This is a genomic window from Spirillospora sp. NPDC048911 (genome assembly GCF_043198015.1).
Taxonomy (GTDB): Bacteria; Actinomycetota; Actinomycetes; order Streptosporangiales; family Streptosporangiaceae; genus Spirillospora.
The window spans coordinates 1-53106 of the sequence record NZ_JBICUD010000008.1 but is presented as its reverse complement, the minus strand read 5'-3'; the positions used below and the strand labels follow the sequence as shown (position 1 = coordinate 53106).

59 protein-coding genes and 5 pseudogenes are annotated in these 53106 nt (G+C 69.3%); 34 read left to right on the top strand and 30 right to left on the bottom strand.

Annotated elements, in window-relative coordinates; genetic code table 11:
- Nucleotides 1–79: 79 nt before the first annotated feature.
- The 4 genes and pseudogenes from ACGFNU_RS32585 to ACGFNU_RS32570 form a co-directional block, all read right to left on the bottom strand.
- The gene (locus tag ACGFNU_RS32585; RefSeq protein ID WP_392599871.1) at nt 80–298 is read right to left on the bottom strand and encodes a hypothetical protein; all 219 of its coding nucleotides are present in this window, start codon (nt 296–298) and stop codon (nt 80–82) included.
- Nucleotides 299–347: 49 nt separating this feature from the next.
- On the bottom strand, nt 348–872 hold the full coding sequence (locus ACGFNU_RS32580; protein WP_392599869.1) for a DUF4396 domain-containing protein: 525 nt from the start codon (nt 870–872) through the stop codon (nt 348–350).
- A gap of 137 nt (nt 873–1009) precedes the next feature.
- Entirely contained in the window at nt 1010–1336 is a 327-nt protein-coding gene (locus ACGFNU_RS32575; RefSeq protein ID WP_392599867.1) for an oxidoreductase C-terminal domain-containing protein, read from the bottom strand.
- Between the two features lie 59 nt (nt 1337–1395).
- Nucleotides 1396–1659: pseudogene (locus ACGFNU_RS32570) on the bottom strand (FAD-dependent oxidoreductase); the annotation flags it as partial.
- Nucleotides 1660–2049: 390 nt separating this feature from the next.
- On the opposite strand from ACGFNU_RS32570, the gene ACGFNU_RS32565 reads away from it, so the two are divergent.
- From ACGFNU_RS32565 to ACGFNU_RS32550, 4 genes and pseudogenes are all read left to right on the top strand, one after another.
- Nucleotides 2050–3036: a cation diffusion facilitator family transporter gene (locus tag ACGFNU_RS32565; protein ID WP_392599865.1), complete on the top strand. Its 987-nt coding sequence runs from the start codon at nt 2050–2052 to the stop codon at nt 3034–3036.
- A 179-nt stretch (nt 3037–3215) separates the two neighbouring features.
- Nucleotides 3216–4538, top strand: coding sequence for an MFS transporter (locus ACGFNU_RS32560; RefSeq protein WP_392599863.1), 1323 nt, complete (start codon nt 3216–3218; stop codon nt 4536–4538).
- 118 nt (nt 4539–4656) lie between these two features.
- Nucleotides 4657–4857, top strand: coding sequence for an rRNA adenine N-6-methyltransferase family protein (locus ACGFNU_RS32555; protein ID WP_392599861.1), 201 nt, complete (start codon nt 4657–4659; stop codon nt 4855–4857).
- A pseudogene (locus ACGFNU_RS32550) lies at nt 4761–4958 on the top strand (hypothetical protein); the annotation flags it as partial. The gene ACGFNU_RS32555 and the pseudogene ACGFNU_RS32550, both read left to right, overlap by 97 nt.
- Nucleotides 4959–5032: 74 nt before the next feature.
- On the opposite strand, the gene ACGFNU_RS32545 reads toward ACGFNU_RS32550, so the two are convergent.
- Both ACGFNU_RS32545 and ACGFNU_RS32540 read right to left on the bottom strand, forming a co-directional pair.
- Nucleotides 5033–5296, bottom strand: coding sequence for a hypothetical protein (locus tag ACGFNU_RS32545; RefSeq protein WP_392600697.1), 264 nt, complete (start codon nt 5294–5296; stop codon nt 5033–5035).
- A gap of 115 nt (nt 5297–5411) precedes the next feature.
- Nucleotides 5412–5915: a pyridoxamine 5'-phosphate oxidase family protein gene (locus ACGFNU_RS32540; RefSeq protein ID WP_392599859.1), complete on the bottom strand. Its 504-nt coding sequence runs from the start codon at nt 5913–5915 to the stop codon at nt 5412–5414.
- 47 nt (nt 5916–5962) lie between these two features.
- Between ACGFNU_RS32540 and ACGFNU_RS32535 the strand changes: the two genes are divergently transcribed.
- The gene (locus tag ACGFNU_RS32535) at nt 5963–6565 is read left to right on the top strand and encodes a TetR family transcriptional regulator (protein WP_392599857.1); all 603 of its coding nucleotides are present in this window, start codon (nt 5963–5965) and stop codon (nt 6563–6565) included.
- 93 nt (nt 6566–6658) lie between these two features.
- Here ACGFNU_RS32535 and ACGFNU_RS32530 read toward each other — a convergent pair whose 3' ends face one another.
- Both ACGFNU_RS32530 and ACGFNU_RS32525 read right to left on the bottom strand, forming a co-directional pair.
- Complete coding sequence (locus ACGFNU_RS32530; protein ID WP_392599855.1) at nt 6659–7471, bottom strand: ABC transporter permease; 813 nt, start codon at nt 7469–7471, stop codon at nt 6659–6661.
- Complete coding sequence (locus ACGFNU_RS32525) at nt 7468–8436, bottom strand: ATP-binding cassette domain-containing protein (protein WP_392599853.1); 969 nt, start codon at nt 8434–8436, stop codon at nt 7468–7470. Before ACGFNU_RS32525 ends, ACGFNU_RS32530 begins: the two co-directional genes overlap by 4 nt.
- A 65-nt stretch (nt 8437–8501) precedes the next feature.
- Here ACGFNU_RS32525 and ACGFNU_RS32520 point away from each other — a divergent pair, with 65 nt between their 5' ends.
- A complete protein-coding gene (locus ACGFNU_RS32520; protein ID WP_392599851.1) occupies nt 8502–9110 on the top strand; it encodes a TetR/AcrR family transcriptional regulator in 609 nt (202 codons plus the stop codon).
- Between the two features lie 44 nt (nt 9111–9154).
- Here the strand turns inward: ACGFNU_RS32520 and ACGFNU_RS32515 are convergent, their stop codons facing one another.
- Nucleotides 9155–9931 (bottom strand): hypothetical protein, encoded by a 777-nt coding sequence (locus ACGFNU_RS32515; protein WP_392599849.1) that lies wholly within the window; start codon nt 9929–9931, stop codon nt 9155–9157.
- 240 nt (nt 9932–10171) lie between these two features.
- On the opposite strand from ACGFNU_RS32515, the gene ACGFNU_RS32510 reads away from it, so the two are divergent.
- Nucleotides 10172–10891, top strand: coding sequence for a TetR/AcrR family transcriptional regulator C-terminal domain-containing protein (locus ACGFNU_RS32510; protein ID WP_392599847.1), 720 nt, complete (start codon nt 10172–10174; stop codon nt 10889–10891).
- A gap of 168 nt (nt 10892–11059) precedes the next feature.
- The gene (locus ACGFNU_RS32505; protein ID WP_392599845.1) at nt 11060–11617 is read left to right on the top strand and encodes a hypothetical protein; all 558 of its coding nucleotides are present in this window, start codon (nt 11060–11062) and stop codon (nt 11615–11617) included.
- A gap of 42 nt (nt 11618–11659) precedes the next feature.
- Here the strand turns inward: ACGFNU_RS32505 and ACGFNU_RS32500 are convergent, their stop codons facing one another.
- Nucleotides 11660–12541 carry a helix-turn-helix domain-containing protein gene (locus ACGFNU_RS32500; protein ID WP_392599843.1) on the bottom strand — a complete coding sequence of 294 codons (882 nt, stop codon included), beginning with the start codon at nt 12539–12541 and terminating at the stop codon, nt 11660–11662.
- A gap of 176 nt (nt 12542–12717) precedes the next feature.
- Between ACGFNU_RS32500 and ACGFNU_RS32495 the strand changes: the two genes are divergently transcribed.
- The 3 genes from ACGFNU_RS32495 to ACGFNU_RS32485 are packed head-to-tail and all read left to right on the top strand — an operon-like array spanning nt 12718 to nt 14607.
- A complete protein-coding gene (locus tag ACGFNU_RS32495) occupies nt 12718–13755 on the top strand; it encodes a zinc-dependent alcohol dehydrogenase family protein (RefSeq protein ID WP_392599841.1) in 1038 nt (345 codons plus the stop codon).
- A 55-nt stretch (nt 13756–13810) separates the two neighbouring features.
- Nucleotides 13811–14233, top strand: a complete 423-nt coding sequence (locus tag ACGFNU_RS32490; protein WP_392599839.1) for a cupin domain-containing protein — start codon at nt 13811–13813, stop codon at nt 14231–14233.
- Complete coding sequence (locus tag ACGFNU_RS32485) at nt 14230–14607, top strand: DUF2255 family protein (protein ID WP_392599837.1); 378 nt, start codon at nt 14230–14232, stop codon at nt 14605–14607. The genes ACGFNU_RS32490 and ACGFNU_RS32485 overlap by 4 nt, the downstream gene beginning before the upstream one ends.
- Nucleotides 14608–14717: 110 nt before the next feature.
- Here the strand turns inward: ACGFNU_RS32485 and ACGFNU_RS32480 are convergent, their stop codons facing one another.
- The 4 genes from ACGFNU_RS32480 to ACGFNU_RS32465 form a co-directional block, all read right to left on the bottom strand.
- Entirely contained in the window at nt 14718–16340 is a 1623-nt protein-coding gene (locus tag ACGFNU_RS32480) for a cytochrome bc complex cytochrome b subunit (RefSeq protein WP_392599835.1), read from the bottom strand.
- Between the two features lie 21 nt (nt 16341–16361).
- Complete coding sequence (locus tag ACGFNU_RS32475) at nt 16362–17045, bottom strand: hemerythrin domain-containing protein (protein ID WP_392599833.1); 684 nt, start codon at nt 17043–17045, stop codon at nt 16362–16364.
- Nucleotides 17046–17321: 276 nt separating this feature from the next.
- On the bottom strand, nt 17322–17936 hold the full coding sequence (locus tag ACGFNU_RS32470; RefSeq protein WP_392599831.1) for a CAP domain-containing protein: 615 nt from the start codon (nt 17934–17936) through the stop codon (nt 17322–17324).
- A 286-nt stretch (nt 17937–18222) separates the two neighbouring features.
- A complete protein-coding gene (locus ACGFNU_RS32465; RefSeq protein ID WP_392599830.1) occupies nt 18223–19107 on the bottom strand; it encodes an NAD(P)H-binding protein in 885 nt (294 codons plus the stop codon).
- 112 nt (nt 19108–19219) lie between these two features.
- On the opposite strand from ACGFNU_RS32465, the gene ACGFNU_RS32460 reads away from it, so the two are divergent.
- Complete coding sequence (locus ACGFNU_RS32460; RefSeq protein WP_392599828.1) at nt 19220–20167, top strand: LysR family transcriptional regulator; 948 nt, start codon at nt 19220–19222, stop codon at nt 20165–20167.
- A gap of 740 nt (nt 20168–20907) precedes the next feature.
- On the opposite strand, the gene ACGFNU_RS32455 is transcribed toward ACGFNU_RS32460, so the two are convergent.
- Complete coding sequence (locus tag ACGFNU_RS32455) at nt 20908–21447, bottom strand: RICIN domain-containing protein (protein ID WP_392599826.1); 540 nt, start codon at nt 21445–21447, stop codon at nt 20908–20910.
- Nucleotides 21448–21635: 188 nt separating this feature from the next.
- Between ACGFNU_RS32455 and ACGFNU_RS32450 the strand changes: the two genes are divergently transcribed.
- Nucleotides 21636–21815 (top strand): hypothetical protein, encoded by a 180-nt coding sequence (locus ACGFNU_RS32450; RefSeq protein ID WP_392599824.1) that lies wholly within the window; start codon nt 21636–21638, stop codon nt 21813–21815.
- Nucleotides 21816–22194: 379 nt separating this feature from the next.
- Here the strand turns inward: ACGFNU_RS32450 and ACGFNU_RS32445 are convergent, their stop codons facing one another.
- A complete protein-coding gene (locus ACGFNU_RS32445; protein WP_392599822.1) occupies nt 22195–22641 on the bottom strand; it encodes a MarR family winged helix-turn-helix transcriptional regulator in 447 nt (148 codons plus the stop codon).
- Nucleotides 22642–22729: 88 nt separating this feature from the next.
- Between ACGFNU_RS32445 and ACGFNU_RS32440 the strand changes: the two genes are divergently transcribed.
- Both ACGFNU_RS32440 and ACGFNU_RS32435 read left to right on the top strand, forming a co-directional pair.
- Nucleotides 22730–23638: an NADP-dependent oxidoreductase gene (locus ACGFNU_RS32440; RefSeq protein WP_392599821.1), complete on the top strand. Its 909-nt coding sequence runs from the start codon at nt 22730–22732 to the stop codon at nt 23636–23638.
- Nucleotides 23638–24246, top strand: a complete 609-nt coding sequence (locus ACGFNU_RS32435; RefSeq protein WP_392599820.1) for a hypothetical protein — start codon at nt 23638–23640, stop codon at nt 24244–24246. Before ACGFNU_RS32440 ends, ACGFNU_RS32435 begins: the two co-directional genes overlap by 1 nt.
- Before the next feature lie 164 nt (nt 24247–24410).
- Here ACGFNU_RS32435 and ACGFNU_RS32430 read toward each other — a convergent pair whose 3' ends face one another.
- Entirely contained in the window at nt 24411–25184 is a 774-nt protein-coding gene (locus ACGFNU_RS32430) for an SGNH/GDSL hydrolase family protein (protein WP_392599818.1), read from the bottom strand.
- A gap of 71 nt (nt 25185–25255) precedes the next feature.
- Between ACGFNU_RS32430 and ACGFNU_RS32425 the strand changes: the two genes are divergently transcribed.
- From ACGFNU_RS32425 to ACGFNU_RS32415, 3 genes and pseudogenes are all read left to right on the top strand, one after another.
- A complete protein-coding gene (locus ACGFNU_RS32425; RefSeq protein ID WP_392599816.1) occupies nt 25256–25849 on the top strand; it encodes a TetR/AcrR family transcriptional regulator in 594 nt (197 codons plus the stop codon).
- Between the two features lie 284 nt (nt 25850–26133).
- Nucleotides 26134–26475, top strand: a pseudogene (locus tag ACGFNU_RS32420) (ABC transporter permease); the annotation flags it as partial.
- A pseudogene (locus tag ACGFNU_RS32415) lies at nt 26470–26643 on the top strand (response regulator transcription factor); the annotation flags it as partial. The pseudogenes ACGFNU_RS32420 and ACGFNU_RS32415, both read left to right, overlap by 6 nt.
- A 58-nt stretch (nt 26644–26701) precedes the next feature.
- Here the strand turns inward: ACGFNU_RS32415 and ACGFNU_RS32410 are convergent.
- The gene (locus ACGFNU_RS32410; RefSeq protein WP_392599814.1) at nt 26702–27706 is read right to left on the bottom strand and encodes a helix-turn-helix domain-containing protein; all 1005 of its coding nucleotides are present in this window, start codon (nt 27704–27706) and stop codon (nt 26702–26704) included.
- A 114-nt stretch (nt 27707–27820) separates the two neighbouring features.
- Nucleotides 27821–27991, bottom strand: a pseudogene (locus tag ACGFNU_RS32405) (helix-turn-helix domain-containing protein); the annotation flags it as partial.
- Nucleotides 27992–28303: 312 nt separating this feature from the next.
- Here ACGFNU_RS32405 and ACGFNU_RS32400 point away from each other — a divergent pair.
- A complete protein-coding gene (locus ACGFNU_RS32400) occupies nt 28304–29818 on the top strand; it encodes a cellulose binding domain-containing protein (protein WP_392599812.1) in 1515 nt (504 codons plus the stop codon).
- A gap of 115 nt (nt 29819–29933) precedes the next feature.
- On the opposite strand, the gene ACGFNU_RS32395 is transcribed toward ACGFNU_RS32400, so the two are convergent.
- Together ACGFNU_RS32395 and ACGFNU_RS32390 are read right to left on the bottom strand one after the other, a co-directional pair.
- Nucleotides 29934–30581, bottom strand: coding sequence for a response regulator (locus ACGFNU_RS32395; protein ID WP_392599810.1), 648 nt, complete (start codon nt 30579–30581; stop codon nt 29934–29936).
- Entirely contained in the window at nt 30578–31729 is a 1152-nt protein-coding gene (locus tag ACGFNU_RS32390) for a sensor histidine kinase (RefSeq protein ID WP_392599808.1), read from the bottom strand. The genes ACGFNU_RS32395 and ACGFNU_RS32390 overlap by 4 nt, the downstream gene beginning before the upstream one ends.
- Before the next feature lie 161 nt (nt 31730–31890).
- On the opposite strand from ACGFNU_RS32390, the gene ACGFNU_RS32385 reads away from it, so the two are divergent.
- From ACGFNU_RS32385 to ACGFNU_RS32375, 3 genes are all read left to right on the top strand, one after another.
- The gene (locus ACGFNU_RS32385; RefSeq protein ID WP_392599806.1) at nt 31891–32406 is read left to right on the top strand and encodes a DUF6326 family protein; all 516 of its coding nucleotides are present in this window, start codon (nt 31891–31893) and stop codon (nt 32404–32406) included.
- A gap of 471 nt (nt 32407–32877) precedes the next feature.
- The gene (locus tag ACGFNU_RS32380; protein WP_392599804.1) at nt 32878–33507 is read left to right on the top strand and encodes a hypothetical protein; all 630 of its coding nucleotides are present in this window, start codon (nt 32878–32880) and stop codon (nt 33505–33507) included.
- 44 nt (nt 33508–33551) lie between these two features.
- On the top strand, nt 33552–34343 hold the full coding sequence (locus ACGFNU_RS32375; protein ID WP_392599802.1) for a hypothetical protein: 792 nt from the start codon (nt 33552–33554) through the stop codon (nt 34341–34343).
- A gap of 604 nt (nt 34344–34947) precedes the next feature.
- Here ACGFNU_RS32375 and ACGFNU_RS32370 read toward each other — a convergent pair.
- The 4 genes from ACGFNU_RS32370 to ACGFNU_RS32355 form a co-directional block, all read right to left on the bottom strand.
- Nucleotides 34948–36174: an RNA polymerase sigma factor gene (locus ACGFNU_RS32370; RefSeq protein WP_392599800.1), complete on the bottom strand. Its 1227-nt coding sequence runs from the start codon at nt 36172–36174 to the stop codon at nt 34948–34950.
- A complete protein-coding gene (locus ACGFNU_RS32365; RefSeq protein ID WP_392599798.1) occupies nt 36171–36494 on the bottom strand; it encodes a YciI family protein in 324 nt (107 codons plus the stop codon). Before ACGFNU_RS32365 ends, ACGFNU_RS32370 begins: the two co-directional genes overlap by 4 nt.
- Before the next feature lie 28 nt (nt 36495–36522).
- Nucleotides 36523–36813 (bottom strand): dihydrofolate reductase family protein, encoded by a 291-nt coding sequence (locus ACGFNU_RS32360; protein WP_392599796.1) that lies wholly within the window; start codon nt 36811–36813, stop codon nt 36523–36525.
- 1863 nt (nt 36814–38676) lie between these two features.
- The gene (locus ACGFNU_RS32355) at nt 38677–39165 is read right to left on the bottom strand and encodes a MarR family winged helix-turn-helix transcriptional regulator (protein WP_392599794.1); all 489 of its coding nucleotides are present in this window, start codon (nt 39163–39165) and stop codon (nt 38677–38679) included.
- 275 nt (nt 39166–39440) lie between these two features.
- Here ACGFNU_RS32355 and ACGFNU_RS32350 point away from each other — a divergent pair, with 275 nt between their 5' ends.
- Complete coding sequence (locus ACGFNU_RS32350; protein WP_392599792.1) at nt 39441–40952, top strand: FAD-dependent oxidoreductase; 1512 nt, start codon at nt 39441–39443, stop codon at nt 40950–40952.
- A gap of 31 nt (nt 40953–40983) precedes the next feature.
- Here ACGFNU_RS32350 and ACGFNU_RS32345 read toward each other — a convergent pair whose 3' ends face one another.
- Nucleotides 40984–41997, bottom strand: coding sequence for a CU044_5270 family protein (locus ACGFNU_RS32345; RefSeq protein WP_392599790.1), 1014 nt, complete (start codon nt 41995–41997; stop codon nt 40984–40986).
- Nucleotides 41998–41999: 2 nt separating this feature from the next.
- Nucleotides 42000–42566: an RNA polymerase sigma factor gene (locus tag ACGFNU_RS32340; protein ID WP_392599788.1), complete on the bottom strand. Its 567-nt coding sequence runs from the start codon at nt 42564–42566 to the stop codon at nt 42000–42002.
- Nucleotides 42567–42738: 172 nt separating this feature from the next.
- Here ACGFNU_RS32340 and ACGFNU_RS32335 point away from each other — a divergent pair, with 172 nt between their 5' ends.
- The 7 genes from ACGFNU_RS32335 to ACGFNU_RS32305 all read left to right on the top strand — a co-directional run bounded on the left by ACGFNU_RS32335 (nt 42739) and on the right by ACGFNU_RS32305 (nt 48211).
- Entirely contained in the window at nt 42739–42915 is a 177-nt protein-coding gene (locus tag ACGFNU_RS32335; RefSeq protein WP_392599787.1) for a hypothetical protein, read from the top strand.
- 159 nt (nt 42916–43074) lie between these two features.
- Complete coding sequence (locus ACGFNU_RS32330) at nt 43075–44070, top strand: helix-turn-helix domain-containing protein (protein ID WP_392599786.1); 996 nt, start codon at nt 43075–43077, stop codon at nt 44068–44070.
- A gap of 258 nt (nt 44071–44328) precedes the next feature.
- Nucleotides 44329–44904, top strand: coding sequence for a MauE/DoxX family redox-associated membrane protein (locus ACGFNU_RS32325; protein WP_392599785.1), 576 nt, complete (start codon nt 44329–44331; stop codon nt 44902–44904).
- A gap of 115 nt (nt 44905–45019) precedes the next feature.
- Nucleotides 45020–45202 (top strand): hypothetical protein, encoded by a 183-nt coding sequence (locus ACGFNU_RS32320; RefSeq protein ID WP_392599784.1) that lies wholly within the window; start codon nt 45020–45022, stop codon nt 45200–45202.
- Nucleotides 45203–45310: 108 nt separating this feature from the next.
- Nucleotides 45311–45844, top strand: coding sequence for a TlpA family protein disulfide reductase (locus ACGFNU_RS32315; protein ID WP_392599782.1), 534 nt, complete (start codon nt 45311–45313; stop codon nt 45842–45844).
- On the top strand, nt 45841–47646 hold the full coding sequence (locus ACGFNU_RS32310) for an ABC transporter ATP-binding protein (RefSeq protein ID WP_392599780.1): 1806 nt from the start codon (nt 45841–45843) through the stop codon (nt 47644–47646). The genes ACGFNU_RS32315 and ACGFNU_RS32310 overlap by 4 nt, the downstream gene beginning before the upstream one ends.
- 13 nt (nt 47647–47659) lie before the next feature.
- Nucleotides 47660–48211, top strand: coding sequence for a S26 family signal peptidase (locus ACGFNU_RS32305; RefSeq protein WP_392599778.1), 552 nt, complete (start codon nt 47660–47662; stop codon nt 48209–48211).
- Nucleotides 48212–48687: 476 nt separating this feature from the next.
- On the opposite strand, the gene ACGFNU_RS32300 is transcribed toward ACGFNU_RS32305, so the two are convergent.
- Both ACGFNU_RS32300 and ACGFNU_RS32295 read right to left on the bottom strand, forming a co-directional pair.
- Nucleotides 48688–48951: a hypothetical protein gene (locus ACGFNU_RS32300; RefSeq protein ID WP_392599777.1), complete on the bottom strand. Its 264-nt coding sequence runs from the start codon at nt 48949–48951 to the stop codon at nt 48688–48690.
- Nucleotides 48944–49264, bottom strand: a complete 321-nt coding sequence (locus ACGFNU_RS32295; RefSeq protein WP_392599775.1) for an LLM class flavin-dependent oxidoreductase — start codon at nt 49262–49264, stop codon at nt 48944–48946. Before ACGFNU_RS32295 ends, ACGFNU_RS32300 begins: the two co-directional genes overlap by 8 nt.
- A gap of 82 nt (nt 49265–49346) precedes the next feature.
- On the opposite strand from ACGFNU_RS32295, the gene ACGFNU_RS32290 reads away from it, so the two are divergent.
- Nucleotides 49347–49820: a MarR family winged helix-turn-helix transcriptional regulator gene (locus tag ACGFNU_RS32290; RefSeq protein WP_392599773.1), complete on the top strand. Its 474-nt coding sequence runs from the start codon at nt 49347–49349 to the stop codon at nt 49818–49820.
- 252 nt (nt 49821–50072) lie between these two features.
- On the top strand, nt 50073–50924 hold the full coding sequence (locus tag ACGFNU_RS32285; protein WP_392599772.1) for an NAD(P)H-binding protein: 852 nt from the start codon (nt 50073–50075) through the stop codon (nt 50922–50924).
- A gap of 323 nt (nt 50925–51247) precedes the next feature.
- Here ACGFNU_RS32285 and ACGFNU_RS32280 read toward each other — a convergent pair whose 3' ends face one another.
- A complete protein-coding gene (locus ACGFNU_RS32280) occupies nt 51248–51814 on the bottom strand; it encodes a dihydrofolate reductase family protein (protein ID WP_392599770.1) in 567 nt (188 codons plus the stop codon).
- A 77-nt stretch (nt 51815–51891) separates the two neighbouring features.
- Here ACGFNU_RS32280 and ACGFNU_RS32275 point away from each other — a divergent pair, with 77 nt between their 5' ends.
- Together ACGFNU_RS32275 and ACGFNU_RS32270 are read left to right on the top strand one after the other, a co-directional pair.
- Entirely contained in the window at nt 51892–52134 is a 243-nt protein-coding gene (locus ACGFNU_RS32275) for a hypothetical protein (RefSeq protein WP_392599768.1), read from the top strand.
- Between the two features lie 40 nt (nt 52135–52174).
- Nucleotides 52175–52912 carry a class I SAM-dependent DNA methyltransferase gene (locus ACGFNU_RS32270; RefSeq protein ID WP_392599766.1) on the top strand — a complete coding sequence of 246 codons (738 nt, stop codon included), beginning with the start codon at nt 52175–52177 and terminating at the stop codon, nt 52910–52912.
- Nucleotides 52913–53106 lie beyond the last annotated feature (194 nt).

The following is a 53106-nucleotide window of genomic DNA, read 5'->3' as shown; positions in this document are numbered from 1 at the left end:
GGCGAGCACACTGGGCTGGACCCGCGCCTTCCCGGTAGGGCTAACCCCCGCCCAAGGCACTGCCCCGCTGTGAAGCTGGTCAGCTCACCCAGGTCAGCATGGCCTCGCGTTCGCACGCGGCCGCTCGGAAGAACTGCCGGAGCGGCTCGCTCGTAGGAGGCCTGGCCCGCATGGGTGACGCCCGACTGGGTGCGTCCTCCAGCATCTCGTCCACGTACTTCTGAGCCCAGGCCGGATCGTTGACCGCCTTCGCCAGCTTCGCGGCTGTGATCCTCAGGTAGCGCCCGTTCAGCCTCATGCGGGCACCCCACGGTCGACCTCTGACAATCGGTGCCACGCGCAGGGGCTCAGTGGTGGTACTGGTGGACGACGGCGTGTCCTTTGCCCCGGCCGATCATCCATTTGTTGATGGGTGTCGTCAGGACGAAGGCCACCACCAGGGCGAAGGCCAGGGCGCCCCAGAACAGCACGTCGGCCAGGCCCGCATGCATCGCTCCCGGGACGGTGAGCATGACACCGTTGTCGAGGACCTCCATCACGGCAATCGACACCGTGTCCGCTGCCAGGGCGACGCTGAGCGCCGCGCGGAAGCCGACGCCGGCGCGAAGCACTCCGCGCATGGTCAGGGCGTACCCGAACACGAAGGCCAGGACGACGGCCAGCACGACGGTGGCGAAGTTGTTCAGTCCGAGGGCGGTGCCGATCACCATCCCCAGCACCTCGCCGATGGCGCAGCCGGTCAGGCAGTGCGCCGTCGCCTGTGCCGCCATTCCCCACGTCACCGCGGCGCCGTGCCCATGGGCTCCGTGGTCGTGGTGGGCGGTCTCGTCGCCTCCGCTGTGGGCAGCACTCTGGTGGTCGTCCGTCGTCATGGCAGGCCTTCGCGTCGTGAGTGGAACGTGGAGATCCTACGCTCTGTAGGAGGTTGTTCGGTCAATCGGGTGGACGGCCCGTCGCCGGCGATCGCGCGGAACGGCTGTGGGCTTTGATCCACAGCCGTTTCGCAAGCTCAGCTCGCCACCGGCAGTCGCTCTTGAGCGGCGATGGCCCTGCGCAGGCGGATCATCTCCTTCGGGAAGCTGACCGCGACCGCGCCGACAAGCACCCCGGCGCGGGTGAAGGCGACGGCGAACTTGTCCTCATCGGGTGAGCCGGTGACCACGTGGCTCTCGTCGGCCAGGCGGGGCAGGCCGGCCCACTGCATGCGCACCCCGTGCACGCGCGTGCCCAAGGCGGGCACGGCGTCGAACGGCTCGGCCTGGCCGGGGCCGCGCAGCAGGTTGCGGGCGGCGACCGCGCCCTGCTCGTTGGCGTTCGCCCAGTGCTCGACGCGCACCAGCGAGCCCCAGTGGCGATGACCAGGCCGTCGTAGGCGAGGGACGTGCCGTCGTCGAGCCCGACCGTTCGGGCGCCGGTGTCCAGGCGCTCGGCACGGCGGCCCCTGAGCCAGCGGACGTCCAGGTCATCGGCGCCGGGCAGCGCGACGTCGTCGTCCCCGGTCAGCACGCTCTTGGACAGCGGCGGCCGGTTGTAGGGGAGGTGCGGCTCGGCGCCGACCAGGCTCAGCGCGCCGGTATACCCCTCGTCCCGCAACGTCTGCGCCGCGCGCAGGCCCGCCAGCGAGGCCCCGGCCACCACGATGTGGCTGAACGATCCCATCTCAGCACTCCTTCACTGTCGTCCTTGGTGGTGAGCGGCATACACTACCCCCGCAGGGTATATCGCCAATGTGATCGTGATCTCAATGGCGCGGAAGAGGGCGGCTTCGGGGGTCGTGACCAGCATCGGGTCGTCCGGTCGACGTCTCTTGAGCGCTCGGAGGTTGCTGTTGCGACGTGCTGGCACCTGCTTTGTAGCCGCGTGCGCACATGACTACGTATGTTGGGGGCGACCATCGTCTGAAACCCGAGGAGCGCGATGTCTGACGCCCACGCGGGAAACCGGGAGAACGGACACCCCCACGGCCACGGTCACAGTCACAGGCACGGCGATCACGGCCATAGCCACGGTCACGGCCCTGGCCACGGGCACCCACGCGACGCCGGCCTGTTGCGGGCGTTGCTGAGGCGGGCGCGGCATCAGCTCACTCCGCACAGCCACGACACCGCCGACAAGACCGATGAGGCGCTGGAGTCCAGCGGGCGCGGGCTGCGCGTGCTCGCCCTGTCGTTCACGATCTTGATGGCCACGGCGGCGATCCAGGCCGTCATCGTGGTGGCCTCGGGTTCGGTCGCGCTGCTCGGCGACACCCTGCACAACGTGGCGGACGCGCTGACCGCGGTGCCGCTGGCCATCGCGTTCCTGATCGGACGGCGGGCGGCCACGCGGCGGTTCACCTACGGCTACGGCCGGGCCGAGGATCTCGCCGGCCTGGTCATCGTGGTGATCATCGCCGGGTCGGCGGCGCTGGCCGGGTACGAGGCGTTCCGGCGGCTGGTCGATCCGCAGGACGTCCGCGCGCTGTGGTGGGTCGCCGCCGCGGCCGTGGCCGGCTTCCTGGGGAACGAGTGGGTGGCCCGCTACCGGATCAAGGCGGGCCGGGAGATCGGCTCGGCGGCGCTGGTCGCCGACGGGCTGCACGCTCGCACCGACGGCTTCACCTCACTGGCGGTCCTGGCCGGCGCGGCCGGGGCGGCGCTCGGCCATCCGATCGCCGACCCGATCATCGGCCTGCTCATCACGGTCGCGATCTGCTTCGTCCTCCGGGACGCGCTCAGGGAGATCTACCACCGGCTGATGGACGCGGTGGATCCGGCGCTCGTCGCCGAGGCCGAGCAGATCCTGTCGCAGGTGGACGGCGTCCGGCGGGTCGGCCGGGTGCGGCTGCGCTGGGTCGGCCATGCGCTGCGTGCCGAGACCGACATCGTCCTGGCGTCCGACCTGACACTGGCGCAGGCGCACGCCGTGGCGGTGGACGCCGAGCACCGGCTCATCCATGACCTGCCCCGCCTGCGCGCGGCCACCGTGCACACCGACCCCGACAGCCGCGACGGGACGGACCACCACGCCGTCCTGCAAGGCCACCACCCCGCCTGACGACAGCCCTGTCCCGCCCGTCAGGCCGAGGAACTTCCTGGACGCCGACGTCTCCGGCGCGCCGAGGCCCTGTGATCGTCTCCGTCACGCCTACGGGCTCTCTGACAGGAGCCAGACCACCCGCGAGCCGCATCGTCCGATTTGACGCCGCCGGGGGTGCGGCTACTACGTTCGAACGAATGAGCCGTACATCACCGCAGGTCACATTGCTCACGATGTGCGCGGGGCTGTTCTTCGTGCTCCTCGACGTCACCATCGTGAACGTCGCGCTACCGTCGATCGGGACGGGCCTGGACGCAGGGATCGCCGGCCTGCAATGGGTGATCGACGCGTACCAGATCACCCTGGCCGCCCTGCTCCTCACGGGCGGGACCCTCGGAGATCGATACGGCCACCGGCGGGTCGTCGTGGCCGGTCTGTCGCTGTTCGCGCTGGGTTCGCTCGGCTGCGCGCTCGCGCCGGGCGTCTCCTATCTGATCGCCGCGCGGGTCCTGCAGGGCGTCGGCGCGGCGCTCCTGCTGCCGGGCAGCCTGGCTGTGATCACCCGGACGTTCACCACGCCGGCCGAACGGGCCCGCGCGATCGGCGTGTGGGCGGCGGTCGGCGGCTTCGCCCTGCCCGCCGGTCCCGTGCTGGGCGGCATGCTCGTCCAGTGGCTGGGCTGGCGGTCGGTGTTCGCCATCAACGTTCCGGTCGCCGCGCTGGTACTGATCGCGATCACCCGATTCGTCCAGGAGACCGAACCGCTGCCCCGGCGCCTGGACATCCCAGGTGTCGCCCTAGGCGCGGGGACGCTCGCCGCTGCCACATACACGGTTATCGAAGGCGTCCATCTGCCCACTGCGCTGCTCACCGTTGCCTTGGCGACGGCCTTCATCTTGGTGGAACGACGGCGAACCTCGCCCGTCCTCCCGCTTTCGCTCTTCCGCAGGCGGCCCATAGCACTCGGCACACTGGCGGCCCTGGTCATGAACCTGGGCATCAACGGGATGTTGCTGCTGTTCACTCTGTACTTCCAACAGGTCCAGCACCGCTCACCCATCGCCTCCGGCGCCGCGCTCCTGCCGATGTTCCTGCCCATGGTGGCGTTGTCGGCCCCCGCTGGAAGGCTTGCCGGCAAGTACGGCCCGCGCCCGGTCATGGTCAGCGGTCTGGCCTTTCTGACAGTCGGCCTCCTACTTCTCCTGCCCCTGGAGAGCGGCTCCCCCTACACAACGATGCTGCCCCCACTCTTCATCATCGGCCTGGGCGCATCGTTTCTGACTCCAAGCGTGGTCACCCTCGCCATGAGCGCCGCACCCTCAGGACGCGAAGGCCTGGCCAGCGCCATCAACAACACCGCCCGCCAAGCCGGCGGCGCGATCGGAGTAGCACTCTGCGGCGCCTTGGCGGCCCACGGCTTGGTCAAGGGAATCCACCACGCCGCCCTCATGGCCGCCCTGGCCTACGTCCTGGTAGCCGCCCTAACCCTGACAATCCGCCCCACCCCAACCAACGCATGACTCCACCCCGTGCTGGCCGACCTCTGGAGCCAACAATCTGAGGTCCGGTTAGCCGCTCGATTGATGTCGGAGGTTGTTGAGCCGGCCCCAGCGAAGGAGCTCCCGTGGGTTGCTCGTGATGGCCACCTCTTCGGCGTCCCAGCCGTCGCTGGTGCGGTCGATGCTCGCCGACCTGGACATCGAGCCGGGGCAGCGCGTGCTCGACGTCGGCACCGGCACCGGGTGGACGACCGCGCTGCTCGCAGCGCGAGCCGGAGCCCGGAACGTGGTCGGTGTCGAGCTCGACCCGCAGGTCCCGACGCGGCTCGCGCGCGTCTGAACGCCATCGGCCTGGATCCGCTCGTCGTCACCGGCGATGGCGCGGCCGGGTATGAGAGGGGTGCGCCGTTTGATCGCGTCCAGGTGACGTACGGCGTGCTGCGGGTCTCCCCGGCGTGGGTCGCTCGGACGCGTCCCGGAGGGGTCATCGTCGCGCCGTGGCGGACGCGGTTCGCTCACGGTGGCGCCGTCGCGCGCCTCGTCGTCGACGCGGGCGGGTCTGCGGCCGGGCATTTCGCGCGCGCGGCCGAGTTCATGCAGAGCCGTCCCGAGCGCACCGCCTGGGTGAACACGTGCCGCCGGGCGACGCGTGGCCGCCGGGCACCCAGGAGTCCGGCACGTCGCTGCGGCCAGGTGACCTGCGGGCGCCGGACCGCGCCTTCGAGTTCGCCGCCGGCCTCGCCGTGCCGGACGTGGTGCACACCGTCAGCGAGCAGCACGGTGAGACGACCGCGTGGTTCTACGCGCTGCGCGATCGGTCGTGGGCCGTGGTGTTCTTCGACGACGATCCGCAGGCGGAGGTGCTCTCGAAGAGGTCGGCCAGGTTGAACCACATCACGACTGAAGGTAGGCGGCGGTGGAGCCGCCGAGCTCCAGCGGTTCCATGCCGAGCTTGCGGTGGTCCCACGACCGGACGCGCTCCACGTCGACCCGCACCGCGACCCGGTTGTTGAGCATGATCTCGACCAGCGGCCTGACCTCCTCGCTGTACGGGCCGCTGTAGCGCTCCCACACGTTCACCCCGACCGCCCACAGCGCCTCGGGGTCGTCGACGACGGTGGCGTGGCCCTCCAGCGAGACGCCGCGCAGCGCGTCGTAGGTGTGGCCCGCCTCGACCATGACCGTCACCCGGCCGTCGCGGCGCAGGTTCGCGGCCTTCTGCGACCGGGCCTTGGTCTCGAACCACAGCACTCCGTCGATCATCGCGTACCACATCGCGACCAGATGCGGGTGCCCGTCCGGTCCGACCGTGGCCAGCGAGGCCACCCGCTGCTCGGTCAGGAATCGGACCACCTCCTCCTGCGACATGACGATCTGACGCCGCTGGTTCGCGCCCATGAGGCCTCCGGGTTGCTCGCTGATGAGACGTAGTCCAAAATGAGACTATGTCTCATAGTGAACCGGAGAGCTTCAAGGTCCGCAAGAGGCGAGCGACCAACGCCCGCATCGCGGCCTCGGCGGCGCGGCTGGCGGGCCTGCACGGCGTCGGCAACACCACCGTCGAACAGATCGCCGAGGACGCCCACATCGGGCGCGCGACCTTCTTCCGCTACTACGAGACCAAGGAGAGCGCCGTCGCCGAGGGGATCACCGGCCCATGGCTCACCCGGCTCACCGACGCGATCGCCCGCCAGCCCGGCCACCTGACCGCCAAGCAGGCGCTCACCCAGGCGTTCGAAGAGCTGGCCGACCGGCTCCCCGACGACATCGACCAGATCCGCGAACTGGCCTGCCTCACCCGGTCCACCCCCACCCTCCATGCCTGGACCATGCAGGCCTACCAGCGCTACGAGAACGCGGTCGCCGAGCTGCTCACCCCCCGCTTCCCCGATCTGGCCCCCCACGATCCGCGCCCGCGCCTGCTCGCCGTCCTCGCCATGGCCGCCGTCCGCATCTCCCTGGACGACTGGACCCAACACGGCGGATCGCTCTCCGACCTCATCCAGCAGGCCCTCGCCCTGATCTCCATAGACCCCGCACAAGGCTGACTGGAGCGGAGACCACGGCGGGGATCGCCGTCTCCAGCGGCGTCGGCACTGCCGCCCTGCAGGTCGCCGGGCAGATCGGCGCGATACCGATCGTCAGCCTTGCTTGTTGTAGAGGTGCAGGGCCAGCGGCGCGCATACGAGGGTGATGGCGGCGGTCGCGACGAGCGACCAGGCGACGGGGCCGCCGGCGCCGGGGGTGTCGTTCATCAGGTGCCGGGCCGCGTCGGCGACATGGCTCATCGGGTTGACCTTGACGATGGCCTGGAGCCAGCCGGGCATGGTGTCGGGCTCGGCGAAGATGTCGCTCGCGAACGAGAGCGGTATCAGCACGACGTTGGCGATGCTCATGACGACGGCCGGGTCGCGGACGAGCAGGGCGACGGCGGCCCACAACAACGACAGGGCGAGGCCGAAGGCGACGACCAGGGCCACCGCGGCGAGCACTCCCGGTGCGCCGCCGTCGGGCCGGTAGCCCATGGCCAGTCCAAGGCCCACGACGATGGTGGCGGCGAACAGGTAGCGGGCGGCGTCGCTGAGCAGGCCGCCGAGCACGAACGCGCCACGCCAGATGGGCAGCGAACGGAAACGATCGAACGCTCCGGTCGTCACGTCCTGGGCGAGGCGGGCACCGCCGTACATGGTGACGATGGCGATGCTCATGCTCAGCACGCCGGGCAGGAGGAGCGTGAGGTAGGTGCCGGACGAGCCGCTGATGGCGCCGCCGAAGAGATAGGTGAACAGCACGGTGAACAGGACGGGGATGGCGATCGAGTCCACCAGCTGCTTGGGGTCGTGCTTGATCTTGAGCATGGCTCGCCGGGCGAAGATCGCGGACGCGGTGAGCGCCCCGGCCCGGCGGTGCGGCCGGCTGGAGGTGAGCAGGATGTCGATCTGGTGCGTGCTCATGCGTTCACGTCCTGTTCGGCGGCGGTCAGGGCAAGGAATGCCTCGTCCAGGCTGGGCCGGCCAAGGGTGAACTCGGCGACGCCCACCTGGGCTTCGGCGAGCCGGGTCATGGCGTGCCCGACCAGCCGGCCCACGTCCGTCGAGGTGGTGAGCAGCATGGAGAGGGCGAGCGGGTCGGCGGCCAGACGCACCGTTCCGTCCAGAACGTCGGCCAGGATCCGCTGCGCGTGCGGACGCTGCTCGCCGTCGAAGAGCCGGACGTGCAGCGTGCCCGAGCCGACCCGGGATTTGAGCTCGGCGCTGGTGCCCTCGGCCACGATCCGGCCGTGGTCGATGACCGCGATCCGCCCGGCGAGCTGGTCGGCCTCGTCGAGGTACTGGGTGGTGAGCAGCACCGTGGTGCCGGCCGCGGCGATCTGGCGGACCAGTTCCCACACCTGACCACGGCTGCGGGGGTCGAGCCCGGTGGTCGGCTCGTCGAGGAACAGCAGGTCGGGAGTCACGATCAGGCTGGCCGCGATGTCGAGCCGGCGGCGCATCCCGCCCGAGTAGCCGCCGACCGGACGGCCGGCCGCGCCGGTCAGGTCGAACGCGGCGAGCAGGTCATCGGCCCGCCGTTTGCCCGCGGCGCGGGACAGGCCGTGGAGCCGGCCGAAGACGATCAGATTCTCGTATCCGGTCAGGTCCTCGTCCAGGGCGGCGAACTGGCCGGTCACGGCGACCCGGGCGCGGATCGCGTCCCGCTCGCCGATCACGTCGTGACCGAGTACGCGAACGGTGCCGGCATCGGGCCGGGTCAAGGTGGCCAGGATGCGAATCAAGGTGGTCTTGCCGGCCCCGTTGGGGCCGAGGAGCCCGAACACCTGACCGCGCCGCACCGTGAGGTCGATCCCGTCCAGTGCCCGGTCATCGCCGTAGATCTTCACCAGTCCACGCGCCTCGATCGCGTCGCTTTTCTTTGACATGCCGTCAGACTTAACTAACTCTGACGACGTGTCAAGGTTATGGACGTCCCGGTATGCTCCCCCTGATGGCTGACACGCTTGATCCCGAGCGGCGAGCGCGCCGCCGCCGGTCCGACGCCCGGCGCAGCATCGACGCCATCCTCACCGCGGCCCGTACCGTGCTCAGCGAGCGGCCCGACGCGAGCATGGAGGACATCGCCACCACGGCCGGCGTCTCTCGCCAGACCGTCTACGCGCACTTCCCGTCACGGGACGCGCTGATCGCCGCCCTGATCCACGCCGCGGGAGTCGAGACCGTCGCCGCCTACGACGCCGCCGGCCTCGACACGCTCCCGCCCCCGGACGCGCTGCGCCGGTACCTCGACATCAGCTGGCAGCTCATCCGCGGCTACTCATTTCTCCTCGCCCCCGCCCTCGCCCGGATCCCCCAACCCGGCGGCGACGACCCGCACGACGCCGGCACCGCCCGGCTCGAACAGCTCCTCCGGCGAGGCCGGCACACCGGCGACTTCACCGACACGCTCCCCGTGACCTGGCTGGCCGCCGCCGTCATCGGGCTCGTCCGCACCGCAGCGGAACAGGTCGCCGCCGGCAGCCTCACCCCCAGCCAGGCAGCCGACATGCTCCAGAAAAGCGCACAGCGACTCTGCGCCCCCGACACCCAGCCCCTCTGAGTGAGCGGCGGAGCCGGGTGAGGCTTCTTGGCGGACTTTCGACTTCAGGCGTGTTGTTCGGCCTGGGATCGGTGATGGCGGGCCCGGGCTCGGTGCAGGTCCGCCTGCCGTCGCAGGTCGGCGGCATGGTCGGGGGCCTGGGCGTCGGCGAGTGCGGCGGCGTTCTCCAGCGCGACGGCGGCCTTCTCGTGGGCCTCGGCGGCGCGCAGGAAGGCGAGCGTGCCCTGCCGGTGCGCCTCCTCGGTCAGCTCCTTGGCGTGCCCGAGGCGGTGCTCGGCCTGATCGAGGTCGTCGGCGAACATCGGCCGGGCGCCACCGGCGAGTTCGCGTTGCCGGTGGCCGGACTGCCGGGACCGGCGGACGATCTGCTCGACGCGCTGGCCGACCTTGGCCGCTCGTTCGGGACGCACGCCCGGCCCGCCCAGAATGGGCTTGGTGACGGGGTCCACCGGCTGATGGGCCCGCCCGGTCAGGTAGTGCATGCGAGCCTGGGCCTCCTCGGGGCCGGACAGGTCCAGCACCGCGGAGATCTGCTCGAAGGACAGCCCTCGCGACCGGGCCAGCATGAACAGCTCGTATTCGAGCCGGTCGCCGTCCAGCTGGATGGCCTGCATCACCACCAGCGCGGCGGCCAGGTCGGGGCCCAGCAGTTCGTCGCCCCGCCGGGCGGCGGCCAGTACCTCGGCGACGGCGGCCGTGTCGGTGAGCGGATGCTTGCCCTCCTCCCACAGCACCCCGTCCAGCCCGCGAGCGAACCGGCTGGTCAGATGGGTGCGCGCCGCACTGACGATCTCCGGCGACGGCGCCGGGAGCCCGGTCATCGCGGCATCCCGTCAGGTGAGGCGGGTGACTCGATCGCCTGAGGCGACCTCGGGAGGTCTGTGCGGGCCATGATGGCCTCCATCGTCGGCTCAGACGCGTCCGGGCGCCGGGCGAATCTTCGCAACGCCATCCATGTCAACCGTAGGGTTACACCGAAGCGCTACACTGTAGCAGTGTAGTCTAAGCGCTACACTCTTGAAAGCGTTCCCACTGGCCACTTCGAGGGGCGAGGGAAACCCATGGCAGCCCACGACCGTCCCGGCGACCCGGCGTCCGCCGGGGAGTTCCCACCGCCGCCGGCCAAGGGCGCCCCGCTCACGCGTGAGCAGGTCCTGAGCATGGCATTGGCGATCATCGACGCGGAGGGCGTCGAGGCGCTGTCGATGCGGCGGCTCGGGCAGGCCCTTGACCGCGATCCGATGCGCCTGTACCGCCACGCCGACACCAAGGCGCAACTCCTGGACGCGGTCACCGAACACGTCATGGCCGACCTGCGCGTACCCGCCCTCAACGGTGGAGGCTGGCAACACGCCCTCCGCCGTACGGCGGTCCACTATCGAGCCATAGCGCTGGCCCACCCCAACATGGTCCCGCTGATGGTCACCAGACCCCTGGCCACGCCACTGGGGTTGCGCCCGCTGGGCACCGTGCGCCCCCTGGAGAACATCCTGGCTCTTCTCATAGACGCCGGGTTCTCTCCGCAGGCCGCCCTCCACGGCTACCGGCTGTTCTTCGGCTTCCTGCAGGGGCACATCCTCAACCAGGCCCAAGAACTGGTCAGCGATCCCGAAGAGACCGACGACGTACTGCGTTTGGGCCTGCACCACCTGCCGATCCGCGAGTTCCCCCATACCCGCGCCCTGGCCAGCACACTGGCCAACTACGACGGTGAGCTGGAACTCCACAAAGGCCTGGACATCCTCCTAGAGGGCCTGTCGTCCCAACTCTCCGACTCCTGACCGTCGCCGCCGCTTCACCCGTCCTAAAGAACGCAACGCGCCCACCCCAGCGCCGTCCCTTGGCGCCCGCACGCCTCTCGGCGCCCGCGCCGTGGCGGCCCTGGCGGCCAGAGCCCGGCAACGTCTGACCGATCCGGGCTTCGGCCCCCGTACCTCACCGGGGATGGCATGAGCACCTCATATGAGCGGCGTTGCCGCACGCTGTTGCGCGCCTATCCTCCGAGCTACCGCGAAGCGCGCGCGGAAGAACTGATCGGCACTCTGCTGGACGCGGCCGAGCCTGGGCGCGCCACTCCTTCGCTTGGCGTCTCGTGGGATGTCGTACGCGGCGGGCTCGTCACCCGTTGGCGCGTCCGCCCACCGCTTCATCATTGGCTGGCCTACCGCATGGCCGACAAGCGCGTCCCCTACCGCTATCGCACCTGGGTTCGCGACGACGTACTCGGGCGCTGGCACTTCCTTCGTTCGTGCGCGGCGACCATCGCCTACGCCTGGTCGACGCTGCTCGCCTTCTGGGCGGTGGGGAGCCTCACCGGCGAGGGCATGCCGTTCCCCATCCCGCATGGGGACGGCTGGTGGTTGACGATCGGCTTCTGGGCCGTCCTGCTCGTCGTGTCGGTCCCTCTGGTGGAACGCCGGCACAGGCGCCGGATCCTCCAGAAGCACGAGTTCCTCCCGGACGGCACTCCTTTCGAGGAGCTCCGCCCACCTGCGAACGAGGCCTGATCCGGCCGCCGATCCCGCGTCCGCCGATGCTCCAAACAGCTGTCAGGTGTCGCGGCTGCGGGGGAGTGGCCGGGCGGGGTCGTGCTGGTCTTCGGTGGCGCCCCAGGCGGCGAGGAGGCGGAGGCCGTCGGCGCTCGGGGTGCCGGGCGTGGCGGTGTAGATGACCAGGGTGAAGCCGGGTTCGGACGTCAGCGCCATGGACTCGAAGTGGAGTTCGAGGTCGCCGACGGCGGGGTGGTGGAACCTCTTCGTGCCGGTGCGGTGGTAGCGGACGTTGTGGTTCGCCCAGCGCCGCCGGAAGACCTCGCTGCGGGTCGACAGCTCGCCGATGAGATCGCTGAGGTCCTTGTCGTAGGGGTTGCGCCCGGCTTCGGCGCGGAGCATGCCCGCGACGTCGTCGGCGGCCTTTTTCCAGTCGCCGAAGAACTCCTGCGCGGCCGGGTCGAGGAAGATGAAGCGGGCGGTGTTGGCGGGCCGGCGCGGGTCGGCCAGCAGCGGTGAGTACAGGGCGCGGGCCAGGCTGTTGGTCGCGACCAGGTCGAAGCGGTCGTTGCGGATCCAGGCGGGCGCGTCGCCGATCGCGTCGAGCATGTGCTGGAGCGCCGGACGCAGCTTGCGCGCGGGGGGCCGGCGGCGGGCCGTCGCGGACGCGGTGGTGCGCCGCGCGAGATCGAAGAGGTGCTCGCGTTCGGCGTCGTCGAGCTGGAGGGCGCGGGCGACGCCGTCCAGGACGCTGTCGGAGGCGCCGGAGAGATTGCCGCGTTCCAGCCGCACGTAGTAGTCGACCGAGACGCCGGCCAGCAGCGCGACCTCCTCGCGGCGCAGCCCCTTGACCCGCCGGTTGCCGCCGTAGGCGGGCAGCCCGGCCTGGTCGGGAGTGATGCGGGCCCGGCGGGAGGTCAGGAACTCCCTGATCTCGTCCATGAACCCCACGGTATGCCAGGGCCCGACGGCGAAGCAGGTACTGGCGTTACCTGGAACGGCAGGCACTGCCACGAGCCCGCAAAAGAACGTTTGCTGGAAATGTGCCGCCGGTCAGACGGGCGGCGATCTGGCCCGGGTAGGGCTCTGACCAGCAACGATGATGTGAGGATGACGAAATGCGAGCGGCGTTCATGTACGGGGCGGGGGACGTGCGGATCGAGACGGTCCCGGACCCGGTGCTCCAGCGGCCGACCGACGCGCTGGTACGGGTCGTGACGGCCTGCATCTGCGGATCCGACCTGCACCCCTACCACTCGATGCCCGCCACCGCCGGGCGCACCCCGATGGGCCACGAGTTCATGGGCGTGGTGGAGGAGACCGGCTCGGAGGTGACGACCGTCCGCCGGGGCGATCTGGTGATCGCGCCGTTCGCCTGGTCGGACGGCACCTGCGAGTTCTGCCGCGAGGGGCTCCAGACGTCCTGCCTGCACGGCGGTTTCTGGGCCAGGGACGGGATCGGCGGCGGCCAGGCCGAGGCCGTCCGCGTGCCCCTGGCCGACGGGACGCTGGTCAAGGCCCCGGTCGGCGAGGACTCCGACCTGCTGCCCGGCCTGCTGACCCTGTCGGACGTCTACGGGACGGGCTACCACGCCGCCAAGCGCGCGGACGTCAGCCCCGGCGACTCGGTCGTGGTGATCGGCGACGGCGCGGTCGGCCTGCTGGCGGTGCTGTCGGCCAGGCAACTCGGCGCCGAGCGGATCGTCCTGATGGGACGGCACAAGGACCGCACCGACCTGGGCCGGGAGTTCGGCGCCACCGACGTCGTCGCCGAACGCGGCGACGAGGGGATCGCCAAGGTCAGGGAACTGACCGGCGGCCACGGCGCGGCCAAGGTGCTGGAGGCCGTCGGCCACATGCCCGCCTACGAGCAGGCCGTCGGCGTGGTCCGGCCCGGCGGGGTGATCTCCCGGGTCGGCGTGCCGCAGTACGACCAGGCGCCGGTCGGCTTCACCAGCCTGTTCGGCCCGAACGTCACGCTGACCGGCGGCCCCGCCCCGGCTCGGGCGTACATCGAGGAACTCATGCCCGGCGTCCTGGACGGCACCGTCCAGCCCGGCAAGGTCTTCGACCGGACCATCGGCCTGCCGGAGGTCCCCGACGGCTACCGCGCCATGGACCGGCGCGAAGCCCTCAAGGTCCTCGTCCGCCCGTGAGGCACCCCGGAAACCCGTGAGGACCGTCCGCCCGCAGCGACCACACAGGAAACCCATGGAACTGCTGACACCACGACCGACCAGCAAGGCGCCCGCCGACTGGTTCACCGGAGATGTCTGGTGGGACGTCATCTACGCAGGCCAGGAACCTTCTCGCGCCCGGCTCAACCTCGTGCGGTTCTCTCCCTGCGCCCGCACCGACTGGCACTCCCATGCCCTCGGCCAGACCCTGCACATCGTTTCCGGCGTCGCGCTCGTCCAGGCCCGCGGCGGCACGATCATCGAGGCCCGCCCCGGCGACACCGTCTACACCCCGCCCGGCGAGGAGCACTGGCACGGCGCCGCGTCCGACGCCTTCATGGAGCACCTCGCCCTGTGGGAGGGCATCGGCGACCCCGACGTCCCCGAGACGGTGTGGCTGGAGAAGGTCACCGACGAGCAGTACAACGGCCCACGTACCCGAAGGACGCATCCATGACCGGCTGGACCACCGCCGAACTGACGGCGATCGACCACAGCGACGAACTCGAACTGCAGTCGGAACGCGCCGACGGCACCCTGCGCGACCCCGTCACCATGTGGGTCGTCCGCGACGGTGACGACCTCTACGTCCGTCCCGTCAAGGGCCGTGGTGGCTGGTACAGGGGCACGCGCACCCGTCACCGGGGCCGCGTGAGCTCGGGCGGCGTCGACAAGGACGTCACCTTCGTCGACGCCGACACCGAACCCGAGCTGAACGACGCCCTCGACACCGCCTACCGCACCAAGTACCGCGCGTACGCGGACAACATCGTCGGCAGCGTCGTCAACGCCCAGGCACGCGGCGCCACGCTCAAACTCGTCCCACGCTGACCCTGGCCTGGCGAGCGCGGCGGCCATCGTCTAACTCGTCCCACGGTGACCCCCGCCTGGCGGGCGCGGCGCCATCGTCAAACCGCCCCGCGCCCAGCCGCAGGAAGCAATCAGCCGCCTGAGACGGGTTCTCGGTCGGGGAGGGACGTGCCGTCCGGGTGCTCCAGGGCCGGGGGAGTGGGGACGGTGGCGAGGTCGGCGCGGAAGCGGCGGTTGAGGGCGGCGCGCACGCGGGTCAGGGGACGGCGGGCGCGTGGGCTCTCGACGTCGCCGATCGGGAGCGGCACGTCAAGCGGCACGGCGGGAGCGGGACGCGGGTCGGTGATCGCGGCGGTCTCCTCGGCGGGCAGGTGCCGGTGGACCTCCTCGAACTTCCCGTCGGGCGTCTGCCGGATCACGCCCGTCTCCAGCCCGTGCCGGATGAGCCCGAGGTCACGCCGCTGAAGGCCCACGCAGATGCGGTAGGCGACGACGTAACCGAGCACCGGCCCGAGAATCACCGCGCCACGGAAGAACCACGTCGTCCAGAACAGCGGAATGTCGAACTTGTGGGCCAGGACGTCGTTGCCGCCCGCCGCCCACAGCAGGCCGTAGAAGACGACGCCGGCGACGCCGATGCCGGTCCGGCCGGGGACGTCGCGGGGCCGGTCGAGCAGGTGGTGGATCGCGTGGTCACCGGTGACCCAGCGTTCGACGAACGGGTAGACGGCGAGCCCGGTGAACAGCACCCCCGGGACGACGAGCGCGGGGATCACGATGCTCAGCGTCAGCGTGTGACCCCACGCGCTGATCTCCCACGCCGGCATGATGCGCAGGGCGCCCTCCAGCCAGCCCATGTACCAGTCCGGCTGCGAGCCGGAGCTGATCGCGCCCGGGTCGTACGGGCCGTACATCCAGACCGGGTTGATCTGGACGAACGCGGCCAGCAGCGTCGTGACGCCCAGGATCCACAGGAACAGCGCCGTCGTCTTGGCGATGAACGTCGGGAAGAACGGGTAGCCGCGGACGGTCGAGTTGGATCCGCCGCGTCCCGGGAACATCGTGTGCGTCTGCCGCCAGGTCAGCACGATGGCGTGCAGCGGGATCAGCGCGGCGAGGAGCCCCGGGATCAGCAGCACGTGGATGATGTACAGCCGCGGGATGATGTCGGTCCCCGGGAACTCCCCGCCGAACAGGAACATCACCAGGTAGGTGCCGACCACCGGGATGCCCGCGAGAAAGCCCTCCAGGATCCGGATCCCGGTGCCCGACAGCAGGTCGTCCGGAAGCGAGTAGCCGAACAGGCCGTTCAGCATCACGAGCATGAACATGACCACACCGATGATCCAGTTGAGCTCGCGCGGCTTGCGGAACGCGCCGGTGAAGAAGTTGCGCAGCAGGTGGACGAGGATCGCGCCCATGAAGACCAGCGTCGACCAGTGGTGGATCTGCCGCACCAGCAGCCCGCCCCGCACATCAAAGCTGATCTTCAGGGACGAGGCGTACGCCTCGCTCATCTCCACCCCGCGCAGCGGCGCGTAGGAGCCGTCGTAGACGACCTCGGACATGCTCGGCTTGAAGAACAGCGTCAGGAACACCCCGGTGAGCAGGATGATCACGAACGAGTACATCGCGATCTCGCCGAGCAGGAAGCTCCAGTGGTCGGGGAACGCCTTGCGCAGGGCCTTGCGCGCGAAGCCGGTCGTCCCGAAGCGTTCGTCGAGGGCCCGCGTCGTGGCCTCCAGTCCTGCCATTCTCGAGGTCCTTTCGTTGTGTCAGGGCGATACGGCGCGCCGCGGGTGGCGGGGCAGCCAGCCGGTGCGGTGAAGGAGGCGGACCGGCGGCGGCATCAGGCGCAGGACGGCCCGGGACGTGGTCTCGTCGGCGCCGTCCAGCAGCCACGACAGGAAGACGCCGAACCCCGCGACGCCCACCTCGCGCCGGAACTCGACGTCGAACGTGGCCCACTCGAACGGCGTGAGGGCCTCGTGGATCAGCGGCAGAACGCGAGCTTCCTTGTGGTCGAGATGGGCGTGCACGGCGTCGCGAAGCTTGGGCGCGACGTCGGCGAGGACGCCCCAGTCGCCGTGCTGGATCGCCGCGTCGACTGTGTCGAGCAACGGGACGAGCCGGACGGCTTGGTCGTCCATCTCCGCCAGCACCGCGCCGCATGCCGGATCCTTGCCGCGCATCACCGTCCACAGCGCCCGCCGTTCAGCGGCGTGCTGGGCGCGCCAGTGGAATCTGAAAAGAACCCAGAGCCCATCGGGCGGCAGACCGGAAACAGCGCGTTCCACATCAGAACCGCTCGCGTCCGCGTGGCGTCCGTCCGCGTGGCGTCCGTCCACGAGGCGCGCGTCCGCGAGGCGCGCCGTCTCGCGGCGGAACGCTCCATACGCCGCGTAAAGCATCGTCAGATCGAACCGGCCGGGCGCGCCGTGCTCCATGATCGCGCTCATGCCACCTCCTCGGCGCCTCGTGACGGCCGGTGAAGAGCCGTCGGACACGGGACGTGGCGAGACGCCGAGATGTGACATCGACCAAAGGCCGCAGACGTGTGAGCTGCCTCACAACGTCCACGCGACGCTCGGGCGGATTAGCCGGAGATTGTTCTCAACAGCGGCGGCCACACATGTGCCGCCGGGGGACGGGCCGCCCCTGACCTGCGGCCCCTTCAGACGCCCGGATTCATTGTGGATCGGGCGCCGCCCGGCACGAACGACGTGGTGGAGATGTCAGTCGTGGCGTCCGACGTTCGCCGCGAACTTGCCCTCCGTGTTGCCCGGCGGGGAGAAGCGAGCCACGATGAACTGGCTGTCGCCAGAGGTCAGGGACGCCAAGAGCGACTGGGCCGGGCAGGTCATGATCGCGGCAGCGACTTGGGTGCTGCCTTTCCAGACGGTCTGGGTGAAGTTCTTCGTGGCAGCGGAGGCGCCCGGGCTGTTGTAGTCGTACTTGGATGCCTCAGCCATCCAGGAGGCGACGGCCTCTTTGATGCCGCCGTTGGAGTCGGTGGTCGTGAAGAGGTTCTCGCCGTACTTGCCGCCCGCCTGGCTGTTCTCGTATTTGCACGCCTTCGCCCACTCTTCGGTGTCGGGGTACAGCGCGTCGCTCCATGTCAGGGGTTTCGCGCCGTACTGGGCACGGACGTGGTTCAGCTCGGTGAGCACCTGGTTCTTGAATCCCGGCGGAGGCGCGGCCTCCTGCGCGGGTACAGCGGCATGCGCGGGTGCGGCGGCCTGTGCGGGCGCGGCGGCATGCGCGGGCGTCGTCGCCATCGAGGTGGCGGCGAGCGCGGCGGTGACCAGGGCGAGCGTGGTGAGCGGCTGACGGCGCGCGAGCGGACGCATGTCTGGGGCCTCTCTGCCGGGAGCATGATCGAGGTGCACGGGAGCGGACGCCCTCATCCTTCAGAACAAAAAGTAGTCGTGCAATAGCAGAGAGTTGCACAACAACGTCAAGCGCCTCTCCTCCACCGGTGCGTGGCCGCGTTGACAAAACCGCGGCCACGCGCTGGTCGGACGTGCTGTCTCAGGGCACCATCGAATCCTCAGTGCACGGAATCGAGGCCGAGATACCTGCCTGCGATGGCACACAAACCAGACCCCTCGGCACGGCCTTTCTGCCCCAGCGAGTTCAGGTGAGGATGGCCGGCTTGAGCACGTCCTGGCACCACTGGCGGAAGCCGGTGGGCGTGCTGGCCTGGGCGGTGCGTGGTACGGCGTTGTCGAGCCCGGCATCCTTGGCCTGCATCATGTCCAGCATTCCCTGGGCCACGGCTCCGGACGTCCCGAGTTGCATCAGCCGGGCCTTGAAGTCCGGGCCTGACACCTGCTGGAACCGCACCGGACGCTGGAGCACCTCCGACATGATCTTCGCCATGTCGTCATGGGAAAGGTCCTCGGGCCCCAGCACGGGAACCTCGTCGACGCCACTCCACGTCCCGTCGAGCAGGAGATCGGCGGCGACCGCGGCGATGTCGTCGATGGCGCAGATGGGCATCGCGCGGCTGCCGGAGATGGGAGACGTGAACATCCCCTCGTTCTTGATCAGCTCGGTCTGCCGCAGCAGGTTGTCCATGAACGAGGGCATCGCCAGGGCGCGATAGCCCACGCCCGTGCCGGCGAGCAGATCGTCCATGGCCAGCGACGCGGTGACGTGTCCGGCGTGGCCGGCCATGGGCGTTCCCCGGCCGAGGGCCGAGACGGCGACGACCCGCTCGACGCCCTGAGTCTTGAGCGCCACGCTCGCCGGCCGGCTGAAGCCCGCGAAGGCGGCGTCGAGGCTGGGCGCGTGCGGGTTCGGCGGCACCACCCACAAGACGGAGTCCGCTCCGTCGAAGGCCTTGGTGACCACGTCGGCATCGCCGTGCGAGCCCTCGACGACCTCGACCTGGTCACGCACCGCGGGGGAGAGTCGACCGGCAGCGCGGACGATCACGCGGACCGGCGCTCCGGCGGCCAGGAGACGCGCGAGGGTCTGGCGGCCGATCTGGCCGGTGGGAGTGGTAACAACGATCATGAGAGACCCCTGACACGAATAGGCGGGGGGAACATCCATCCCCCGAGACAGTGAACCCGCGGCGGCGGCGGACCTGAAGGACCGATCCCGGCGCGATTGATACCCTCGCGGTATGAGTGATCTGGAGGTCAGGCAGCTCCGGTATTTCGTGGCCGTCGCCGAAGAACTCCACTTCGGCCGGGCCGCGGAACGGCTGGGCATGGCACAACCTCCGCTGTCGCGGGCGATCCGCGAGATGGAGCGGCAACTGGGCGTGACGCTCCTCGAACGGACGACGCGCCGGGTCACCCTCACGCCCGCCGGCGAGACGCTGCTGCGCGATGCCCGGACGGCCCTCGACGCGGTCACGGCCGCCGCGCGCCGAGCCCGGCGGGCCGGGCAGTCCGAGCCCTCCCTGCGCCTCGCGCTGAAAGCCGACTACGACGGGGGACTGCTGCCGCAGATCTTCGCCGCCTACCAGAACGAGGCGGCCGCCCTCCCGGTCGAGCTCCTCCTCGGTGGACGTGACGAGCAGGAGCCGGCCCTGCGCGACGGCCGCGCGGACATCGCCATGCTGCCCCAGCCGTTCGACGACCGCGGCCTCGACGTGGAACCGCTGCTCACCGAACCGCGCCTCCTCGCCGTCGCGGCGACCGATCCGCTGGCCGCGCACACCTCCCTGCACCTGGCTGACCTAGCAGGAAGAGTGCTGCCCGACGGACGCCCCGCAGACCAAGAGGCCCGACCGACCTCCGCAGCCGATTTCCCCGACACCGGACGCCGCCCCACAACCCAACCCTCAGCCGCGCCGTCCCGCAGCCTGGACCTCGCTCAGATCTTCAGCCTGATCGAGCTGGGCAGCATCGTCTGGTTCCCTCCAGCCTCGGTCGCAAGGCGCCATCCCCGCCCGGGCATCGCCTACCGGACGGTCGGCGACCTCCCACCCCTCCATCTGGCCCTGGCCTGGCCTCAGGAATCCCGCTCACCCGCCGTAGCAGCCTTCGTCCGCGCAGCATCAGCGATAGCCGCCGCCACCTACCCCAAGCAGGCCACGGCCGCCATAGAAAACGTCACCCAGTAAGAACTTTACTACGTAAAGGCCATCGCTTTTTAATCCAGAATCACCTCCCAACCAGCTCGGCAACCCCAGCATCGACCGGCTCCTGGCCGCCGAGCTGGACCGGCATCCCCTCGTCGAGGAACGGCCGCCGGGTGGGCCAGACGCTCGCCCAGCCCGAATACACCGGCTTTCAGATGTTCGGGCGCAGGTCTATCCGAAAGGGCGAAGGAGTGCGTGTGGCGCGTCCGGCACGTTCCCTCGTTTGGAGGGTCGTGGTGACGGTGGAGCGGTCACGGTCCATGTAGTGGACAAGTGCGGCCTCTGGCGATACTGGAGGCGTGGAATATGTGTCCAGAGTGCCGCGGCCGCCGCTGGGCGGGCTGATCGATGACAAGGTGAGAACCATGTGAGTACCGTTGCGTCCCGCGCTGCCGTCGCGAGCGTCGTCCTGGCCAACCACCGTCTCCACCACCGCCCACGCCGCAGTCGTAGACGCCCCGGGCGCCCCGGACGCGTCCGGGGCGAGGGCCGCGATCAGCACGGACACCACGGCGGGCCCCGCCATTGGGCCGGGCTCAGGCTGGTTACTGAAGTCCAGTGCGATCCGCTCGATGGGCGCTCGGTGCTCGCCTGAGAGCATCGCTGCTTCACCGTGAATCAGTCGGCGTCGTTCGCCAACCCGAGCCGGCCTGGCCGGGGCGTTCGCGGGCGCGGTTGGTTGAGTTGGGGAGGCGGTTGGCGGGTGGCCGTGGCCAGGAGGCTTAAGGGGCCGAGCTCGCCCTCGTTCGGGGCAGTCTGAGCAACGACCAGCGTTGCCATCTGCCGCCGTTGCAGTTCTTCCCCCAGGTGTAGCCGGTGCGGGCGGGGTGGCTCAGGCACTGGCCGGTGTAGACGTTCTTGAGGGTCCGGGCGCCGGCGGGGCCGGTCACCTTCCACTGCTGGCTGGTGCCGCCGTTGCAGTCTTGTCCTGCCGTGCGGTTGTCGCGGGCGTAATGGCTCAGGCACTGGCCGGAGGAGACGTTCTTGAAGGTCTGGGCGTCGGCGGGGCCGGTCGCCTCCCAGTGTTGGCCGGCGTTGCTGTCGCAGTCCAGCCCCACCGTGCCGCCGTCGTGGACGTGGCTCAGGCAGTGCCCGGTATGGACGTTCCTGAGCATCTTGACTGGGACGGGCTCGGATCCGGTCGCGGCGGCGGCGCCCGCGGGCATGGCGGGGAGGGCGACGGTGACGGCGGTCATCGCGGCGGCAGCCGCGGTGGTGACCGTGGTGGCCGTGGCGCAGATCAGCGGATGGGGGGTGCGCATGAGCAGCTCCGATCACACTCTGCTTGTGTGTGACTACTCATTGCCTGTAGAAGGTCGGAGAAACCCCGCAGGGCCGCCATGCCGACCTGGCGTCCCTCCCCAGCCGACCTGACCCAGGAGCCGTGAGTTCGGCTGTTCGCGCGGTAGCGGGAGTGCGGTCAGTCGTAGAGCACGCCGATGAGCGCGCCTTGGCCGGACTGGAGGACATGAGCGGCTTCCAGCGGGATCCAGAAGCACTCGAAGTTGGTGGGGTCCTGTTCGCCGTCGTGGAGTTCTTGGCTGGCCTATCGTTCCGGGGTGGGCTCGGTGAGCTCCAGTTGGAAGACGTGGCGGTGGTGGATCAATCTCTATCATCATTCAATGACTAGGACGAGTGCAGTCAGGGGATTGCTCGCGCACCTCCAAGCCAAGAGGAATGGACACAGTTCCAAGGTGGGTGGTGAGGCATTTCGGGCTCGATATCCGCTTAGGGTGCATCACCTCTTCGCCTCGTGCGGAAGCGAACGCGGTGCAATCTGTCGGGTGAGAGCTTTCTGCTGGCCGCGGTGATTTACGCGGTGAACGCCGAACGCCGTGGTGAGCTTGTGCTCAGCTCGGCCCGCGGCCGTCCGGCTGGCATCTAGCCGCGCCCTGGACGTCTACGATCCAGAGCCGCGGGGCCTGCGGCACCATCGGCGGCTGGGTCGTGCTTGCCTTGAATGCGTGACGTGTGTCGGCGTCGATGTGCCGTTCATCGTGGGGCGCTCTTCATTCATCTGCGGGTGGGCGGGGTTGGAGGCTGCGGGCCAGGTCGGTGAGGGCCTTGATGACCTCGTCTGCGGAAGTCTCGGTCAGGCCGGCGACGGTCTCGTCCGCTAGGTCTCGCCATAGCTCGCGCATCCGCACGATGATCTTCTCGCCCTCGGGCGTCAGCTGGACGACGTTCGCGCGGGCGTCCTGGGCCGCGGGGGCGCGGCTGACCAGGCCTGCGGCCTCCAGTTTGCGCACCATGAGGGTGATGCTGGGCGGTTCGCAGTCCGCGCCGGCGGCCAGTTGCCGCTGGGTCTGAGGGCCCTTGGCGCTGAGCAGGAACAGCACGGCCTCGTGGCCCGGGTGCAGGCCCAGCTCGGCGAGCTTGACGGCGGCGCGGGCGCGGTGCTTGAGGGCGATCGTGCGGATCGCTCCGTTCAGCATGTCGGCGCGTTCGAAGTCCACCGGGCCTCCTTGCGCGAGGGATCGTTATGTGCATAATGGTTATGCGCCAAACGTTATGCGTGTAATCGATTCTACTAGGGAGATCACGATGCGTGTTGTGGGCTTCACCTCCTTCGGCGACCCCAGCGTGCTGTCCGTCGCGGACGTCCCGCTGCCCGAACCCGGCAAGGGGCAGGTTCGGATCCGCGTCCAGGCCGCGACGGTCAATCCAGGCGATATCGCCGTGCGTTCCGGTGCGTTCGGGCCGATGCTGCCCGAGGGTCCGCGCTACGTTCTGGGCTGGGACGTGGCCGGGACGGTCGACGCGGGCACGGCTGGGTTCGCGCAGGGGGATCACGTCGTCGGCGTTTCCGACTGGCTCGAGACCAAGCGCGGCACACACGCCGAGTTCGTCGTGCTGGACGCCGCCGCGATCGCACCGGCTCCGGCCGGAGTCGATCTGGTTGAGGCGGCGACCTTCCCGGTCAACTCGTTGACCGCCGATCAGGCCCTCGATCTGCTCGGCCTGGCCGAGGGCCAGACGCTGGTCGTCACCGGAGCGGCCGGCGCGGTGGGCGGCTACGCCGTTGAGCTGGCGCGGCTTCGGGGGCTCGACGTCGTCGGCATCGGCTCCGTCCAGGACGAAGCGTTCATCACCGGGCTCGGCGCGACGTTCCTTCCCCGCTCCGAGGATCCGGCCCGTGTTCTGCGCGAGGTCAAGGTCGACGGGCTGCTGGACGCGGCGGTCATCGGTGCCCCGGCGCTGGCCGCGGTCAGGGACGGTGGAGCGTACGTGAGCGTGCTGCCGCCTGCCACGCCTCCGGCCGAACGTGGCATCAGGGTCGAGACCGTCCTCGTGCGCAGCGACGGCGCACGCCTCCGCGAACTGGTCGCCCTCGTCGAGCAGGGCCGGCTCACCTTGCGGCTGGCCCAGACGTTCACGTTCGACCAGGCCGCCCAGGCCCATGAGCTGCTCGCCAAGGGCGGCGTCCGCGGCCGCATCGTCCTGGTGCCGTGATGGATCGCCAGAGCGAATTCGCCAAGGCGTGGGACGATCCGGGCAACACCCGCTTCGAACTCCCGCCGATCAACGTCAACCGCGTCCTCGCCGAGCGGTACGAGACCAGCGAACCGCTCACGTTCACCCGCACCATGTTGTGGGACAACGAGGTCCGCAAAGCGTGGCATCCCGACCTCTACCTCCCGCACGTCGTGCGGCAGGGGAGCGCCGCCACCTGGAACGCCGCGGACGGCCGCACGACGTTCGACCGCTGCTCGATGCAACGACGCTGGCTGGATCAGGACGACTTCGGGCTCGTCCTGGAGCAGGTCCATTTGGACGTAGAGCGGCAGGTCGCCACGTTCATCGGCGCGGCGGAACTGCCCGGCCCGGACTCCGTGACGCTTCAGGCAGGCACGAAACAGCCGCTCTTCCACGTCGAGCACGCGGTCGGCGGCGACGAGAACGAGCCGGTGAACCTCTGGCGCATCGTCCATCTGACCGACGAGCCGGACGAACGCATCGCCAAGGTGTTCAGCGGCCGCACGTACGGGGGAGGGCTGCCGAGCTTCATCGAGGTCTACATCCGATCCGACCTGAACATTCAGCTGACCAGATCGCCTTGACCCCGGCCACCCCCGGCCGGGGCATGACCGGGTCGGCGGTTCCGGACCGGTCGCGCCGTTCTTCCGCGAACCCGCCAGGAGCAGAGCAGATCAGAATCTGCCTCTACAACTGAACTGCCAAATTCGGCGTGTGCGGCATCCATGAGACTGTGCGGACAGGCGTCTCAACCTGTGCCGAAACCTGAGGCTGACAGTTCCGGGCGCTTTGCGCGGATGCCGTCGCCCGACGAGCGTCCTCGCGCGTGGCGGTGCAGCCACGGGCCCAGGTGCGCTCCGGCCCAGCGGAGGTCGGCTGCGCGCCGGGCAGGCCACCGAGGGTGCAGCTGAGTGCTTCCAGCCGGAGCAGGCCGGTCCGTGACGCCGAGCGTGGCCAGGACGTGGTCGGCGACGCGCCGGTGACCGGCCGCGTTCAGGTGGAGGCGATCATCGCTCCACAGGCGCGGGTCGTGCAGCGCGGCGTCGGCGAAGAGGTCGACCAGGTGGGCGTCGTGCCGGGCGGCGACCTCGGTGTACGCCTGGTTCATCGCGACGATGCGCGGCTTGAGGACGCCCGGAAGGGGCAGCCGCACGCTCATGTCCGGAAACATGAACAACACCACGTCCGCGCCAGACGTACGCAGCTGGCCGACCACGCGGTCCATTCGATCGATCAGCGCCTGCGTGTCGAAGCGCGGACGGAGCGCGTCGTTGCCCCCGGCGGCGAAGCTGACCAGATCGGCCTCCATCCGCACCGCGACGGGGAGCTGCTCGGCGACCACCTGGCCGAACTTCCTGCCCCGCACCGCCAGGTTGGCGTAGCGGAATCCCGGCTGCGCCTGCGCCAGCCCGGCGGCGACCAGGTCTGCCCAACCGCGGAACGTGCCGTCCGGACGAGGGTCGCCGACGCCCTCGGTGAAGCTGTCGCCGATCGCGGCGAAGCTCGTCCAGCCATGCGCCATCAGAGGCTCCTTAGCAGAGAGACGTTCTTCCATACGGTGGCGTATGGATTTCCGTACGGTAGCGTATGGTCATGGTGGAAGCGGGGTCAACTCCCAAGAAGCGGCTGAACCGGGACGACTGGGCCGAAGCGGCACTCGCCGCGATGGCCGAGGGAGGTCTCAACGCGGTGGCCGTCGAACCCCTGGCCGTACGGCTCGGCGCGACCAAAGGCAGCTTCTACTGGCACTTCGGCAACCGGGAGGCGCTGCTGGAGGCGGCCCTGGCCCGGTGGGAAGAGGTGCACACCACCGCGGTCAACGCCGAGATCGAGTCAGCCTCCGGAGACCCCGTGGAACGCCTCCGGCTCCTCATCAAGCGAGCGATCGGCATGGCCGAACGCGACCGCATCGGCGTCGTGCTCCTGGCGGCCGCCGATCACCCTGCCATCGGCCCCGTCCTGCATCGGGTCACCCAGAGCCGGCTCGACCTGCTCAATTCGCTGTTCCTTGAGCTCGGCCTGCCCGCCGAACGCGCCAAGCAGCGAGCCCTGCTGACCTACTCCGCCTACCTGGGCCACGGGCAGCTCGCCCACTCCGCCCGCGCCTTCCTGCCCGCCGACCCATCAGCCCAACGCGCCTACCTAGACCACGTCATCGCAACCCTGACCACCCCCGACGAACCCTGACCACACCCCGACACCCAAGCCCACAACACCGCCCGACCACCGAACACGCCCCCGCACCCAACCGCCGAGCGCGACGCTGCGTCCGACCGTCGATCACGGCCGCCACCACGGCAGTGCGCCTGGCCGCCGAGCGCGGCACCGCGTCCGACGGCTGAGCGCGGGCGGTCCTGGCTGGGCACCGCGGCCACCGTCCGCCACCACAGCAGTGCGGCTGACAGCCGAGCGCGGCAGCGCGTCCGACCGTCGAGCGCGGCCGTCCTGGCTGGGCGCTGCTGGTCGTCGCCGTGGGCCGGCTGGCCTTCGACGTGGCGCTGCCCGGCGACGTTCCCGGGTACGCGGCGGCGCTGCTTCTCGGTGCCCTCAGCGCGCTCGCCCTCGGCGCCGCGGTCACCGCGGTCACGCCCACCACCAAGGCCACCACCGTGGTCGGCTCGATCGTCTTCTTCCCGATGTTGTTCCTCGCGGGCGTCTGGGTGCCCGTCCAGGCCATGCCGGACCTGCTGCGGAGCGTCGTCGAGTACTTCCCGTTCGGCGCCGCGTCCCAGGCCCTCGACCAGGCGGCCGGCGGCGGCTGGCCGGACTGGACGCACCTCGGCGTCACCGCCGCCTGGGCCGCGGTCCTGATCGCCGCCGCCGTCCGGGACGGGCTGCGTGGCATGTTCGCCGCGACGACCGGCTTCGAGGTGCTGGCCGAGGCCGCCGACGGCCGCGAGGCGGTGGCACTGGCTGAGGAACTCCGTCCCGACGTGGTCCTCATGGATCTCCGGATGCCCGGGGGAGGGGGCGTGGAGGCCAGGCCGCACCGGGGCTTCCATGCCTATCCGCGCACACCGCTTGCCGACCCGTGCACGGTCAATCGAAAGACCCCGGAACCTGACCGGCGGATGAACGGCCGCGTGCGAGGACGTCGTGCCGGTAGTCGCTGGGGGAGGCGCCGTAGGCGGCGCGGAAGAGACGGCTGAAATGCGCCGCGTTGGTGAAGCCCCAGCGGGCGGCCACGCCCTGGACGGGCCGGGCGAGCAGATGCGGAGCGGTCAGGTCCTGGCGGCAGCGTTCGAGGCGGCGATGGCGGATGTGCGCGGCGACCGTCATTCCCGTGCCCTGGAACAGGGTGTGCAAGCGGCGCACTGACATGTGATGGGCGTCCGCGATGGTCTGCGGCGAGAGTTCGCGGTCGCCGAGATTGGCTTCGATGAACTCGTGGATGCGCCAGGGCAGGGTCCGCTGGACGGATTCGGCCGCCAACCGGTCGTCGCGGAGTGCGCTGGCGAGCGTGGCCGCCAGCAGGTCCGCGGTGATGCGGCCCAGAGCGATCTTGTCGGCCGGGGTGTAGTCCGCCGCCTCGAACAATCCGACCAGGTGCCGCACGAGCATCCCCGTCATCGCGCGGTGACCGGTGAACGGGATCCCGACGATCGGCGCGACGGCCTTGCCTGCGAGGATCCAGCGTCCCCGGGGGATCTCGACCCCGATGTTGGTGATCCGGCTTTCGCCTGAGACGAGCCAGTCACGGCACGGAACGGAGCTGTCTTGTAGGAAGAGCTCGTCCGTGCCCTGCGTGGTCTCGGTTCCGCCGTGGACGAAGCAGCACCTGCCGTTCAAGGTGACGTTCAGCCGGTAGACCTCGGGGTCGGACCGGCGGATGAACGCCGTGGTGCGATGCGTCCCGAAAGCCGGGCATGTCACCTTCGTCACCCGGATGTCGTCAAGCTTCAACGCGTCGTACACGACGGGGAAGTCGTCCTCGTGCTGGCTGCGGACCAGGCAGGCCATCGGCGCCTTCGACACCGCCTCCCGCCAGCTCGCGAAACGCTCTTCGGGCGGCAGCGGCACATTGTCGAACCTCGTCACGGTCATGCATGCGCTCCGTGGGTCTGCGGAGGGGAGGACACACGTGAGGATGACCGAGCCCCGCAGACCTGTCCACAGCTCTGACGCTTCGGCAGCCCGGCGGTCGCCGCGCCGGTGACGTCCAGGGGAGACGCCGAACTCGCGTTTGAACGCGTTCGCGAAGGAGAACTCCGACCCGTATCCGACCTGCTCAGCCACGACGCTCAGCGGCGCGTCGGATCCGCGGAGCAGCCGCATCGCGGTCGTCGGCCGCCGCCAGGTCAGGTACGCCGGCGGTGGCCGCCCTGCGATTGGGTCTTGCGCGGCACGGCAGGGGGTCCTATGGTCCGGCTAATGTTAGGAAACTTTACTAAACGTTGCATCGACTAAGGGCTCCGCGCACACGGGTCGCGGAGTCCGCAGCCCCCCGCCCGCCGTGCCGTGTCAACGCTGGCGATCCCAGCCGCCACGGCCAGCCGGCCCCAGGCCGCCGTGCCAGGTCCGACCGCCCTGGCCGCCCGGCCTGCGTCCTGCCGGAACGGTGACCGGCCTGCCTCCCAACGGCCGATCGCCCAGCTGAGCGCCTACGGGACCGCCCGGAGTGCGCTTCGAATGGAGTCGCGCATGAAACGCGTGCTCATCGTCCTCGTTCTCACCCTCTTCGGCCTCGGCGCGCCCGCGATGCCCGCCGCCCAGGCGGCCGCGGCGACGGCGACGTTCGTCAAGACCTCCGACTGGGGGTCCGGCTACGAAGGCAAGTACACGATCACCAATGGCACCGGCACCGCGATCAACGGCTGGTCGGTGTCGTTCCAGTTGCCGGCCGGCGGAACGGTCAGCTCCGCGTGGGACGCCTCCATGTCCCGCAACGGGCAGCGCTTCACGTTCACCAACGTCGGCTGGAACGCGACCATCGCCCCCGGGGCCAGCGCGAGCTTCGGCTTCATCGGCTCGCCCGGCACCGCCGTTCCGTCCGACTGCACCCTGAACGGCCAGTCGTGCACCGGCGGCGGAACTCCCGGCGCGCCCGGCCAGCCCGGGACGGTGACGGCCACCACCACCGACACGAGCATCACGCTGCGCTGGGACGCCTCGTCCGGGACCGTGAGCGGCTACCGCGTCTATGAGGGCTCATCGCAGAAGGCGCAGGTCACCGGCACAACCGCGACGATCAGCGGGCTCGGTACCTGCCAGACTCACACTTACAGCGTAAAGGCGTTCAACGGTACGGGCGAATCGACGGCCAGCAACGTCACCGCCACAACGACCGGATGCACCGGCCCGCAGCCAGGCAAGATGGCCGGCGCGCCCTACCTCTACATGGGCTGGGGCAACCCGCCCAACCCGGGCACCGTGATGGACGCGACCGGGGTCAAGTCGTTCACGATGGCGTTCATCCTGTCGTCCGGCGGCTGCAACCCGGCCTGGGACGGCCAGCGCCCGCTCACCGGCGGCGCCGACGCCCAGGCGATCTCGACGATCAAGTCCAAGGGCGGCAACGTGCAGATCTCGTTCGGCGGCTGGAGCGGCAACAAGCTCGGCCCCGCCTGCTCGAGCCCCACGGCCTACGCCGACGCGGTGCAGAAGGTGATCGACGCGGTCGGGCCGGCCGTCGTGGACTTCGACATCGAGAACACCGACGAGTTCGAGAACGCCACGGTGCAGGACCGCATCCTGAACGGCCTCAAGATCGTCAAGCAGCGCAACCCGTCCGTCAAGGTCGTCGTCACGATGCCCACCACCAAGACGGGCCCCAACTCGACCGGCATCCGGCTGATCAACCAGTCCAAGGCCCTGAACGTGCCGATCGACAACTACACGATCATGCCGTTCGACTTCGGCGGCACCGACATGTACCAGGACAACGTCAACGCCTCCGAGGGACTGAAGAACGCCCTGAAGAACGCGTTCGGATGGAGTGACGCCCAGGCATACGCGCACATGGGCATCTCGGGCATGAACGGCAACTCCGACCAGGGCGAGGTCACCTCACCCGCGACCTGGACACGCATCCGCGACTGGGCCAAGTCGAAGGGCCTCACCAGGCTCGCCTTCTGGTCGGTCAACCGCGACCGCGTCAACGGCGGGGGACAACCCCAAGGCGAATGGGAGTTCACCCGCATAACCGCAGGGTTCTAACACCAAACAAAGGGGCGGGCGCCACCCCAGCGCCCGCCCCAAGAGGCAATGGCGCGCGAGCCGCTTTGTGACGCTGTGGGGGTTGCGGCAAACGGCGGCGGGAGACTTTGCGGCGTCAGATGCGGCCGGTCTCGTGGGCCCACATGGCGACCTCGACGCGGTTTCGGGCGCCGAGCTTTCGCATGAGGCTGGCGAGGTGGGCTTTGACGGTGCTTGGGGTGATATGGAGCTCGCTGGCGATCTCATTGTTGGTGCGGCCTTGGGCTACAGGCACCAGGACTTCCTCCTCGCGGGCGGTGAGCGGTTCTATCGGCTGGCTCGGTGGTGGGGTCCGTGCGTGGGCGAACGCTGCGAGCAGCCGGACGGTCACGCTGGGTGCGATCAGTGCGTCTCCGTCGGCGGCGGCGTGGATGGCCTGGGTCAGCAGGGCGGGTCCGGCGTCCTTGAGCAGGAACCCGCGGGCGCCGGCCTTGAGCGCCCCGTGGACATACTCGTCGAGGTCGAAGGTGGTGATGACCACGATCGGCAGGGGGTCGGTGACGTCGGGGCCGGCGAGGTGTCGGGTGGCTTCGATGCCGTCCATCAGCGGCATTCGGATGTCGAACAGGCCGACGTCGGGGCGCAGCTGGAGCGCCAGGCGGACCGCCTCGCGCCCGTCGGCGGCCGCGCCGACCACTTCGATGTCGGGTTGGGCGTCGAGCAGCATGGTCAGCCCGGTGCGCACGATGGGCTGGTCATCGGCGATGAGGACCCTGATGCTCATCGTGGCGTCCCGGTTCGGGGCAGGACCGCCTCTACCCGCCAGCCCCGCTCGGCGGCGGGGCCTGCGTGGAAGGTGCCGCCGAGCAGTGAGGCGCGTTCCCGCATGCCCACCAGGCCGTAGCCTGCTGGGGCGCGGCCGCCGGCGGCGGAGCCGTCGTCCTCGATGGTCAGCCGTACCTGGTCGGCGTCGCCTGTGACGGCGACGGTGACCTGGGTCGCGTGCCGGGCGTGCCGTCGAGCGTTGGTGATGCACTCCTGGGCCAGGCGGTAGATCGCGGCCCCGACCGCCGGGCTGAGGTCGTCGAACTCGCCGAACAGCGTCACCTTGACGCAGGGACGCGTCCGGCCATCGGTGGCGAGCTGCTCGACCTCGGCCACGCCGGGCTGCGGCGCGAACTCGGTGTCCTGTGTGGCGCGGAGCACGCCGACGATGGCGCGCAGCTCGGTGAGGGTGCGGGTCGCCGCGTCCTCGATGATGGCCAGGGCCTCGATGGCACGCTCGGGGTGGGAGTCCGCGATGGCCCGTCCTGCCTGGGCCTGGATGGCGATGCCCGAGACGTGGTGGGCGACGGTGTCGTGGAGGTCACGAGCGAGCTGTTCGCGTTCGCGGGCCTTGGCGTGGTCGATGTCGCGGATGCGGATCTTCGTGCGATAGCGGATCGCGGTGCCGAGCGCGGCGGCGAACAGGAAGAACGCGTATCCCGCGACCACCTCCGCCAGGCTGGCGGAGTCGGCGCCGAGGGTGGTGATGACGGCCGGCCAGAGCAGGATGACGCCGAGGCCGCTTGCGGCTTCCCGACCGGAGCCCCACCGGAACAAGGCGTAGGCCAGGATCAGCACCGCGATGCTGCTGTTCAGCAGGGCGCCTTGCGACCCGGTGAGGATTCTGACGATGTCGACGATCGTCAACGTGCCGAAGGAGACCGCAACCGCGACGAGCGGGTGCGTGCGGCGCCACAGCAGGGGGCCGAGGACCGCGAGCACCTCGAGTAGCAGCAGCGGGCGTGGCGCCAGGTTCTGGCGAAGCACCGCTTCCACCACCGACCAGCAGATCAGTACTGAGACCAAGGCCCAGTCTCGCGGCCCCAGGCCCGGGGCATTCGTGGGTCGAGGTTCGGCCCACAGCGAGCGGAGTGCGTTGGTGGCCATCTGATCAGCCTAGGCAGCCCGCGTGCTCGGTGTATCCGCCGAAAGTACAAGAGCCCGGCTGTGCCAACGGCCAGGTCGTACCAGGCTCCGCGGCCGATGTGCCCGCCGCCGGCATCCGTGAAGGTGGAGGCACCCACCCGATCAAGCCAGGGAGCCTTGTGATGAGAACGCCTCGATCCCGCACCGCACCAGAGAATCCGCCGTCGCAGAGCACGCTGGAAGATCTGCGCATGCCCGTGCAGGCCAAGCTCGCAGCGGCATGGACCAGCTTCATGTTCCTCTACATCTACGTCGACTACCTCGCCCTGTACAAGCCCGGCTTCCTCGACGACCTCCTGGCCGGCACCGTCCACGAGTTCGACACCGGCCCGACCTTCGTCGCCATCGCGCTCACGCTCATGGCCATCCCGATCCTCATGATCCTGCTCTCCGCGACACTGCCCGCCCATGTCAACCGAACCATCAACCTCGTCGTCGCAACGCTCTACATCCCCGTCTCGATGTTCAACGCGGCAGGGGAGACTTGGACCTACTCCTACTTCTACGGCCTCTCCATCGGACTCGAGGTGCTGCTCCTGGCCTTCATCCTGCGCTCCGCCTGGACCTGGCCACGCCGCATCGCATCACCGGCGACCAACCTCGACAGCGAGCCACTCCGCAGGCCGCAGCAGGCGTGACCGCCCGCCCCGCGCCCGACCATCCTTCGCTCGCGCCACCCGCGGGCACGGTCCATTCAGACGCCGGCCCGTGTCACAGCCGGGTCACAACTTTTGGCACCGTGCTGTGACTCCTCGGTCGCTACAAAGTCCGCAGCGAAAGATCCTCGCGGAAGGAGAAGGCCGTGGCTGGGAAACCTCCGGTAGAGGCTGGCACCCGACCACAACAACGCCCACCAACGACACCCGCCGCGCACGGCTCGGCGATGCCCTGGTGTCCCTTGGGCCGGACCGGGCGCCAGTTGCAAGAAACCAGGCGGCAGCTGCATGTAGGCGGCGGGGTTCCCTGCCGCAATTCTTTGAGGCATTGGCTCGACAGGCTGTTGCCGGGCTTGCTCTGTCCGTAACCGGCCGTGCGCGGCGGCGAAATTCGATACCGCTGCGCTGTTCCGAAAGGGATCATTGACTTGACGGCGGAACCCGAGGGGAACGATGGGCCTTACCCGGGGACGGACTCTGGCGGCAGCACTCATTCTGGCGATGGCCTGCGGTTGCGGCAGCGGCGCGATCAGCGGCGGTGATCCGGACGAACCGGGCGCGAACACGCCCCAGAACAGCGGCGGCAACAACCCAGGCGCCGGCGACGGTGGAGAAGACACCGATTACGGGCCCTTGGAACTGCCCGTGGGCAATACCGGTGTGAACGCCTCGTCAGGCCTGGTCTATGAGGCCCTGCAAACGGGGAACTGTGCCGGGGCACGTGCGCAACTCGCCAAGGCTCCGAACTCGGTGGCGCCACCCAGTCCGGAGGCGATGCTGCTGCTGCGGGTGGGGATCGCGCTGTGCGAGCGCAGGGGCGCCGATGCCAAGAGCGCGTTCGCGGGGCTGAGCAAACCCACCGAGCCCCAGTTCATGTGCTTCCTGTATCGGGCCGCGGCGAGCCTTATCAAACGGCAGCCGGTCTCGGCGTTCGGAGATTGCCCGACCGATCCCAGTCCCGGTGGTTCGTCACCAGGGGGAGAGACCTCCACGCCCGAGCCCCCGCCCTCACAGCCGCCCACCGAGCCGCCCCCGCCCACCGAGCCGCCGTCCGAGGGACCCTCCGTCGAGGCCACCGGATGACGACGCCCGACGAACCTGCGGGTGAGTCGCCACATTCGGGATTGTTGCGGTGGGTCACCGCCATCTTGGCCAATGCCACCGTCATCACGGCCATGCTGGTCTACTTCGGCTGGCAGCGCAGCGACGTGATGGCCAAGCGCCTGGGCATCAACGAAAGCATCCTGGGGATGTCGACCAGGGACTACGTGCTCCGCAGCGTCGGGCAGGTCCTGGTACTCCTGCTGATCATCGCGCTCGGCGGCTTCGTGTGGATCGCCCTCGACCGGTGGCTGACCCGCCGGATGGAGACTCCCGGGCGTCTCACGGCTGTCATCTTGCGCCTGCTCTCGCTGGCATGGCTCTTGCTGCCAGCGGTCATCTACGTGCTGGGGTTCGTCCCGGCGCTGAAAGCGTTCGCCTACATCGCCTTCCCGTTCAGCATCGGCGCGGGCATCCTGCTGGCCTACTACCGAGCGCACATCGCGGGCACACCGCCCGTCCGCGAGACGCTGCTTCGCGGGTTCGTGGCGCTCAGTGCCGCGTTCGCTCTGTTCTGGGGGACCTCGCACTATGCGACCGTGCTCGGCAACAACCTCGCCGACAAGGTCAACCCTCGCGCCCTCACCAAGGTGACGGTCTATAGCCCACAGCGGCTGCACCTCAGCGCACCTGGGGTCGCCGAGTTGCCCCTGCCCGACGACAAGAGCACCTATCGCTTCAAGTACACCGGCCTTCGCCTGCTCGACCACACCGGCGGACGCTACTTCCTCATCTCCGACACCTGGACGCGCAAAACCGGCACCGTCATCGTCCTGGCAGCCAAAGACCCCGTCCGCCTGGAGTTCTCACACGCCTGAACCGTCGGCGCACCCCCTCCCGCCGCCAACCCCGGCCGTCAGCGCCGCCCCTGCCATCGGCTGACCGACGAACGGCGACGACCAGGCAACGCCTAGGCGACGTTCTGGCCGGCACCGGCGAGCCTGTGAAATGCGTAAACAAGCCCACTTAGCTGAGGCAGCGTGGTCAAAGGCCCGACTCTGCCTCAGAACCAACTGGACACACCAGCGATCCCGATGAGGACCTCAGCTTCAGCCCGGCTGTAGACGAAGTCCTCGGTCGCCTCGTCAGCGTGCCCGGCGCCCGAGGCCTTGAAGATCGCCCTCCAGCGCGCTGTTGCTGGCTGTGTTGCTGCAGGTCGTCGTTCCCAGTGATGTCCGGCCACTGGGCCATGGCCTTGATCCGCTCAGGGCCTCGCGGGCCACGCCGATCGCCTTGTCGTACTCGCTGGCGATGAGCAGGCGGCGCGCTTCGCACAGGTAGTCGGCTGTCTCGGGGCCGGCAACCGCGGAGTCGGTGGCTCGGAGTCGGCTGTTGCGGCGCGACGGGTTGTGGGACGTGTCGGCACGGCGCCCCCGGCGGGCGCTGCGCGCGGCGCAGGGGCGATCGGGAGTGCGGCGGGTGCTACTGGAGTTGGTCTCGGCGGCGGGTTAGGTAGGCGGTTTCGGCGGTGTTGCCTGCCAGTTCGATGGCCTTGTCGTAGGCCGCGCGCGACTGCTGGCTCCGGCCCAGCCTGCGTAGCAGGTCGGCGCGGGTGGCGTGGTAGGCGTGATAGTCGGCCAGCTTGTCTTCAAGACGGTCGACGGCTGCCAGGGCCACGTCCGGGCCGTCGAGTTCGGCGACCGCGATGGCCCGGTTGAGGGCGATGATCGGCGACGGGTCGAGGCGGACGAGCTGGTCGTAGAGGGCGAGGATCTGCGACCAGTCGGTGTCGCGGATGTCGCGGGCGGAGGTGTGCACGGCGTTGATCGCCGCCATGATCTGGTAGCGGCCCGGAGCGACCCCCGCGGCGAGGCGCTCGCGCACCAGCCGGTGCCCCTCGGCGATCAGCGCCGCGTCCCAGGCGCCGCGGTCCTGCTCGTCCAGGGCGACCAGTTCGCCGCCGGACGAGACGCGGGCGGTGCGGCGGGCCTCGGTGAGGAGCATCAGCGCCAGCAGCCCGGCCACCTCGCCGTCGTCCGGCAGCAGGGCGCGGATCAGGCGGGTGAGCCGGATCGCCTCGGCGGTCAGGTCGTGGCGGAGGGGGTCGGTGTCGGGGCTGGTGGCCAGGTAGCCCTCGTTGAACACCAGGTACAGGACGGCGAGGACGCCGGTGACGCGAGCCGGGAGGTCTTCGGCGGACGGCACCCGGTACGGGATGCGAGCCGCCTTGATCTTGGCCTTCGCGCGGGTGATCCGCCGTTCCATGGCGGTCTCCTGCGCCAGGTAGGCGCGGGCGATCTCGGGCACGGTCAGGCCGCCGACCATGCGCAGCGTCAGCGCCACGCGGGTCTCCATCGCCAGCGCCGGGTGGCAGCAGGTGAAGATCAGCCGGAGCCGGTCGTCGTCAATGGCGCCGGCAGGCTCGGGCGGGTCGTCGTCGTACACCCTCTGAGCCTCCTTGTGCTTGTCGTCGCGCTTGCTCTCGCGGCGGATCCGGTCGATGGCCTTGCGGTTGGCGGTGGTGGTCAGCCAGGCGCCGGGGTTGGGCGGCACGCCGTCGGCCGGCCACCGCTGGACGGCGGTCGCGAACGCCTCGGCGGCCGCCTCCTCGGCGATGTCGAGGTCACCGAAACGCCTGGTCAGGGCGGCGACGACCCGGGCCCACTCCTCGTGGTGGGCCCGGGTGATCGCCTCGTCGACGTCGCTCACTGGAACGGACGCACCTCGATCTTCCGGTCGCAGACCTTCGAAGCCTCGGCGGCGAGCTTGAGCGCGACGTCCAGATCGGGGGCCTCCCACACCCAGACGCCGGCGAGGTACTCCTTCGACTCCACGAAGGGCCCGTCGCTGAAGACCGCCTGCTCGCCCCGGTTGTCGACGACCGTGGCCGTGTCGGTGTCCGCGAGCCCGCCCGCGAAGACCCAGTGGCCCTCGGCGATCAGCCGTTCGTTGAACGCGCTGATGGCGGGCTGCCTGTCGGTTCTGCCGGGATCGTTCTTGTCATCGATCACGGAAACCAGATACCGCATTTGAAGATCATCTCCTGTGGTCGGGACTTCAGGCCGCCCGCCGGTACCGCGGGCGCCCGGCCGGCCGGAAGACTTGAATCGTGACGCCCTTGGAGTCGACGCGCGACTCGGCCAGGTCGAGCGCGAGATCCGGGCCCGCGTCGGGGAACAGCCGCGCGCCCTGGCCGACGACCACCGGGACGGTCAGCAGCATCATCTCGTCCACCAGATCGTTCTTCAGCAGCCACCGGGTCAGGATGCCACTGCCGTGCACCTGGAGCTCACCCCCCGGCTTGGCCTTCAGTTCCCGGACGGCGGCAGCGACATCTCCGGACAGCACGGTCGTATTCGACCACGCCGGATCGGTGAGCGTGGTCGACGATTCCCAGGGCCCATCCGCCGCGCTCGAATCCGTTCCCGCGATCCTCGTCCGACGCGCCGCCGTTTCCCTGCGTCACTCCGTCGATGCTGACCTGAGTCACGGTCGTCAGCTTCATGATCGCGGTTCCTCCGTCTTGGCGCCGCCCGTCGTGGCCGGCCTCACCCCTGCCACGAACAAGACCACCCCGACCCGACACCGCCTCCCGGATTTTCTTCCAAGAACTTTCCGGCCCCCCGTCCGCCGGCGACGGCGACGGCGACTGCCCTCCACCACCTCAAGTTCGATCACCAGCATCCGTGGTGCCGGGCGTCGAGCCGCCCGGGCGCGAGAGCAACCCCGCCGACCGCCCGCAAGGCCGTCCAGACCATCCGCCCACGGTCAAGGACGCGGTCGACAGAGACGTCATGTGCATCTCGGTGAAGAGCACAGTGGACGAGGCGACGTCCTCGACGTGTCACTTCGTTCGAAGGGTTGAGCAGACATCAGGTGGCGGTTAAATGGCTGGCCGCGTATCAAGGTCATCTTTAGGGTTGCCGGATGGCGGCAGACGGGATGTGGCCGGGTGACCGGCGGGTGAGGATCGCCGTTCAGCGGGTGCGGCTGGGCGGACGCGAGTACCGCGTGATCACGCCCGCCCGTTCGTTGAAGAACACCTCGTTGCGTCAGGAAGACGGTTGGTTCGACTTCACCGTGGACCGTCTGGAGGGGCGCTTGGTGGGTGCGCTGTGGCTGCTGGCGGCGCGGTCGCGGCGTTCGGTCGTCTACCTGCCGACCAGGGCCGTCCCGTGCCCGCCGGACGTCCTCACCGGCAAGGCAAACCCGCGCTCGCGGCTCGACACATGTCGATCACGGCTGGGGAACACGCCCCACCGCGGCCGGCGGTCCCGTAGGTTGCCGCCATGGCAGCCGATCAAGAGCCGCAGGTCTTCACCAACCGGTTTCCCGAAGCCGGCACCGTCGCGAGCGACAGCTGCACGTGCCTCCGCAGTGGGCCGGTGCAACCCACCCGCTTCCACCCCGAACAGCAGGACACCTCGGCCCCCGGCTGGCGTCGCCTCCTCGACCTGATCGAAGAAGCCGCGTCCGACGGCAGGGAAGAGTTCCGGCCGCTGGCCGAGATGAGCGCGGCGGAACGCAGGCAGATCATCACCCTGCCGCCCACGATCGCCGAGCTGACCGCGGTCAAGCGGCTGCATCTGTACGGCAGCAACCTCGTGTGCATCCCGCCGGAGATCGGCGCGATGACCGCCCTTGAGCAGTTCACCCCGTACACCTCGTACCGGCTGCACTGGTTCCCCTACGAACTGGTCAGGTGCCGGCACCTGCGCGACAGCACGGTCAGCACGCGGGCGATCTACGGCAACTACAAGTACCGGTCGCCCTTCCCCAAGCTCCACGCCCCCGAGGTTCCGGCCGACTTGTCCGATCTGGACCCGGCCGTCTGGGGGGCGACCGCCGTCCACTCCTGCAGCGTCTGCGACGGGCCCATCGGCCAAGGCGCACTCCATCAGGCCTGGATCTCCCTGGGCGTGGCGACCGACGTCTTGCCGCTGCTGGTCAACGCCTGCTCACAGGACTGCATCCGATCGCTGCCTGCCGAGCCAAGAACCACATCCCGAACGCGCACACCGGCGGCCCCGACATCCCCCAGCCCGCGCCCTGGTAACGACCGCGTTCCCCGGACGGCCGCCCGGGACGGGCCACCTCCGAACAGGCCGCCTCCGCGCCGGCCCGACGGCACAGAACTCCGAGCCCCCCGCCACCGAGTGAGCGACGAGACGATCCGCAGTCGGCTTCGCGGTGCCGGAGGCGGGACGTCCGTCAGGTCGTCCCGCCTTGCTCCCTTGAGGTCTCGGCCAAGGCGACCAGGTCGTCGACATACCGGCGGAACAACCGTTCAAGGGCGAAGAGGTCCCGGTCGCTCCAGTCGGCGAAAACGGGACTGTTGAGCCGGTGCCGCGCCGCGTCGATCGCGTCCGTGACCTGACGGCCGGCGGTGCTGATCACCGCTTCCCTGACCCGCCGGTCCACCGGGCTCGGACGCCGGTCGACCAGGCCGAGCCCGGCGAGCTTGGCCACCTGCCGGCTCACGGTGGTGTGGTCTCGTCCGGCCCGCTCCGCGAGTTCGACAACGCCGATCGGCCCGAACCGCTGGATCCCCACGAGCAACGGGAACAGCGGGCGATCGAGCGTGACGCCCGCCTCCCGGAGGATGATCTCGTCCAGCTGCGGCGCGTTGATGACCGCGACCAGATCGACCATCGATTCGTGCACATGACGCAGGGCGACCTGCCGGCGTCTGGTGGTCATACTCGCCGCCGCCGCCTTTCTGGCGATGCCTGGTGAACGTGTCCACGTGAGCGTACCGGCGCCGGGACGGCCCGCCCGCGGCAGGTCGCCCGGCGCGACCAGCACTTTCAGGGGAATGAACGTGTGTCACGCACGGAATTCATCGATCGGACCCTGACGATCTTATAGGGGTTGTACTGGTATTACGCATGCTCAGCGCCCCTTGACGCTGCTCTCTCGCAACCATATTGTGTGCGAAACACACACAATTGGCGCGACCGAAGGAGAGCTGGCCCATGGCACACGCTGCGAATCCGGACGTGATCATCTGTGGCGCCGGCGCCGCCGGCTTGACGCTCGCGATCGACCTCGCCCGCCGAGGGGTGCGGTTCCTGCTGATCGAGAAGGCGTCGCAGCCGTTCGCCGGCTCCCGCGGCAAGGGCATCCAGCCCCGAAGCCAGGAGGTGTTCGAGGACCTCGGGGTCATCGACCGGATCGTCGCGTCCGGGGGCGAGTACCCCGTGCAGCGCGTCTACACCGACGACGGTCCGGTCGACGAGGCCGTCATCGTGATGCCGGAGCCGACGCCGGCCGAGCCGTACCAGATCCCGCTGCTCGTCCCGCAGTTCCTCACCGAACGCCGGCTCCGCGAACGGCTCGCCGAGCTCGGCCACGCCCCCCGCTACGGCCACGAACTCGTCGGCTTCGATCAGGACGCCGACGGCGTCTCCGCGCGGATCGCCACCCCGGACGGCGAACGAGCCATACGCGCCCGGTATCTGATCGGGACCGACGGAGGCCGGAGCTTCGTCCGCAAGGCCCTCGGCGTCGGGTTTCCCGGCAAGACGCTCGGCGTGCGGGCGATCGTGGCCGATGTGCTGGTCTACGGCGTCTCACCGGACGCGTGGCACCGCTGGGGAGAGGGCACCGCGCAGCAGATGTCGATGTGCCCGCTCTATGGCACCGACATGTTCCAGTACCAATGCCCGATCCCGTTCGACGTCGACGTCGACCTGTCGGCCGAGGGACTCACCGCGCTGTTCCGCGAGCGCACCGGCCGGTCCGACGTCGTGATCAGGGAGGTGTCCTGGGCGTCCGCCTTCGAGATGAACGCGCGGCTGGCCGACGCCTACCAGCGTGGACGCGTGCTCCTGGCCGGGGACGCCGCGCACGTCCATCCGCCGACCGGCGGGCAGGGCCTGAACACCGGCATCCAGGACGCCTACAACCTCGGCTGGAAACTCGCCGCCGTCCTGGACGGCGCTCCGGAATCGTTGCTGGCCTCGTACGAGCAGGAACGCCGGCCGATCGCCGAGGCGGTCCTCGGCCTCTCGACGCGGCTGCTCGAAGCGGCCGAGAATCGCGACCACCGCCGCGGCCGCGAGGTAAGCCAGCTCGATCTCGGCTATCTGGAGTCGCCTCTGAGCATGACCGATCCAGGACGCGACCACGGCGTGCTGCCCGGCGACCGCGCGCCGGACGCGCCCGTGACCGGGGCGGGCGGGCTTCCGACGCGCCTCTTCAGCCTCTTCCAAGGACCCCACTGGACCCTGCTCGGCCACGACGTGAAGTCTTCCGCCCCGGCACCGCGCGCAGGTCTGCACGTCCACACCATCGGCGCCCGAGGCGACATCGTCGACACGGGCAATGTCCAGAGCATCTACGGCCTGTCGTCCGAGCAATGGGTGCTCGTCCGCCCCGACGGTTACGTCGCGGCCGTCGTCGACACCACCGACCTCGGCACCCTAGAGAGCTACCTCGACAGCGTCGGCCTTCACCCACCAGGCCAAGCCCAGGCGGCGTGGTAGCGCCGATAAGGGCGACCCCGCCACAAACTCTTCAGGGGAGAGCAGGGACCTTCGGGGCGTCGTCGGTCCAGCCGGCCCGCAGGTACAGCATCTTGCTGACCTTGCCGGGGACGTCGGGAACGGTGCGCGACGTGCTCAGCACGAGCGAGGACTCCGGGTCGATGATCATGGTGTCGGCGACGCCGCGCAGGACCCGCACCTGCAGCCCGAATCCCCTGCGTCCGCGCTCATCGGTGACCTCGCCCATGGCGGTGACCCCGGGCATGGCGGCGAGCATCCGGTAGGCGGCGGCGCGCACCTTCGGCGGTGCGGGGACGAAGCTGAGCAGATCGGTCACGCAGTTCTTCACGACCTCGTCCGCGGTCCGGCCGGCGGTGGGGTGATCGCGCGGGATCGCCCGCCTCAGAGCGCCCCGCAGCTTGCCGGGGTCGGTCGGCAGCGCCTGGACCTGCTTGAACGTCATGGCCCTGTCGCAGACCAGGAAGGTCTTCGTGCCGGCGTCCTTGACGAGCGCGGGGGAGACCGGGGCCGGGTCGGGCGAGCCGTCCCGCTGGAAGGCGGGCGCGTCCCTGGCGGACATGGGCACGGCGCCAAGTCCCCGGTATCCCGTCCAGGACCGGCCGTCCGGGCGGCTCCACTGCCCGATCAGTTGTCGCCCGAGCATCCAGTACCCCTTCCGCGAGTTGTGGATGGCGCGCGACTGCACCCTCAGGACATGCCAGTACTTGCCGGTGGCAGGTGCGGTCTCGGCGTGCCCGGCAGCGGTGAGCAGCACGGTCTGCGCCGACATCGGCCGCGCGGTGGTTCGGCGGCCGGGATCAGGCGCGCGCGGCGTGGTTCCGGACGACAGGACGACCGCTCCCGTGACGACGGCGGCGGTGGCGGCCAGGCCGAAGCCGCTCCACCGGGCGGGACGGCGCCAGGCGCGGCGCGCCGGCCGCTCCGGCTCGCGCATCCCGTTGAGGAGGCGATGGCGGACCGCCGCCTCGGACTCCGGCGTGGGCGGCTCGTCCAGCATCGTGGCGATCGTCTGGAATTCGTCCATGGTCACAGTCCTTCGGTGTGCAGCGCGGCGCGCAGTTTCTTGCGCGCCCGGTTGAGGCGGGAGCCGACGGTGCCGTACGGGATGCCGAGGACGTCGGCGATCTCCTCGTGGGTGAGCTGGGCGAGGGCCTTGAGCAGCACGACGTCGCGGTCCTTGCGGGACAGCGCGGCGAGCGCGCGGGCCAGCGACGGCTGGAGCCGTTCGGCGGACACCGAGGCCGCGACCCGGTCGTCGTGGCCGTCGGGGTCGCGGTCCACGCCGACCTGTGCGAGCGCCTGGTAGCGGCGGGTCTCGGCGCGACGGTGCTGGGCGATGAGGTTGGTCGCGATGCCGAACAGCCAGGGCCGGACCGACCCGCGGGACGGGTCGAACGCGGCGCGGCCGCGGAACGCGGCAAGGAAGGTCTCGGCCACGACGTCGTCGGCCGTCTGCGGGCCGAGGCGTCCGGCGACGTAGCGGTGGACGTCGGCGTAATGCCGGTCGTAGACGGCGGTGAAACGGTCGCCGTCGCGGACGGACGCGGCGAGCAGCTCCGCGTCCGTCGGGGCCGTGTCGGATGGGGCGGTCACGCTGCCGCCCCTTCCGCTGGATCTGGCATGGGCACCTCCGGGGGATGGTCGTCACTTCTACTTCGCGTGCCCCTCAAATCACTTTCACGCGGCCCAGTGACTTCATTGTTGGCACCACCAACGGATATAGTTGGCGACGCCAATATTGGCTGAACCAACGAAAGTGGTGCCCATGAGTACCCTGATTACCGACCGGATCGAGATCGCCGACCTGTTCACCCGCTTCGCGCGTCGAAACTGCGCACCGTGGTCGCCAACGACAGCTTCCCTGAATACTGGCGCTTCTACCGCGCACGCGAACACCACCGCGTCCACCACAAGCGCCGCCAAGAGCAGCTCACCGCGCTGACAGGAAATCACTCCCTCAGCAAGAACTACTCGCAATTACGATGGCCCATTAGGTCTAGTTTGACAGCACCCGTAAATACGTTTGAGGACCTCATTGACGGTACTGGAAGCCCCATGGTCTTTTGGGTGTGTTGGGTCCCATCCTGTGGAGGTACGTCCAGTGGCGGTCCTGCGATACGACAACCATGACGTCGCGCCCGAGCACCGTTTCGCCCAATGGCAGGAGAAGAACGCGCAGGCGCCGATGGCCTGCCGAGTCGCCAGCGAAAGCACGGACGACTTCTTCACGGTCCGTCGGGCGGTGGACCTGGGAACGGTGATGGTCTCGGTGATCACCTCGCCGGTGTGCGGAACGGCCCGCACGAGCAGGCAGGTGAAACGGTCCGATCCCGGCATCTACCGGTTGAACGTGGTCGTGGACGGCGCGTGCCGGTTCGTCCACGACGAGGTGGAGGGGTCGCATCGTGCGGGCGGATTCTTCCTGGAGAACTCCAGTGTCCCGTGCCGGGACCGGCTGCTGACCGCCTCTGATGCGGTGACCTACATGGGAATGCAGGTGCCGCGTGCGTTGCTGCCGCTACCGGAGAAGAAGGTGGACGCGCTGACCGGGGTCGCCTTCGACGGAACCGGTATGGGCGGTCTGCTCGTGCGGCACATGCTGAGCCTCTTCTCCGCCGCCGAGGACACCACGCCGGCCGACGACACCTTGCTGGGGCCGGTGACGGTGGACCTGCTCGCGGCAGTACTGGCCAGTCGCCTGGGCGAGGACGGTCTGGCGGCAGGGGCGGGCCACCGCACCCTGCGGCTCCGGATCGAGGCGTTCATCGACGCGCACCTGGCCGACCGGGACCTGTCACCGCAGATGATCGCCGACGCCCACCGGATCTCGCTGCGCCATCTGCACAAGGTGTTCTCCGGAACCGGTCTGACGGTCGCGGCGCACATCCGCTGGCGGCGGCTGGAACGGGCTCGGCGCGATCTGGCGGATCCAGCCCTTGCCGCATTGCCGGTCCATCAGATCGCCGCCCGCTGCGGCCTCACGGATCCGTCCCACTTCCGCAGGGTGTTCCGCAGGGAGTTCGGCACGACGCCGGCCGACTACCGTGTGCGCCAGAGCATCGACGACTGCAACCATGTGCGGGCGGACCTCGCCTAGGACGGTCCCAGCCCCTGTAGTCGCGGCCTCGGTCCATCGCTAGATCCCCGTTCTCCCAGGACAGCGATGGCGGTCACCACTGGCGCTAGGACCCGCCTGGCACGCCGCTCATTCGACGATGCCAGGCGCAACATGCGGTCAGGCGTGCACGCATGGCCCCCTAACCGTGCACTGACGTCCCTGTCGTCTCGATGGGTCAGAACGCACCATGTCGATGTGGTCGAACCGATCACCTGCCGACGACCCGACAGAGGACTCATGCTGACGAACGCCGCACTGGGATGTGAGGTGCTCATCGCACTCGTCTTTTGCGTCTCCAGCGCATCCAAGGTCTGGACCAGGCGATACTTCGCGGATTTCGTCGCGTCCGTGCAAGCGGTGAGAATCCTCCCCCAGCGGTGGGCCGTTCGAACCGCCGCCTTGGTGGTGGTGGCGGAAGGCGCGATCCCCGCATTGCTGGTGACCTCCCTGCTCGCCGGGGTGAGTCCACGTTTCCGGGAGTACGCGGTGACGCTCCGCATTGCGGGAACCGCTTCTGCTTGCGTCCTGCTCCTCGCCTTCACCGTATTGATCGTCTTCTCCGGGAAGCGGCGCATACAGGTGGCCTGCCGGTGCCTCGGCGCCGGTCAAGGCAGCCCGATGGGCAGGCGCCACATCGTGCGCAACATCGTCCTGCTCGCCGCTGCGTCGTCCGCGCTCATGCATGAGCTGATCCACCCCATCGCCGGAGTGGACGCGGCGGCCGCGCTCTCGACCTGCGCCCTGGCAGGCGTGGCGGTGCTGCTCATAGTCCGGCTGGACGACATGGCCGAATTCTTCGCGCCGCAGCGATGAGGAAAGGAGGGTGCCATTCGATGGTGACCAGCGAAGCATCCATGTGATCGGACAGGAACACATCACGATTCACAACTGGAAGGGAAGAGAAGGCATGAATGGAATCGCGAAGTCGATGACCGAGAGAGTGGCGCGGATGGTCGCGCCATCCGTGACCGCGGACGCGGCGAACTGCTGGTGGTACACCAGCTACTGCACCCCTTGCGGGGCCTGGTTCGACAAGCTGATGCAGTACTACAAGTGCAACGACGGGTCGGGCTACTGGGTCGACAGGGGCTGCAATTCCTGCGCCAACTAGCTCCTCGCTTCTGAGGTCCCGATAACGGTCATGTCTCGCACCCGGGTCCGCCCGGGGCGGGACATGGCCCCGCCCTCCCTGACATCGGCAACGAACCGAGGAGAACACATGTACTGGGGCATCACCTCCATCAGTGTCGGCATCCTGAACCTGCTCCTGATGCTCGGCGTCATCAGAAGGGTCAACAGAAACGCCGAAGCGGTGCGGCGAACCTCCGATGTGTTCGAAGGCCCGCCCGCGATCGCGGTGGGCCAGGAGGTCGGCACCTTCGCGGCGACCACCGTCGACGGTGATCCGATCAGCAGGGAGTCACTTCTCGACGACTCTGTCGTGGCGTTCCTGTCGCCGCACTGTCCGCCGTGCCTGGACAAGATCCCCGGCTTCATCCAATACGCGAAGGAACTGCCGAGCGGACGGGACCAGGTCTTGGCCGTTGCCCTCGGAAGCACGGAATCGACGGCGGAAATGGTGGCCGACCTGGCGCCGGTCTCCCAAGTGGTCGTGGAGGAGCACACCGGAGCGCTCAGCAAGGCGTTCGAGGTGACCGCCTTCCCAACGCTCGTCCGTGTCGCCGTCACCGGCGACGGTCGTGTCGTCATCGCGGACAACAACGTCAGGCTCGATCTCTCAGGTGTGCGGTGACGGGTCGCAGGACGGCCATCACCGTCGCCGGCGGGCAGGCGTTCGAGGCCAAACCCATCGGGCTTCCGCTCTACACGCTGATGACATTGTCCACCGGCGTACTGCCCATCCTCGCCGCGTGGCTGACCAAAGGCGTACTCGACGAGCTGACCGGAGGCGCGCCGCTGGCCGATCTCATCGCGATCGGCTCCGGACTGGTGATCGTCGGCGTCGTCTCTGCGGTACTGCCCCACCTCCTGCAGTACATGAAAGCGGAGATCGAGCGCGAGGTCGGGATGGTCGCCCAGGACCGGCTCTTCAGAGCCGTCGGGAGCCTCGTCGGGCTCGGGCGATTCGAAGATCCTCAATTCCTCGACCGGCTGCGCCTGGCGCAGCAGGTCAGTGGAACTCCGACTCAGCTTCTCGACGGCGCCCTGGGCCTGGTGCGCGCCTTCATCATCATTCTGGGCTTCCTGGGATCCCTGCTGTTGGTCAGCCCGGTAGTCATGGTCCTGCTGCTGGCCAGCGGCGTACCGATCCTGGTCGCTGAGATCTCCCTGTCGCGGCAGCGTGCGCGGTTGATGTGGAAGGTCAGCCCCGCGGAGAGGCGCGAGTTCTTCTACAGCGGCCTGCTCGCTGACGTCCAGGCGGCCAAGGAGGTCCGGCTGTTCGGCGTCGGCGATTTTCTTCGGCAGCGCATGCTGGACGAGCGCCGCGGCACCAACGCCGAGAAGCGGATCGTCGACCGTCGTGACGTCGCCGTCCAGACGCTGCTGGGATTCCTCGCGGCCTCGCTGGCCGGAGCCGGGCTGCTCTGGGCGGTGCGGGCCGCCCAGAACGGGACGATCTCACCTGGAGACATCGCCCTGTTCATCGCCGCGGTAGCCGGTGTGCAGGCGGCTCTGGCGGCGCTGGCCAGCGACGTCGCACGATCCCACCATGCTCTGCTGATGTTCCAGCACTATGTGGCGGTGACCCGCGGCGGCCCAGAGCTCCCGGTCTCGACGCGGCCGCGCGATGTGCCTGCGCTCCGAAGCGGCATCGAACTGCGCGACGTCTGGTTTCGCTACTCTGCGGAGCATCCCTGGGTGCTGCGCGGAGTGAACCTGCACATCGACCGCGGCAAGGCGCTGGGCCTGGTCGGACTCAACGGAGCGGGGAAGTCCACCATCGTCAAGCTCCTGTGCCGGTTCTATGACCCCACGCGCGGCGCCATCCTCTGGGACGGGGTGGACATCCGGGAGGTCGACCCGGGCGAGCTGAGGCGGCGCATCGGGGCAGTGTTCCAGGACTACATGACCTACGACATGACCGCCGCCGACAACATCGCCCTCGGCGACGTGGCCAGGCGAGATGACGCCGCCGCGGTTCAGCGGGCCGCTGAACACGCTGGCATCCACGAGGCTCTCAGCCGGCTGCCCTGGGGCTATGACACGCCGTTGACGCGGATCTTCCACCTCAAGGCAGATCTCACCGGTCGCAACGGAGTCACGCTGTCGGGCGGGCAGTGGCAGAGACTCGCACTGGCGCGGGCACTCATGCGGGAGCAACCCGATCTGATGATCCTCGACGAACCCTCGTCCGGCCTGGACCCCGAGGCCGAGTACGAGATCCATGAGTCCCTCACTCGTCACCGCGCCGGACGGACCAGCCTGCTGATCTCACACCGGCTGTGGACGGTCCGCGACGCGGATGTGATCGTCGTGCTGTCCGGCGGCAAGGTCGTGGAGCAGGGCGTGCACTCGTCCTTGATCGCGAACGGGGGAGAGTACGCGAGATTGTTCACCTTGCAGGCGTCGGGCTATCAGGCCCATTCCGGATGACACGGAGGAGCATGTGCGTCCCCGTACCGACAAGGCGCGAAGATGTGCACGGCCGGCCCTCGCCGGTGCCGTCCCGGCCGCGGCCGGAGCAGCCGCGATCGTCTTCTTCCCTGAACGCCTGGCGTGGACCGCGAGCGTTGTGGCACTGAGCCTCTCGCTCGCGGGCGCCATGGCCGTACTGCGGCTGAGGCGTGATCATATCGCCGTGACCGTCCGCGGCAGGAGCATGGAACCGACCTATCGCGACGGTGACCGGATCCTGGTCAGACGGAACGCGAAGGTCGGCGTCGGGGATGTGGTCCTGGTCAAGCGCCCCACCCGCGCGGGCACCGCCCACTCGCGGGTCGACGGGGCGGCGTGGATGGTGAAGAGGGTCGCTGCCGTAGCCGGTGATCCTGTCCCTCCCCAAGTCACCTCCGTCGCCGGAACAACGGTGCCCGACAGCCACCTGGTGCTCCTGGGAGACAACCCGGGAAGCAGTTTCGATTCCCGCTACGCGGGACTCTTCTCCTCGTCTCAGGTCATCGGGACCGTGCGCCGCCCGACCCCTCACCCACCAGCGTGACCAGGCGTGGGCCCGGCCCGGCGCCAAGGGCGGACGGCGCCGGACCAGCTACTCGCCGCGGAGGGCTGTGGCGGTTTCGAGTCTGCTGGCCCAGCCAGCGGGGATGACGGCGCCGAAGGGCCGATGACAACCCCGCCAGGGTCAGGACCACCACTGTGAGCGGGCCGTACACCCGGAGATAGGCGTCGGGGAGTTCGACGCCCGCGCCCCGGCGGTGAGCGGCATCATGCCGATGGGGCGGAGCAACGGCGCCGATCCAAGGACACTCGTCCCCGATGACCAGCCTTAACAACACCCGTTCGGGATGACCACGACAGCGGAATAATACGAGCGCTTGCCGGTGCATTCCGAAGCTCACATCTCGTGGGCCGCGGTGACACGTCGCCTGGTCCACCAGACATCCTGACCAAATGCTTGAGTACCGCGGCCAGGGGCACCTCGGACCTTCCTGGGGCCCTGTGGTGAGCGCGGAGCATTCAACGCGCCACCTCTGACCTGCGGTTAATCTCAGTTCGCAATTCGGGTAGCACGTCGAGGCCGAGACGTTCGGTCTGGGCGCGCGGGTCCGGCCCGTCCGGCATGAAGTTCAGTGAGGTGAAGCCCAGCCGGATGTACCCGAGGAGCTGCTCGATGGCCGCGTCCACGTCGCGGAGATCGGGGATCGGCACGTTGTAGACGCAGGTGATCTCGCTGGGCTCGCGGCCGGCCGCGTCCGCCGCGCGCAGGATTCGGTCACGCATGACGACCGCCTGTTGCGGCGGCGCGAACCCGAGTGAGGGGATCCAGCCGTCGGCCAGCCGTCCGGTCGAGCGTGGCGGCCATCTTGGCGACCATCGCGGGTGGCCGGTACGGCACTCCCAGCACGCGGGTGGCGATCTGGATCCGCGAGGTCGCGGCGGCGACCCAGGTCAGCATCGTCCACGTCTCGTGGGTGGGTTCGGTTCCGCAGGGGTGGTCGGAGGACGACACGAAGTCGAAGCCGAGCTGTTCGGCCTCCCGCGCGTCCCGTGCCGGATCGCCATCGGCCGACGACGTGAGATCGATTCCGAACATCGAGGCCTCCATCTGGTTTACATGTAAACCAGAACGTAGACGCACACTTGTTTACATGTCAACAAGTGTCTAGGGTGAGCCCGTGGAACCGCGCTGGCTGACCGACGACGAGCAGCGGGCCTGGATCGGCTACCGCCGGATGCGCCTGCTCCTGGACGCCGAGGTCGCCCGTGACCTGCTGCGCGACTCGGGGCTGTCCACGCCCGACTACGACGTGCTGTCCGCCCTGAGTTCGACGGAGCCGCACCGCTGGCGCCTCACCGCGCTCGCCGACCGGATGTTGTGGTCCAAGAGCCGCCTCTCACGCCATATCGCCCGCATGGAGGAACGCGGGCTGGTCATCCGTGAAGAGACCGCCGACGACGGCCGCGGCACCGAGATCGTGCTCACCGAGGAGGGCCTGCGCGCCATCCAGGACGCGGCCCCCGGCCATGTTGAGTCGGTCCGGCGGCACTTCATCGACCTCCTGTCGCCCGAACAGCTCCACGTCCTCGCCCAGGTCGCCGACACCGTCCTCGTTCACCTCGGCGAACGCTCGGAAAGCACTGCTGAATAGGTTCCTAGCACCCGATTCTGATGATGAGCGATGAAAAGACCTCAGGGAGCCTCGCGGGTAGTGCTCCAGAGTTGAACGGCCGCCTTGGTGTCGGGTGGCGTTCGCTGAGCGCGAGGTTGTCACGGCTGGACTGCCGTTCCGCCCCTTGGGCCATGGAGTTATGGTTGCCGGTAGCGGGGTGCTGCGTCGGAACGCCCTGCCGGCCGATCTGGCCTCCATGGCGCGTAGTGACTACGCGCATTGGAGCCGGCCGTGGCAAGTCTCGATCACAAGCCCACCCTGGTCATGGGAGCTCGCGGGAGCGTCGGCAAGCTCGTTCTCCAGCAGCTTGCGGCCGAGGGCGTCCCGGTCCGCGCGTCCGCCCGGCGTCCCGAGTCTGGTCAGTTCCCGGACGGCGTCGAGGTGTTCGCGGCAGACCTGACCGACCCGGCAAGTCTTTCCCCGGCGTTCGAGGGGGCCGGGCAGGTGTTCCTGTATGCCAACCACGACGGCGTCGACGGTGTCATCGAGACTGCCCGCTCCGCTGGGATGGAGCGCATCGTGCTGTTGTCTTCGGGAAGCGTGATCCATCCCACCTCAGTGGGCAACGCCATCGCTGAGAAGCACCGCGAGGTCGAGGCCGCATTCGCTGCCGCCCCGGACGTGCTGGTGGTGCCGATCCGTCCCCTCGTGCTCGCCACTAACGCTCTGGCCTGGGCCTACCAGATCCGCGCCACCGCGAGCCTCGCGCTGTATCAGCCAGATGCGCTGACCGCGCCGATCCACGAGCGGGACGTCGCCGCCGTCGCGTTCGCAGCGCTGACCGGCGCCACCACTGTGAGCGGACTGCTCACCGGTCCGGCTCAGCTCTCCCAGCGTGAGCAGGCCGCTGCGATCGGCCGCGCCGTCGGCAGGCAGATCCCGGTGAGCGAACTGTCTCGCGATGCCGCGATGCGACAGTTCGCGCGGTTCATGCCGGCGAAGGAAGCCGAGGCGGTGCTGCAATTCCTCGACGACGCAGCCGCTGGGAACTCACCGGCGACCCGCACCGTCCAGGAGATCCTGGGCCGCCCAGCGATCAGCTTCGACACATGGACGGTCGACCACGCCAGCGACTTCCGGTGAGGCGACGGTGGTCACCGGCGTCGGCCGCTCGTTGTGATCAGGACTCGACAGCCTCGATCATGGACGCGGCGGCCGTGCCCATGCACAGTTCGGACCGGGGTGCAGAGGGAACGGGCCTGGCGGGCGACAGCGGAGATCGCCAGTGGCAGCCGAGCGCCCTCTCTGTCACCGGCGTTCAGCAGGTGTTCCGCTGCTCTGTTGGACACGTCGAGGATGTCGCGCAGGCACATGCGCTGCTGCATCCGCCGTTCGTGACACGGGGATAGCGCCTTCAGGGATTTCCCTGGCGGCCAGTTAGCGGGGAGCTATCTGGCCGCCCGATGTCAGTGGGAGGCGGGTCGGTGGTGCAGCAGAACGACCCCATCGTCGAAGGTCCGCGACTCCACAAGCTGCAGATCGAACCGCTTGGATTCGGGGAACAACGCCTTGCCGCCACCGAGAACGACCGGGTGCACGACGACCTCGTACTCATCGATCAGGCCGTGAGCGGTGAGCTCGGCGGCCACGGACGCGCCGCCCATCAGCAGCAGGTCCTTGCCCGGCTCGGCCTTGAGCGCGGTGACCTGCTCGACCAGGTTCGCCCCGTCGATGACCCGCGCACCGTGGCCGGGCTCGCGCAGCGTGCGGGAGAACACCACCTTGGGAGTACGTCGCCAGACGGGGGCGAACTTGAGATCGTGGGGATGGTCGGAGATGGACTCGACGTTCGGCCAGTAGCCGGCCATCATCTCCCAGACCGGGCGGCCGTAGAGGAAGGTGTCAACCCGCTCCATATGGCTGAAGGAGTAGGCCGACAGTTCCGGTCCCATGGTGGGCCAGTCGAACTCGCCGTTCGGGCCCTCGATGTAGCCGTCCAGCGAGGCGTGAACGTAGTGGATGATCTTCCGCATGGTCGTGCTCCTCTGGTAGGCCCCTCGTGGGGCGCTTTCAGGGAGTGGTCGGAGCGCTGACCGCGTCCTCGACATGAATGGCGAAGTTTTTGGACGTTTCGGTCGCGATCGGCATGGAGAGGGGCGCGCAGGCCGGGCTGGCGGTCCTGCGACGGGACGTTCGAGCGCTTCCACCCATGCCGTCCGGACCGGTCGGTCGGGCGCCGAACGGCGGCGGCGCAGGCGTACCGTCGCGCGCGCCTGCGGTGGTGGGCAACGAGCGGGAGCGGGCCTTCCTGCGGCGGCGGCTCGCCGCAGTCGAAATCCGCCGGCTCGACTGAAACGACGCGGTGTCTTGATCTTCGGCTATACGGTCCGGTCATGGACGATCCGGATGGCTACTTCGGAGAGCGTGTGGCGGCCACGTATGACGAGTCGTCGGCCGAGATGTTCGAGCCTGACGTGGTGGAGCCGGCCGTCGATGTTCTGGCGGAGCTGGCCGGCGATGGCCGGGCGCTGGAGTTGGGGATCGGGACGGGGCGGATCGCGCTGCCGCTCGCCCGCCGGGGCGTGGTGGTCCATGGCATCGACCTGTCGCATGCCATGGTGGCGCGGCTGCGCGCCAAGCCGGGTGGCGACGCGATCGGCGTGACGATCGGCGACTTCGCGACGACCCGGGCCGACGGGACGTTCTCGGTCGTCTACCTGGTCTTCAACACCATCATGAACCTGACCACCCAAGCCGAACAGGTGGCGTGCTTCGGTAACGCCGCCGCGCAGCTGGAGCCCGGTGGCTGCCTCGTCATCGAGGTCGCACTGCCCGATCTGCGGCGGCTGCCGCCCGGGCAGAACGTGGTGCCGCTCCACACGAGCTCGACCAGCTGGGCGTTCGACCTCTATGACGTCGCCACGCAGACGATGAGCTCGAACTATGTCGAGGTGATCGACGGTCGCGGTGAGTATCGATCGATTCCGTTCCGGTACGTGTGGCCGGCGGAGCTCGACCTGATGGCGCGGCTGCGCGGGCTGCGGCTGCGCGCGCGATGGGCCGGGTGGACGCGGGAACCGTTCACGAGTGAAAGCCGCGGCCACGTCTCGATCTGGGAGAAAGTGGAATGACACCGGCCCGAGGGCCGCCCCGACGGGCGGCCCTCGGGCCGGTGGTTTACCGCCTAGATGTCGTCGACGTTCATGGCCCCTTCATTGGGGCGCCGCGAGAGGTCGATGCCGAGCTCTTCCGCTGCGCGGAAGACGTCCTCGTCGGTGTCTCGCATTTCGATGGACATGCCGTCGCTGGAGAGCACCTCGACGTT

Excerpts from the sequence above, each read along its gene's own strand:
- ACGFNU_RS32585 (WP_392599871.1), bottom strand. The coding sequence starts at position 298 with ATGAGGCTGAACGGGCGCTACCTGAGGATCACAGCCGCGAAGCTGGCG.
- ACGFNU_RS32580 (WP_392599869.1), bottom strand. The coding sequence starts at position 872 with ATGACGACGGACGACCACCAGAGTGCTGCCCACAGCGGAGGCGACGAG.
- ACGFNU_RS32560 (WP_392599863.1), top strand. The coding sequence starts at position 3,216 with ATGAGCCGTACATCACCGCAGGTCACATTGCTCACGATGTGCGCGGGG.
- ACGFNU_RS32555 (WP_392599861.1), top strand. The coding sequence starts at position 4,657 with ATGGCCACCTCTTCGGCGTCCCAGCCGTCGCTGGTGCGGTCGATGCTC.
- ACGFNU_RS32540 (WP_392599859.1), bottom strand. The coding sequence starts at position 5,915 with ATGGGCGCGAACCAGCGGCGTCAGATCGTCATGTCGCAGGAGGAGGTG.
- ACGFNU_RS32535 (WP_392599857.1), top strand. The coding sequence starts at position 5,963 with ATGTCTCATAGTGAACCGGAGAGCTTCAAGGTCCGCAAGAGGCGAGCG.
- ACGFNU_RS32530 (WP_392599855.1), bottom strand. The coding sequence starts at position 7,471 with ATGAGCACGCACCAGATCGACATCCTGCTCACCTCCAGCCGGCCGCAC.
- ACGFNU_RS32525 (WP_392599853.1), bottom strand. The coding sequence starts at position 8,436 with ATGTCAAAGAAAAGCGACGCGATCGAGGCGCGTGGACTGGTGAAGATC.
- ACGFNU_RS32520 (WP_392599851.1), top strand. The coding sequence starts at position 8,502 with ATGGCTGACACGCTTGATCCCGAGCGGCGAGCGCGCCGCCGCCGGTCC.
- ACGFNU_RS32515 (WP_392599849.1), bottom strand. The coding sequence starts at position 9,931 with ATGACCGGGCTCCCGGCGCCGTCGCCGGAGATCGTCAGTGCGGCGCGC.
- ACGFNU_RS32510 (WP_392599847.1), top strand. The coding sequence starts at position 10,172 with ATGGCAGCCCACGACCGTCCCGGCGACCCGGCGTCCGCCGGGGAGTTC.
- ACGFNU_RS32505 (WP_392599845.1), top strand. The coding sequence starts at position 11,060 with ATGAGCACCTCATATGAGCGGCGTTGCCGCACGCTGTTGCGCGCCTAT.
- ACGFNU_RS32500 (WP_392599843.1), bottom strand. The coding sequence starts at position 12,541 with ATGGACGAGATCAGGGAGTTCCTGACCTCCCGCCGGGCCCGCATCACT.
- ACGFNU_RS32495 (WP_392599841.1), top strand. The coding sequence starts at position 12,718 with ATGCGAGCGGCGTTCATGTACGGGGCGGGGGACGTGCGGATCGAGACG.
- ACGFNU_RS32490 (WP_392599839.1), top strand. The coding sequence starts at position 13,811 with ATGGAACTGCTGACACCACGACCGACCAGCAAGGCGCCCGCCGACTGG.
- ACGFNU_RS32485 (WP_392599837.1), top strand. The coding sequence starts at position 14,230 with ATGACCGGCTGGACCACCGCCGAACTGACGGCGATCGACCACAGCGAC.
- ACGFNU_RS32480 (WP_392599835.1), bottom strand. The coding sequence starts at position 16,340 with ATGGCAGGACTGGAGGCCACGACGCGGGCCCTCGACGAACGCTTCGGG.
- ACGFNU_RS32475 (WP_392599833.1), bottom strand. The coding sequence starts at position 17,045 with ATGAGCGCGATCATGGAGCACGGCGCGCCCGGCCGGTTCGATCTGACG.
- ACGFNU_RS32470 (WP_392599831.1), bottom strand. The coding sequence starts at position 17,936 with ATGCGTCCGCTCGCGCGCCGTCAGCCGCTCACCACGCTCGCCCTGGTC.
- ACGFNU_RS32465 (WP_392599830.1), bottom strand. The coding sequence starts at position 19,107 with ATGATCGTTGTTACCACTCCCACCGGCCAGATCGGCCGCCAGACCCTC.
- ACGFNU_RS32460 (WP_392599828.1), top strand. The coding sequence starts at position 19,220 with ATGAGTGATCTGGAGGTCAGGCAGCTCCGGTATTTCGTGGCCGTCGCC.
- ACGFNU_RS32455 (WP_392599826.1), bottom strand. The coding sequence starts at position 21,447 with ATGCGCACCCCCCATCCGCTGATCTGCGCCACGGCCACCACGGTCACC.
- ACGFNU_RS32440 (WP_392599821.1), top strand. The coding sequence starts at position 22,730 with ATGCGTGTTGTGGGCTTCACCTCCTTCGGCGACCCCAGCGTGCTGTCC.
- ACGFNU_RS32435 (WP_392599820.1), top strand. The coding sequence starts at position 23,638 with ATGGATCGCCAGAGCGAATTCGCCAAGGCGTGGGACGATCCGGGCAAC.
- ACGFNU_RS32430 (WP_392599818.1), bottom strand. The coding sequence starts at position 25,184 with ATGGCGCATGGCTGGACGAGCTTCGCCGCGATCGGCGACAGCTTCACC.
- ACGFNU_RS32425 (WP_392599816.1), top strand. The coding sequence starts at position 25,256 with ATGGTGGAAGCGGGGTCAACTCCCAAGAAGCGGCTGAACCGGGACGAC.
- ACGFNU_RS32410 (WP_392599814.1), bottom strand. The coding sequence starts at position 27,706 with ATGACCGTGACGAGGTTCGACAATGTGCCGCTGCCGCCCGAAGAGCGT.
- ACGFNU_RS32400 (WP_392599812.1), top strand. The coding sequence starts at position 28,304 with ATGAAACGCGTGCTCATCGTCCTCGTTCTCACCCTCTTCGGCCTCGGC.
- ACGFNU_RS32395 (WP_392599810.1), bottom strand. The coding sequence starts at position 30,581 with ATGAGCATCAGGGTCCTCATCGCCGATGACCAGCCCATCGTGCGCACC.
- ACGFNU_RS32390 (WP_392599808.1), bottom strand. The coding sequence starts at position 31,729 with ATGGCCACCAACGCACTCCGCTCGCTGTGGGCCGAACCTCGACCCACG.
- ACGFNU_RS32385 (WP_392599806.1), top strand. The coding sequence starts at position 31,891 with ATGAGAACGCCTCGATCCCGCACCGCACCAGAGAATCCGCCGTCGCAG.
- ACGFNU_RS32380 (WP_392599804.1), top strand. The coding sequence starts at position 32,878 with ATGGGCCTTACCCGGGGACGGACTCTGGCGGCAGCACTCATTCTGGCG.
- ACGFNU_RS32365 (WP_392599798.1), bottom strand. The coding sequence starts at position 36,494 with ATGCGGTATCTGGTTTCCGTGATCGATGACAAGAACGATCCCGGCAGA.
- ACGFNU_RS32355 (WP_392599794.1), bottom strand. The coding sequence starts at position 39,165 with ATGACCACCAGACGCCGGCAGGTCGCCCTGCGTCATGTGCACGAATCG.
- ACGFNU_RS32350 (WP_392599792.1), top strand. The coding sequence starts at position 39,441 with ATGGCACACGCTGCGAATCCGGACGTGATCATCTGTGGCGCCGGCGCC.
- ACGFNU_RS32345 (WP_392599790.1), bottom strand. The coding sequence starts at position 41,997 with ATGGACGAATTCCAGACGATCGCCACGATGCTGGACGAGCCGCCCACG.
- ACGFNU_RS32335 (WP_392599787.1), top strand. The coding sequence starts at position 42,739 with ATGAGTACCCTGATTACCGACCGGATCGAGATCGCCGACCTGTTCACC.
- ACGFNU_RS32325 (WP_392599785.1), top strand. The coding sequence starts at position 44,329 with ATGCTGACGAACGCCGCACTGGGATGTGAGGTGCTCATCGCACTCGTC.
- ACGFNU_RS32320 (WP_392599784.1), top strand. The coding sequence starts at position 45,020 with ATGACCGAGAGAGTGGCGCGGATGGTCGCGCCATCCGTGACCGCGGAC.
- ACGFNU_RS32315 (WP_392599782.1), top strand. The coding sequence starts at position 45,311 with ATGTACTGGGGCATCACCTCCATCAGTGTCGGCATCCTGAACCTGCTC.
- ACGFNU_RS32300 (WP_392599777.1), bottom strand. The coding sequence starts at position 48,951 with ATGCGTGACCGAATCCTGCGCGCGGCGGACGCGGCCGGCCGCGAGCCC.
- ACGFNU_RS32295 (WP_392599775.1), bottom strand. The coding sequence starts at position 49,264 with ATGTTCGGAATCGATCTCACGTCGTCGGCCGATGGCGATCCGGCACGG.
- ACGFNU_RS32280 (WP_392599770.1), bottom strand. The coding sequence starts at position 51,814 with ATGCGGAAGATCATCCACTACGTTCACGCCTCGCTGGACGGCTACATC.
- ACGFNU_RS32275 (WP_392599768.1), top strand. The coding sequence starts at position 51,892 with ATGGCGAAGTTTTTGGACGTTTCGGTCGCGATCGGCATGGAGAGGGGC.
- ACGFNU_RS32270 (WP_392599766.1), top strand. The coding sequence starts at position 52,175 with ATGGACGATCCGGATGGCTACTTCGGAGAGCGTGTGGCGGCCACGTAT.